Annotated in this window: 50 protein-coding genes and 1 tRNA gene (2 of these 51 only partly in view); 20 read left to right on the forward strand and 31 right to left on the reverse strand. The window is 71.3% G+C overall.

The genetic code is table 11. The features are described 5' to 3' along the window. The 3 genes from ABH937_RS17810 to ABH937_RS17820 all read right to left on the reverse strand — a co-directional run. Window positions 1–1,148: the start of an AAA family ATPase gene (locus tag ABH937_RS17810; RefSeq protein ID WP_370218765.1), read on the reverse strand. 1,786 nt of this gene lie to the left of the window's left edge; only the first 1,148 of its 2,934 coding nucleotides appear in the window; the start codon lies at window positions 1,146–1,148; its stop codon lies off the left edge, out of view. A 65-nt stretch (window positions 1,149–1,213) separates the two neighbouring features. Continuing rightward, the gene (locus tag ABH937_RS17815; protein WP_280690187.1) at window positions 1,214–1,420 is read right to left on the reverse strand and encodes a hypothetical protein; all 207 of its coding nucleotides are present in this window, start codon (window positions 1,418–1,420) and stop codon (window positions 1,214–1,216) included. A gap of 71 nt (window positions 1,421–1,491) precedes the next feature. Further along, complete coding sequence (locus tag ABH937_RS17820) at window positions 1,492–4,461, reverse strand: type 2 lanthipeptide synthetase LanM family protein (RefSeq protein WP_370218766.1); 2,970 nt, start codon at window positions 4,459–4,461, stop codon at window positions 1,492–1,494. A 206-nt stretch (window positions 4,462–4,667) separates the two neighbouring features. On the opposite strand from ABH937_RS17820, the gene trxA reads away from it, so the two are divergent. Then, a complete protein-coding gene (trxA, locus tag ABH937_RS17825; RefSeq protein ID WP_370218767.1) occupies window positions 4,668–4,994 on the forward strand; it encodes a thioredoxin in 327 nt (108 codons plus the stop codon). Window positions 4,995–5,190: 196 nt separating this feature from the next. Continuing rightward, window positions 5,191–6,012: an SAM-dependent methyltransferase gene (locus tag ABH937_RS17830; RefSeq protein WP_370218768.1), complete on the forward strand. Its 822-nt coding sequence runs from the start codon at window positions 5,191–5,193 to the stop codon at window positions 6,010–6,012. 89 nt (window positions 6,013–6,101) lie between these two features. On the opposite strand, the gene ABH937_RS17835 is transcribed toward ABH937_RS17830, so the two are convergent. Further along, on the reverse strand, window positions 6,102–6,509 hold the full coding sequence (locus ABH937_RS17835; protein ID WP_370218769.1) for a transposase: 408 nt from the start codon (window positions 6,507–6,509) through the stop codon (window positions 6,102–6,104). Window positions 6,510–6,922: 413 nt separating this feature from the next. Between ABH937_RS17835 and ABH937_RS17840 the strand changes: the two genes are divergently transcribed. Then, the gene (locus ABH937_RS17840; protein WP_370218770.1) at window positions 6,923–7,897 is read left to right on the forward strand and encodes a winged helix-turn-helix domain-containing protein; all 975 of its coding nucleotides are present in this window, start codon (window positions 6,923–6,925) and stop codon (window positions 7,895–7,897) included. A 16-nt stretch (window positions 7,898–7,913) separates the two neighbouring features. Here ABH937_RS17840 and ABH937_RS17845 read toward each other — a convergent pair whose 3' ends face one another. The 3 genes from ABH937_RS17845 to ABH937_RS17855 all read right to left on the reverse strand — a co-directional run bounded on the left by ABH937_RS17845 (window position 7,914) and on the right by ABH937_RS17855 (window position 10,605). After that, window positions 7,914–8,882 carry a hypothetical protein gene (locus ABH937_RS17845; protein WP_370218771.1) on the reverse strand — a complete coding sequence of 323 codons (969 nt, stop codon included), beginning with the start codon at window positions 8,880–8,882 and terminating at the stop codon, window positions 7,914–7,916. Between the two features lie 97 nt (window positions 8,883–8,979). Beyond that, the gene (locus tag ABH937_RS17850; protein ID WP_280690180.1) at window positions 8,980–9,393 is read right to left on the reverse strand and encodes a hypothetical protein; all 414 of its coding nucleotides are present in this window, start codon (window positions 9,391–9,393) and stop codon (window positions 8,980–8,982) included. A gap of 786 nt (window positions 9,394–10,179) precedes the next feature. Then, a complete protein-coding gene (locus ABH937_RS17855; protein WP_280690179.1) occupies window positions 10,180–10,605 on the reverse strand; it encodes a cold shock domain-containing protein in 426 nt (141 codons plus the stop codon). A 234-nt stretch (window positions 10,606–10,839) separates the two neighbouring features. Between ABH937_RS17855 and ABH937_RS17860 the strand changes: the two genes are divergently transcribed. From ABH937_RS17860 to ABH937_RS17875, 4 genes are all read left to right on the forward strand, one after another. Beyond that, window positions 10,840–11,043, forward strand: coding sequence for a DUF6229 family protein (locus ABH937_RS17860; RefSeq protein ID WP_280690178.1), 204 nt, complete (start codon window positions 10,840–10,842; stop codon window positions 11,041–11,043). Window positions 11,044–11,180: 137 nt separating this feature from the next. Further along, window positions 11,181–14,090 (forward strand): type 2 lanthipeptide synthetase LanM family protein, encoded by a 2,910-nt coding sequence (locus ABH937_RS17865; protein ID WP_370218772.1) that lies wholly within the window; start codon window positions 11,181–11,183, stop codon window positions 14,088–14,090. Window positions 14,091–14,304: 214 nt separating this feature from the next. After that, complete coding sequence (locus ABH937_RS17870) at window positions 14,305–15,255, forward strand: hypothetical protein (protein ID WP_280690176.1); 951 nt, start codon at window positions 14,305–14,307, stop codon at window positions 15,253–15,255. Between the two features lie 294 nt (window positions 15,256–15,549). After that, window positions 15,550–15,753, forward strand: a complete 204-nt coding sequence (locus tag ABH937_RS17875) for a cold-shock protein (RefSeq protein ID WP_184941582.1) — start codon at window positions 15,550–15,552, stop codon at window positions 15,751–15,753. Window positions 15,754–15,837: 84 nt separating this feature from the next. Here the strand turns inward: ABH937_RS17875 and ABH937_RS17880 are convergent, their stop codons facing one another. Together ABH937_RS17880 and ABH937_RS17885 are read right to left on the reverse strand one after the other, a co-directional pair. Then, window positions 15,838–21,564: a DUF3320 domain-containing protein gene (locus ABH937_RS17880; protein ID WP_370218773.1), complete on the reverse strand. Its 5,727-nt coding sequence runs from the start codon at window positions 21,562–21,564 to the stop codon at window positions 15,838–15,840. 208 nt (window positions 21,565–21,772) lie between these two features. Continuing rightward, window positions 21,773–22,267, reverse strand: coding sequence for a DUF4188 domain-containing protein (locus ABH937_RS17885; protein ID WP_370218774.1), 495 nt, complete (start codon window positions 22,265–22,267; stop codon window positions 21,773–21,775). Between the two features lie 93 nt (window positions 22,268–22,360). On the opposite strand from ABH937_RS17885, the gene ABH937_RS17890 reads away from it, so the two are divergent. Further along, window positions 22,361–23,011, forward strand: a complete 651-nt coding sequence (locus ABH937_RS17890; RefSeq protein ID WP_370218828.1) for a MerR family transcriptional regulator — start codon at window positions 22,361–22,363, stop codon at window positions 23,009–23,011. Between the two features lie 83 nt (window positions 23,012–23,094). On the opposite strand, the gene ABH937_RS17895 is transcribed toward ABH937_RS17890, so the two are convergent. From ABH937_RS17895 to ABH937_RS17930, 8 genes are all read right to left on the reverse strand, one after another. Continuing rightward, window positions 23,095–24,423 carry a DUF5685 family protein gene (locus tag ABH937_RS17895; protein ID WP_370218775.1) on the reverse strand — a complete coding sequence of 443 codons (1,329 nt, stop codon included), beginning with the start codon at window positions 24,421–24,423 and terminating at the stop codon, window positions 23,095–23,097. 159 nt (window positions 24,424–24,582) lie between these two features. Next, the gene (locus ABH937_RS17900; protein WP_370218776.1) at window positions 24,583–26,487 is read right to left on the reverse strand and encodes a DNA/RNA helicase domain-containing protein; all 1,905 of its coding nucleotides are present in this window, start codon (window positions 26,485–26,487) and stop codon (window positions 24,583–24,585) included. Between the two features lie 179 nt (window positions 26,488–26,666). After that, window positions 26,667–28,352 carry an FAD-binding oxidoreductase gene (locus ABH937_RS17905; protein WP_370218777.1) on the reverse strand — a complete coding sequence of 562 codons (1,686 nt, stop codon included), beginning with the start codon at window positions 28,350–28,352 and terminating at the stop codon, window positions 26,667–26,669. A 141-nt stretch (window positions 28,353–28,493) separates the two neighbouring features. After that, window positions 28,494–28,567, reverse strand: a tRNA-Met gene (locus ABH937_RS17910). A 118-nt stretch (window positions 28,568–28,685) separates the two neighbouring features. Further along, window positions 28,686–29,435, reverse strand: a complete 750-nt coding sequence (locus ABH937_RS17915; protein WP_370218778.1) for a class I SAM-dependent methyltransferase — start codon at window positions 29,433–29,435, stop codon at window positions 28,686–28,688. Window positions 29,436–29,546: 111 nt separating this feature from the next. Then, window positions 29,547–30,263 carry a response regulator gene (locus tag ABH937_RS17920; protein ID WP_370218779.1) on the reverse strand — a complete coding sequence of 239 codons (717 nt, stop codon included), beginning with the start codon at window positions 30,261–30,263 and terminating at the stop codon, window positions 29,547–29,549. Then, window positions 30,260–31,573 carry a histidine kinase gene (locus tag ABH937_RS17925; RefSeq protein ID WP_370218780.1) on the reverse strand — a complete coding sequence of 438 codons (1,314 nt, stop codon included), beginning with the start codon at window positions 31,571–31,573 and terminating at the stop codon, window positions 30,260–30,262. Before ABH937_RS17925 ends, ABH937_RS17920 begins: the two co-directional genes overlap by 4 nt. Window positions 31,574–32,116: 543 nt before the next feature. Then, window positions 32,117–32,446, reverse strand: coding sequence for a hypothetical protein (locus tag ABH937_RS17930; RefSeq protein WP_280690169.1), 330 nt, complete (start codon window positions 32,444–32,446; stop codon window positions 32,117–32,119). A 202-nt stretch (window positions 32,447–32,648) separates the two neighbouring features. On the opposite strand from ABH937_RS17930, the gene ABH937_RS17935 reads away from it, so the two are divergent. From ABH937_RS17935 to ABH937_RS17955, 5 genes are all read left to right on the forward strand, one after another. Next, window positions 32,649–33,077 carry a hypothetical protein gene (locus ABH937_RS17935; RefSeq protein ID WP_370218781.1) on the forward strand — a complete coding sequence of 143 codons (429 nt, stop codon included), beginning with the start codon at window positions 32,649–32,651 and terminating at the stop codon, window positions 33,075–33,077. Between the two features lie 87 nt (window positions 33,078–33,164). Beyond that, a complete protein-coding gene (locus ABH937_RS17940) occupies window positions 33,165–33,599 on the forward strand; it encodes a helix-turn-helix domain-containing protein (protein WP_280690167.1) in 435 nt (144 codons plus the stop codon). A gap of 45 nt (window positions 33,600–33,644) precedes the next feature. After that, complete coding sequence (locus tag ABH937_RS17945; protein WP_280690166.1) at window positions 33,645–34,013, forward strand: DUF4180 domain-containing protein; 369 nt, start codon at window positions 33,645–33,647, stop codon at window positions 34,011–34,013. 243 nt (window positions 34,014–34,256) lie between these two features. Then, entirely contained in the window at window positions 34,257–34,625 is a 369-nt protein-coding gene (locus ABH937_RS17950) for a DUF4267 domain-containing protein (RefSeq protein ID WP_280690165.1), read from the forward strand. 41 nt (window positions 34,626–34,666) lie between these two features. After that, the gene (locus ABH937_RS17955) at window positions 34,667–35,185 is read left to right on the forward strand and encodes a cupin domain-containing protein (RefSeq protein WP_370218782.1); all 519 of its coding nucleotides are present in this window, start codon (window positions 34,667–34,669) and stop codon (window positions 35,183–35,185) included. A 78-nt stretch (window positions 35,186–35,263) separates the two neighbouring features. Here the strand turns inward: ABH937_RS17955 and ABH937_RS17960 are convergent, their stop codons facing one another. Both ABH937_RS17960 and ABH937_RS17965 read right to left on the reverse strand, forming a co-directional pair. Continuing rightward, window positions 35,264–38,050 (reverse strand): FtsX-like permease family protein, encoded by a 2,787-nt coding sequence (locus ABH937_RS17960; RefSeq protein ID WP_370218783.1) that lies wholly within the window; start codon window positions 38,048–38,050, stop codon window positions 35,264–35,266. Then, on the reverse strand, window positions 38,047–38,835 hold the full coding sequence (locus ABH937_RS17965; RefSeq protein WP_370218784.1) for an ABC transporter ATP-binding protein: 789 nt from the start codon (window positions 38,833–38,835) through the stop codon (window positions 38,047–38,049). Before ABH937_RS17965 ends, ABH937_RS17960 begins: the two co-directional genes overlap by 4 nt. Window positions 38,836–39,090: 255 nt before the next feature. Here ABH937_RS17965 and ABH937_RS17970 point away from each other — a divergent pair, with 255 nt between their 5' ends. Next, window positions 39,091–39,501: a hypothetical protein gene (locus ABH937_RS17970; RefSeq protein WP_280690162.1), complete on the forward strand. Its 411-nt coding sequence runs from the start codon at window positions 39,091–39,093 to the stop codon at window positions 39,499–39,501. A gap of 142 nt (window positions 39,502–39,643) precedes the next feature. Next, entirely contained in the window at window positions 39,644–39,907 is a 264-nt protein-coding gene (locus tag ABH937_RS17975) for a hypothetical protein (RefSeq protein WP_370218785.1), read from the forward strand. On the opposite strand, the gene ABH937_RS17980 is transcribed toward ABH937_RS17975, so the two are convergent. After that, window positions 39,844–43,062 carry a BTAD domain-containing putative transcriptional regulator gene (locus ABH937_RS17980; protein WP_370218786.1) on the reverse strand — a complete coding sequence of 1,073 codons (3,219 nt, stop codon included), beginning with the start codon at window positions 43,060–43,062 and terminating at the stop codon, window positions 39,844–39,846. The genes ABH937_RS17975 and ABH937_RS17980 overlap by 64 nt on opposite strands. A gap of 169 nt (window positions 43,063–43,231) precedes the next feature. Then, complete coding sequence (locus tag ABH937_RS17985) at window positions 43,232–44,770, reverse strand: hypothetical protein (RefSeq protein ID WP_370218787.1); 1,539 nt, start codon at window positions 44,768–44,770, stop codon at window positions 43,232–43,234. Between the two features lie 158 nt (window positions 44,771–44,928). Between ABH937_RS17985 and ABH937_RS17990 the strand changes: the two genes are divergently transcribed. Next, window positions 44,929–46,197 carry a hypothetical protein gene (locus ABH937_RS17990; RefSeq protein ID WP_370218788.1) on the forward strand — a complete coding sequence of 423 codons (1,269 nt, stop codon included), beginning with the start codon at window positions 44,929–44,931 and terminating at the stop codon, window positions 46,195–46,197. Window positions 46,198–46,284: 87 nt separating this feature from the next. Here the strand turns inward: ABH937_RS17990 and ABH937_RS17995 are convergent, their stop codons facing one another. The 4 genes from ABH937_RS17995 to ABH937_RS18010 all read right to left on the reverse strand — a co-directional run bounded on the left by ABH937_RS17995 (window position 46,285) and on the right by ABH937_RS18010 (window position 49,192). Next, complete coding sequence (locus ABH937_RS17995) at window positions 46,285–47,304, reverse strand: LD-carboxypeptidase (RefSeq protein ID WP_370218789.1); 1,020 nt, start codon at window positions 47,302–47,304, stop codon at window positions 46,285–46,287. Between the two features lie 165 nt (window positions 47,305–47,469). Next, window positions 47,470–47,712: a hypothetical protein gene (locus ABH937_RS18000; RefSeq protein WP_370218790.1), complete on the reverse strand. Its 243-nt coding sequence runs from the start codon at window positions 47,710–47,712 to the stop codon at window positions 47,470–47,472. Then, window positions 47,709–48,887, reverse strand: coding sequence for a terpene synthase family protein (locus tag ABH937_RS18005; protein ID WP_370218791.1), 1,179 nt, complete (start codon window positions 48,885–48,887; stop codon window positions 47,709–47,711). Before ABH937_RS18005 ends, ABH937_RS18000 begins: the two co-directional genes overlap by 4 nt. Beyond that, entirely contained in the window at window positions 48,884–49,192 is a 309-nt protein-coding gene (locus tag ABH937_RS18010) for a hypothetical protein (RefSeq protein WP_370218792.1), read from the reverse strand. The genes ABH937_RS18005 and ABH937_RS18010 overlap by 4 nt, the downstream gene beginning before the upstream one ends. A gap of 549 nt (window positions 49,193–49,741) precedes the next feature. Between ABH937_RS18010 and ABH937_RS18015 the strand changes: the two genes are divergently transcribed. Next, complete coding sequence (locus ABH937_RS18015; protein WP_370218793.1) at window positions 49,742–50,710, forward strand: hypothetical protein; 969 nt, start codon at window positions 49,742–49,744, stop codon at window positions 50,708–50,710. On the opposite strand, the gene ABH937_RS18020 is transcribed toward ABH937_RS18015, so the two are convergent. Then, window positions 50,707–51,354 (reverse strand): NUDIX hydrolase, encoded by a 648-nt coding sequence (locus tag ABH937_RS18020; RefSeq protein WP_370218829.1) that lies wholly within the window; start codon window positions 51,352–51,354, stop codon window positions 50,707–50,709. The two genes, ABH937_RS18015 and ABH937_RS18020, sit on opposite strands and share 4 nt — an antisense overlap. Then, window positions 51,321–51,791 carry a divalent cation tolerance protein CutA gene (cutA, locus tag ABH937_RS18025; RefSeq protein ID WP_370218830.1) on the reverse strand — a complete coding sequence of 157 codons (471 nt, stop codon included), beginning with the start codon at window positions 51,789–51,791 and terminating at the stop codon, window positions 51,321–51,323. Before cutA ends, ABH937_RS18020 begins: the two co-directional genes overlap by 34 nt. A gap of 397 nt (window positions 51,792–52,188) precedes the next feature. On the opposite strand from cutA, the gene ABH937_RS18030 reads away from it, so the two are divergent. Further along, a complete protein-coding gene (locus ABH937_RS18030) occupies window positions 52,189–52,734 on the forward strand; it encodes a GNAT family N-acetyltransferase (RefSeq protein ID WP_370218794.1) in 546 nt (181 codons plus the stop codon). A 547-nt stretch (window positions 52,735–53,281) separates the two neighbouring features. Here the strand turns inward: ABH937_RS18030 and ABH937_RS18035 are convergent. Beyond that, window positions 53,282–53,773 (reverse strand): nucleotidyltransferase domain-containing protein, encoded by a 492-nt coding sequence (locus tag ABH937_RS18035; protein WP_370218831.1) that lies wholly within the window; start codon window positions 53,771–53,773, stop codon window positions 53,282–53,284. 242 nt (window positions 53,774–54,015) lie between these two features. After that, on the reverse strand, window positions 54,016–54,594 hold the full coding sequence (locus tag ABH937_RS18040; RefSeq protein ID WP_370218795.1) for a dienelactone hydrolase family protein: 579 nt from the start codon (window positions 54,592–54,594) through the stop codon (window positions 54,016–54,018). Between the two features lie 73 nt (window positions 54,595–54,667). On the opposite strand from ABH937_RS18040, the gene ABH937_RS18045 reads away from it, so the two are divergent. Beyond that, complete coding sequence (locus ABH937_RS18045; RefSeq protein ID WP_280690148.1) at window positions 54,668–55,252, forward strand: winged helix-turn-helix domain-containing protein; 585 nt, start codon at window positions 54,668–54,670, stop codon at window positions 55,250–55,252. Window positions 55,253–55,448: 196 nt separating this feature from the next. On the opposite strand, the gene ABH937_RS18050 is transcribed toward ABH937_RS18045, so the two are convergent. Then, on the reverse strand, window positions 55,449–55,691 hold the full coding sequence (locus ABH937_RS18050; RefSeq protein WP_280690147.1) for a hypothetical protein: 243 nt from the start codon (window positions 55,689–55,691) through the stop codon (window positions 55,449–55,451). A gap of 162 nt (window positions 55,692–55,853) precedes the next feature. On the opposite strand from ABH937_RS18050, the gene ABH937_RS18055 reads away from it, so the two are divergent. Beyond that, window positions 55,854–56,255 carry a hypothetical protein gene (locus ABH937_RS18055; protein WP_280690146.1) on the forward strand — a complete coding sequence of 134 codons (402 nt, stop codon included), beginning with the start codon at window positions 55,854–55,856 and terminating at the stop codon, window positions 56,253–56,255. A gap of 72 nt (window positions 56,256–56,327) precedes the next feature. On the opposite strand, the gene pip is transcribed toward ABH937_RS18055, so the two are convergent. Next, window positions 56,328–57,076, reverse strand: the 3' portion of a protein-coding gene (gene pip / locus ABH937_RS18060) for a prolyl aminopeptidase (RefSeq protein WP_370218796.1). It continues 211 nt past the right edge of the window; 749 of the gene's 960 nt are visible here — the last part of the coding sequence; the start codon falls outside the window, past its right edge; its stop codon occupies window positions 56,328–56,330.

Here is a 57,076-nt window from a genome sequence, read left to right on the forward strand (position 1 = left end):
TCGGCCCGCTCCAGCTCGGTGGCGGCGTGCCGGGCGAGCGCCGCCCGTTCCAGCGGCGGCACGGTGGCCAGCAGCGCCTCGGCGGTGAGCGCGTGGCGGAACGCGTACCAGCCGGGGGCGGCAGGGTCGGGCACGATGAAGTCGGCCTCGCCGGCACTGCGCAGGCCGGCGAACATGCTCCGGTCGTCGTGGCCGGTGATGAGCTGCACGGTGTCGACGCAGAACCGGGGACCCAGGCAGGCCCCGATCAGCAGCAGTTCGCGCACCTGCGCGCCGAGCAGCCCGAGCCGGTGGTCGTAGGACTGCACGATCGTGGCCGGCACGCTCGGCCCGAGCTCGCCGACCACCTGCCAGCCGTGCTCGCCGTGCCGCAGCGTGCCGGAGCCCACCAGGTCGCCGAGCAACTCCTCGGCCAGGTACGGGTTGCCGTCCCCGTCGGCGACCAGCCGGTCCACCACGGCGTCCGGGACGCCCGCGGCCGCCGTCTCCAGGCAGCCGGCGGCCAGCGCCCTGACCTCGTCGGCGACCAGCGGCAGCAGCTCGGCGACGGTGGCCCCGCGCCGTCGCTCGGCCGCCCGTACCAGGTCGCGGCCGGGCCCCGGTTCGGGCCGCAGCGTGGCCAGCAGCAGCACCGGCACCTCGGCGACGTTGTCGACCAGGTACTCCAGGACGGCGGTGGTCTCCGGGTCGGCGTCGTGCAGGTCCTCCAGCACCAGGACACAGCCGCCGGCCCGGCCGACCAGGGCCAGCAGCCGCAGCAGCGCCTCGGCCAGTTCGACCACGCACCCGTGCCCGTCCGGGCCTTCGGCGGTCCGCCACTCCGGCACCAGCCGGGCGAGCGCGGGCCGGTAGGGCTCCAACTCCGGGTCGGCGGGCGGCCTGCCGAGCCGGAACCGGGAGGCCAGCGCCTCGCGGAGCGGGCGGAACGGGGTGCCCGTCCCGCCCGCTCCGGCCCGCCCGCGCAGCACCGGCATGCCGAGCGCGCCGGCTTGCTGCGCGCATTCCCCCGCCAGCCGGGATTTGCCGATCCCCGGCTCGCCGAGCAGGAACACCGCACGGCCCTGACGTGCGCGAACGTCGGTCAACGCGGAGTCGAGCATGGCGAGTTCACCAGCACGGCCGACGGTGATCGGAGAGGTGGTCCGCATGTCCGCAGGCTATCCGACGGCCTTGGCAGCCGCTGGTGACCGATCACACCGCACTGTGGGCTGGCTTACGGGGAGGTGTAGGTGTCGGTGTCGGTGCTGACACTGCCGGCGTGGCCGAGGCCGGGCGCGGCCGGCGCACCGGACAGCAGCGCCGCGCGCCGACCGAGAGCGCCGCCGCCGCCCAACGCGATCTCACCGGAGGGGTGTTCGCCGTGGCCGCCCTGACGCGCCCTCGGGTCCTTCCACGAGCGGACGAGTTCTTCCCTGTGCATGGGCTCTCGGTCTCCTTGAGTCGGTTGATCCGGGGTGATCCATCTGGGTTGGTTCCGGTTCATCTCGGTGGTCATGGCCGCGCTCCGGACGGCCGATTGGCAGCCGGCGGCCGCAGCAGCAGCGCCGACGGTACGTGGTCGGCGAAGCCGAGGCGCAGCAGGCCGTGCCCGATGCCGGCCAGGCCGGTGAGCAGTCCCGGGTGGGGCACCGCGCCGGGGGTGCCGCAGCGCGGGCCGTCCTGCTCGAGGGCGGCCAGCAGCCTGCCCGCCCGCCTGGCCAGCGCGGCCTCGGCGACCGCGGCGGCCTCGGGGGAGGGGGTGGCGACGTGGAGCAGTTCGAGAACGGCGAGTTCGCCGTGGCACAGGCTGTGGTCGGCCGGCGGGTCGCTCGCCGTGATGCCGCGCAGCGCCCGGTCCAGCACCGGCGCCAGCTGCGGGTCGGCGGCCGCGAGCGGGCTGTCGGCAACGGCCAGCGCCAGGCCGGCCAGCCCGTGGCACCAGGACAGATCATCGCTCCCCGGCTCGGATTGCGGCTCCTCGGCCCGCGGTGCCACCGCTGACCGCGACGCCGCTGACCGCAACGCCGCCAAGCCGGCGTCCGCGAAGCGCGGGCCGCCGCCGGCCGCGGTGAACGCGAGCAACGCCCACCCGATGCCCGCCGACCCGAAGGCGAACCCGGTCCGGGCCGGCAGCGGGCGCTCGACCAGCCGGTCCGCGCAGGCCTGCGCCGCCTGCCAGGCCGCGGCCGACCCGGTGGCCCGGTGCACGGCGAGCAGCGCGGCCAGGCCACCGGCCTTGCCGGTGAACACTCCTGACTCCGGATCAGCTCCGACGGCCGTGCTGATCAGCTGGACCGCGGGTTCGACCCAGGCGCCGATCCCGTCGTCGTCCAGCGCAGTGGCCACCTGGGCCAGGGCGTACGCGATCCCGCCCAACCCGGCGAACCCGCCGGTGCCGACGTAGCCGAGCTGGTCGGGGTGTTCGGCCAGCGCCGCCAGCAGACCGGGCACCGGGCGCAGCGCCTGCCGGGCTGGCTCCGCGTAGCGTGCCGAGCCCGTGATCCGGCTCAACTGCGCGAGGAACAGGGCGATTCCGCCGTACCCGTCGGCGAGATCGGCGCCCAGCGGCCCCAGGCGCCAGTAGCGCTGATCGAGCAGTTCCAGGCCCAGCCAGTTGGTCCGGTGCTCGTCCTGGTGGGCCAGCGCGACCAGTTGGTCGCCGATCCGGCAGGCGGCGGTGAGCAGTCGATCGGGGTCCGGTGCGCCGCAGGTCGGCCCGGAACGTACGCGTGCGGTGGACCGTCTGCCGATCGAGTCGCCGAGCCCCGTGGACCGCGCGGCCATCGTCGCCAGGATGATCCACTCCTGGCCGCGCCGGTCCGCCTCGTCTGCCTTGTCTGCCTTGTCCGTCTCTTCCGCCGCGTCCATCGCGTCGATCTTGTCGATTGCCCGGCGCAGGCCGGGAGTGCCGAGCACCCCGGCCAGCCGGTCGCCCCGGCCGTTCCACAGGTCCGCCGTCCCCGGCCGGCTGGTGAACAGCGGGATGTCGCCGTCCCAGAGTTGGGCGATCTCGTCCTCGGCGACCCGGGTCAGCAGGGCGTTGCCGATCGACTCCGCGCGGATCAGCTCCAGCAGCCGGTCCCGCTCGGCCGCGTCACGCAGCACGTCGGGGTGGCTCGACTCCTCCAGCAGCCGCGCGTAGCCGTTCGAGGAGCGCAGCACCACCCGCACCTCGTCCTCGGCGAAGCGGTGCAGCAGGCCCAACGGGCCGGTGAGTTCGTCCCGATGGGCGGCGATCGTACGGTAGCCCGTGCGGAACCCGGCGAGCAGCGGTTCGGTGAACGCGGCCGGGTCCGCCTCCCGCCCATCGAGGACCGGCCGGTTCCGCGCGCCGGCGAACACCCGGGGCCGGCGGACCAGCCGCATCTCGTCGGTACCCGCCGCCGCGAACTCGACCCCCGCGAAGGGCAGCGCCGTGTCCTTGTCGGCGCCGAGCCCGGACATGTCCCACGCGGTCTCGTCGCCCAGCCGCAGTTGGGGCAGCAGCCCGGTCCGGTACACCGAGGACGCCAACACGCGCGCGGCCGGGTCCGCGACCGGCACGACGGGGGGAACCGGATGGAACAGGGTCTCCAGGTCGACCAGGACCGGATCGTCGGCGCAGGCGATCAGGTTCTCGTGGTGGACGTCGGTGGCATCCAGGGCGTGCAGCAGCGCGAGCAGCACGCCCTGGCGGAAGTAGAAGCGTTCGACCTGCCGCGGCGCGGTGCAGGGCCGCTGCTCGACGAACTCCACCCACCCGTACCCGGGCCGCTCCAGCAGCGCCAGGGTCCGCAGCTCCCGCCGCCCGAGGCGGGCGTCGAGCCACCGCGCCACCTCGTTGAAATGCCCGTGCGCGGCGAGCGATCGCGGCTTGTACACCACCCGGGCGCCGGAGGCGAAGCGCAGCACCGAGACGCTCCGCCCCTGCCGGTGGCCGTCGCCCACCCCGCTCTCCACCTCGACCAGCGGTCCCGGGTCGCGGCCCGCCAGCAGCCCGTCGACGATCAGCGCCCGGTCGTCGCCGAACCGGCCGAGCAGCTCGGCCGTCGCCGCGCCGGCCCGCAGCGAGGCCTGCGCCAACAACCGTGCGAGCACGACGTATTCGCTGAAGAGACGGGAGAGCCCGGGCCGCCCGCAGGCCTGCCGGACGAAGTCGTCGAATCGATCTGATGATGTGTCACCGACGAGACCCCCGGCCACCCTGGCGACGTTGAGCTCCAGAACCAGCGTGCGGGCGGCAACCTGAGCCAGCCGCCGCGCGAGCCGATCGACGAACCCGCCGCGCACCGCCGGGAGATCCACCCCGCCGATCTCGGCCACCTCGACCGCCAACCGGTCGGCGGCCAACTCGGCCAGCGGCGCCAGGATCACGGCGAATCCGGCCGTCCCCGGCAACTCGGCAACGCGTCGCCCAGCCGTCGGCGGGGCCGCCTCGATGGCCTGCTCGACGAACGCGGCCCAGTCGGGAGGCTGCGCGGACCGTGGCTGACCTGGGGTCAAACCCCCTGTCCACCACGTGTTTTCGTCGATCCTCGAGGGAATCGACGCGCGTGTCCCGATCACGGACAGAGCCTGTCAGTGTGAGGAGGCGGTGCGCAAGAGTAGGAGGACGACGGCATTCCGCTGAAGGGTGTGCTGCAGGTTTGGTCGGGGCACAGGTCGGGGGATGGATCCGCAGCAGAAATTCACCGAGATCGGGAGGCACAGTGGCGCTGAAGGCGGTTACCGACACGAGTTTCGATGAGGATGTCCTCACGAGCGACAAGCCGGTCCTGGTCGACTTCTGGGCAGAGTGGTGCGGCCCGTGCAGGCAGATCGCCCCGAGCCTGGAGGCCATCGCGGCGGAGCACGGCGACCAGATCGAGATCGTCAAGCTCAACATCGACCAGAACCCGGCGACTGCCGCGAAGTACGGGATCATGTCCATCCCGACAATGACCGTCTTCCTGGGCGGGGAGGCCGTCAAGACCATCGTCGGTGCCAAGCCGAAGGCGGCCATCGAGCGGGACCTGGCTGAATTCATCCAGGTCTGACAGAGAGGGGATCGATGGTCGGCCACTCCGGGTCCGGCGCCGGTCCGACCGCGCTGAGCAGGGGCGGCCCGGGGGCGCCGGCCGTTCCGGCCATCCGGCGGGGTCTCTGCTGACGTCCCATCATGCACTGTGGTTGAGTTGGTCCGAGAACTACGGTGGAGGGTGTGGGGTGGAGCAGTTCGAGGTTGCCTCCTGGATGAGGCCGACCCAGCAGGACCGGATACCGGCGGTCGATCTGCAGACCGACCGGGCGCACCCGGCGCGCGTGTACGACTACATGCTGGGTGGGAAGACCAACTTCGCCGTCGACCGCGAGGCCGGTGACCGGATCATCGCGGAGTGGCCCAACTCCCGCGCCGCCGCCTGCGCGGCCCGCGCCGTCATGCACCGGATGACCCGCCGGCTGGCCGAGGTGCACGGCATCCGCCAGTTCCTCGACGTCGGGACCGGCATCCCCACCGCGCCAAACCTGCACGAGATCGCCCAGCGCGTCGCCCCGGCCGCCCGGGTCGTCTACGTGGACAACGACCCGATCGTGCTCGCCCACGCGCGCGCCCTGCTCACCAGCACACCCGAGGGCCGCACCGCGTACATCGACTGCGACCTGCGCGACCCCGAGAAGCTGCTCGTCGAGCCGGCGCTGCTCGACACCCTGGACCTGAGCCAGCCGGTGGCGCTGACGCTGATCAACATCGTGCACTTCCTCTCCGACGAGGCCGTCCTCCCGCTGGTCGCCCACCTGCTGGACGTGCTCCCGGCCGGCAGCTTCCTCGCCCTGACCGCCGGCACCGCCGACTCCGCGCCCGAACAGGCCGAGATCGCCTCCCGGCGCTACCGCGAGGCGGGCATCGAGAACCACCTGCGCCCCCGCGCCGGGATCGAGCGGTTCTTCGCCGGCCTGGAACTGGACGACCCCGGCGTGGTGCTGATCAACCGTTGGCACCCGGAGCTGGACGACGGGCCGGTACTGGCGGACCACGAGGTGATGGCCTACGCGGGCCTGGCGCGCAAGCCGTAAGCCGCGCCCGCCGTATACGCAACGATCATTGCGAGCCACTGCGGCCGACCACCCGCAAGTCGCCTGCCCCGCACCGGCATACGTGGTGGTCACGACCTGCGGGGGCGCCGGTCCGGGGCCGGCTGTGGACCGGGGGCGGCCACGGCGGTGCGCGTCCAGTTGATCCGCCGCGCGGTGTGCGGCCGGCTGAGCAGGATGCCGTGGATCCGGGGAAGGACTCCTGCCGCGGTCCACCGGTACAGTCGGCGCCAGCAGGTCTGTCCGGAGCCGAAGCCGAGTTCCAGCGGTAAATGCTGCCAGGCGATGCCCGTGCACAGGACGAACAGGATCCCCTGCAGGCACCGCCGGTCGTCCACCGGCCTGGGGCCGGGCCCCCGCCCGGGCCAGGAAGGCAGGAGCGGTTCAATCGCGGCCCAGGTCTCGTCGTCGACCAACCAGGGCGCGGTGCCGGCATGGCTTTTCCCGCTGTCCAGTGTTCCGCTCGATAAATCGATCATTCCTCTGTTCCTTGGGATGACTGTGTGCCGGGAGTGGCTTGAGCCTGGGGATCTCGATCTGGGGCAGCGTTCGCCTCGCCCGTGGGTGGTGGTTCCTCACCCGTTACGGGCAGCAACCAGGCGCACTGGCAAGGGCGCTGGCCTCCCTAACCCTGTTGTCCACTCCTCAGGGCCCAGGTAGTCTCCCGACGAACGGCTTGCAGGAGGTCACAACACGGGGACTGCGGTCCGCAGTTGTCGAAATGGCGGACCTCGCCTGTATCGAGACGTGGTTCAACGATCGACTGCCACTGCGCCAACGGCCAGGCCTTTGCGTCAGCATGCAAAGGGTCTGAGGCCGACTCGCCAGCACATTGACCCGGGGGGATGCCAGGTTGATACGGATCGGTCTGTCGACGGATGACCTGGAGCGGTTGCGGGTCGCCGACGCGCCTGACTTCGGGTACGAGCTCGCGCTGGGCGGGGCTCAACTGGCCGACCGGACCGCCGACCGGCGGCTGGCGGCGTGGCGGCTGGAGGTTGCCCGAGGCTGGAACCCCAACCACAGCAGACTGTTCGACCTGTACACGAGTCTCTACATTCCGGCGTTCTTCGATCAGGTCGCCCACGCGACACCGTCAGGGATCGACCCTGAGTCCCCACCGGCCACCGCTCATCTGCGGGACCTGGCCCGATCCGGCGCCTTGACTCCGTTCACGCGTGCCCTAGCCGACGGACATTCGGGCGCGGTGAGCGCGCTGAACCGCATGCTCACCAGCTTCCGCGTCACGGGCCTGGACCCCTACCGTCGACGAATCACCTCGGTCGTCGCCACCGCATCAGCCAGGGCAGAAGTCCGTGCGGCGATCGGCGGTATCGACGACATGCTGAGCTCGTTGCATCCGTCGATCCGCTGGGACGGTCGGCGACTGCTCCTGAACACCCTCGTCGACGCGGAAGAGTCCCTCGAACGGCGTCCCTTGATCTTCCAGCCCACGGCGTTGGCCAGCCGCATCATGTTCGACCCGCTGGCCGACTCGGTGACGGTCATCTATCCCACGACCGCCGCCGCCATCACACGCGACCCCGAACTCCAGGCTCCGGCCCAGGCCTTGGTGTCGCTCCTGGGGGCAACAAGGGCGGCGGCAGTGGTCGCCGTGGTCAGGACGCCGGCCCTGACCACCGGGCGGCTCGCGGCGATCCTCGGAGTATCGGCTGCAGCCGCCTCCCGACACGCCACCGTCCTACGCGAGTCCGGCCTCATCGCCACCGTCCGCAACGGCCAGACGGTCCACCACGCCCCGACCCGACTCGGCACGGACCTGGTGTACGGAGCAGCCATCGACAACCGGTCCGAGCGCGGCGCAGCGGGCCGGTCAGCGCCATGGCCGGCGCCGGCAGAGCGGTGACGACCGTGGTGGTGGGTCAGAGAGAGCCGCCACCGTTGGCGACGGCGGCGTTCTTGAGGACAGCCGCGATGCCCTGCTTGACCTGGTTCAGCTTGTCGAGGTCGGCTTGGATCGCCTGCTCCTCGTAGGCGGACTCGACTGTGAACCAGGTTCCGACGATGTTGGCCTGCTGCCGGCAGGAGGCGTCTGCGGTGGCGGTCGCGATCTCCTCGGCGGACGCCGTGGCCGTGCCCTTCCACCGCTTGTCGCCCATGGCGTCGGTCGGCGTCGGATAGGTGAAACCCTTGATCTTCATACAGGCCGACCACTGGTGGAAGGCGGCCTGCAGCGTGTCGTCCGCCATCGACCGCCGGTAGTTGTCGAAGTTGATGCTGATTGCCAGCGGGTCGTCGGTCACCGCCCCGCCGTTCGCGGTGAGTTTGGCGTCGACCTCACCGAGGCAGCCGCCCTTGGGGATGGGCAGGCCGCGGTAGCTGGTGATCGGCTCGGTACCGGCCGGGCCGGTACCGGCCAGCACCGTGAGCTCCGCGGGGCGCAGCTGGGGTGGCGGGGTGGGCTTGGCCTCGGCAGGCTTCGGCGGCCGGTAGCCGTTCGCCGGGTCGACCACGTCGTACCGGTGCGTCGCCTGACCACCCGGTCCGGACGACTGCGACAGCGGCGGCGGCGTGTACGTCAGGCCGTAGCGCTGCATGCACTGCACGGTCAGCCGGCCCCGGGCTTCGGTCACCTGCTCGGTCTGGTCGGCCGTGAACAGGTACTGCTCGATCGGCATGGATTTGTCGACGGTGCTGTCGAGCACGGGGATCGCCCCGACGGCCGGACGGGGTAACGGCGTTGAGCCGGCCGCCGGGGAGCCGGTCGGAGCCCCGGCCGGCACGGGCCTGGCCGACGTCGCGGCGGACTGCGAGCAGCCGGTGGCCAGCACGCCGACGGCCGCGAGCAGCCCGGCAGCCTGCAGGTACGGAATGGAACGGGCGCGAGCCATGCGCGGGGACTCCCTTTGCGGTGACGGCCTGCGGGGGACGAGGGCGGGTGCCCGACCGCGCGACGAGGCGTGGCCGGGCACCCGCAGCGTCACGGCCTTACGAGAAGCACTGCGACGCGTCGTGGTTGTAGACCCCGGAGCCGTAGAGGGTCTGCCCCGTGGTGGGCCCGATGGTCAGGTTCGGGCCGTTGTAGTTGCAGTTGTACAAGGCGAAGATCGTGACGGTCCGATAGCTCTCGTTGTAGACATAGCCGATGTTGTTGTACACCTGCTGGCCGTCGCCGTCGCAGTTGCCACCGGAGCAGCCCTCGAAGTACCAGGCCGCCCCGTAGTTGTCGTTGCCGCCGTCCCCGTTGAAGCCACCGGATTCGTTGGAGTGGTAGAAGAGGCAGGCGTCGGTGCCCCACACACATCCGCCCGGGCTCGCCGCGGCCGGCGACGCCCCGACCCCGAGGGCCACGGCACTGAGCGCGGCGACGCCGGCGGCGACGGCGGTGATCTTCTTGCGCATGAACACAGGAATTCCCTTTCCCTCAATGGAGGATTTCTCGCTCGGCAGTCGGCAGAGCGTGCAAGGAATCGCGCCAGGAATTTCAGTGCGACGATTCCGATGAGCGCTCGATGATTGCGGCGCCGGCTACGGGAAGGAGTCTGTGTCACGCCTCAGCCTCCGTCAATACTGTCCGAGGAGGGCAGGAGCATGCCGACATGTCCCTTTTGTTGGCCAGGAAAAGCCGACAGAACGTGACATTCGGTACTGGCGAGCCGCCAGCCGTTGCGTTTTTGTTATTAGAATCGGGTGATGATCGTGTTATGGCTTCGGTGAAATTCTCCCGAGTTCCGACCGGCCCGGATGTCACACTCTGGATCGTGTGCTGCGGAATTGCGCACTGATTGTGTTACGGCATTCCTTGATCGGATTCCCGGGGCCCGTGGGCGGCGGCCCCGCGTGGGGTCGACGTCGGGATCGCACCGACGGCGGTGACTGCGGTGGCGGAGGCCACGGCAAGTTTCCTTCCAGCGTCGACCCCGCGTGACCGTGAGGACGCAACAGGCCCTGGTCACTGGCCTCCACCGGTGCTGGTCACGGGAGGCACTGGCCCGGCGCCCACTGCCGGACGAGCCGGTGCGGGCAAGGAGTTCGGGCGGCGTACGGACCAGCGGTATTCAGTTGACGCCCAACACGCTTGCCGTACACGGGGCCTGACAGAAGCTTCGCCATGCCGCAACCGCACATGGGTACGCAATTCCCGGCTGCCTGGCGAAGCTCACATCAGCCACTGGACAGACGGCGAGCTCAGTCCTCGGTCCAGCCGTGGTCCTTGCCGAACCGCAGCAGGCCGGCGCGGATCTGCAGGATCTGGGCCCCGGTCAGGGTCGGCGCCGCGGTCAGCAGGACCTCGGTGATCTCCTGGGTGTACTCCTCCGCGCTCAGTACGTCGCAGAGCGAGTCGTCGGTGGGTGCTCGCCGGACCGCGCCGATCGCGGCGGCCGCCGGGGGAGTGGTCGGTGGGGTGGCGCCCTCGGGGAGGCGGACGAAGGAGGCCTTCGGTCCGCGGTCACCGTCCTCGATCTCGAACTCGACCACCAGGCCCGGGCGGATGTACGGCTCGGGGATCTGGAGGTCGTTCACGTGCAGGAAGACGTCCTCTCCCCCCTGCGCCGGCGCGATGAAGCCGTAACCCCGAGTAGCGTCGAACCGCACCACACGACCGGTGACCACACCAACCCCCAGACACATCGGGCCCCTTGCCCGAAACAGCTGAGCAGAGAATAGCGTCGCGGGGTCCGATCGGGCGAGTGTGCGGCAGGTCAACCACGGCTCCGGGCCGGTCCGGGAACGCACGGTGATGGCGTCAGCTCATATGAAGATGGCTGGATTTAGCGTCAGCTGCCATGTGTGCGACGCCTTACCGTGAGCGGACAACTGGTCAACACCGGAATGGAGTTGAGTGACATGCCGAAGCTCACCGCAACCCGCATGGACGCGCTGGTCACGGCCTGGCTCAGCGGTGCCGAGGGCGCCGACGGCCTGGCCAACCCGGCCGGCCCGCTCTACGTCGGCGGCGCCGTCGCCGAGGCCGCGCTCGCCGAGTCCTACGAGGGCATCCTCACCCACTGCAGCAGCTGTAGTGCCTCGCTGCACAGCTACTGCTGCTGATCCGCAGCACTGATCCGCAGCACTGATCCGCACCACGCGTGACCCGGGCGGCGGCCGTGCTCCGGCCGGGCCGCCGCCCGGCACCCGGACGCGCCGAACTCCCGGACGCACCGGACGAGTAGAGAGAGGACGCCCCCATGCCGCAGCAGCCGCAGCAGGCCGTCACCGCGCCGCTCGAGGAGGGCTGGTTCGCCGCGCCCGTGGCCGCGTTGGCCGCTCCGCTGCTCGCCGAGCTGGACCGCAGGCTGTCGGCGCTGACCGGGCTCGCGGCCGAGGAGCGGCAGGTGCTGAGTACGGCCCTGCGCACCGCCCTGTCGCGGTCCCTGCAGCTCAAACTGAACCGGGTCTTCCTGCTGGAGCTCCGGGTCGCCGCGCTGGCGGGCGAGTTGCCGGGCGTGGACGAACGGGCCCGGTGGAGCGGCTACTTGGAGCGTGCCGTCACCGCCGAGTACTTGGACGGGCTGCGCGGCAGGTACCCCGTCCTGCACGAGCGGGCCCTGGCGGCCGGTCGGCTGCAGCTGGACGCCGGACTCACGCTGGCACGCCGTCTGCTGCGCGACCGGGTGGCGATCGGGGAGTTGCTGGGCCGCCCGCCGGGGCCGCTGCGCGAGCTCGAACTGGGCGCCGGCGACCAGCACCGGGGCGGGCACGCGGTGGCCCGGGTGCGGTTCGCCGGCGGCACGGTGATGTACAAGCCGCGGTCGCTGCAGGTCGACGCGGCCCTGCGGGACTTCCTGGCCGCCGTGCTCCCGGACGGCCTGGCCGCCCCGATCCACGTACCCGCTGTGCTGACCCTGGTGGACGGCGAGCCGACCCGGGTGGCGGACGGGTCGACTCGGGTGGACGCCGACGCCGAGCACTACGGCTGGGCCGGATACGTCGAGCACGAGTACTGCCGCGACGAGGCCGAGCTGGCCATGTTCTACCGGAACCTGGGCCACTGGCTGGCCGTGATGCGCCTGGTCGGCGGCACCGACCTGCACGCCGAGAACCTGCTCGCGCACGGTCCGGTGCCGATCGTGGTGGACGCCGAGAGCCTGTTCACCCCCGACCCGCCCACCGAGCCCAGCGGGCGCGGCGACGCGGTCGACCTGGCCGCGCGCACGGTGCGGACCACCGTGCTGCGCACCGGCATCCTGCCGATGCGCCTGGACGGCTACACCCTGGCCGGTGTGGACCTGTCGGCGGCCGGCGGCCTGCCGGGACAGCAGCCGCGGATCCCGATGCCGGTGATCGTGGACGGCGGGCGCGACACCGCCCGGATGGAACTCACCGCCGTCGAGGTCCGGGCCGCCCGCAACCACCCGAGCCCCGCGCCGGTGCTGGCCCGCCACTGGCAGCAGGTGCTGACCGGCTTCGCGGAGATCACCGAGCAGCTGCGCCGCCTCGACGAGAAGGGCGAACTGCGCTCCGCCCTCGAGCGGTTCGACGGCTGCGAGGTGCGCGTCATCCGCCGTCCCACCCAGGCGTACATGGAGATCGGCCGGATGCTCTGGCACCCGGCCTCGCTGCACGACCCGGCCGCCGCGCTGGAGCGGGCCCGGGACATCCTGACCCGTAACGCGCGGGGCAATCCGGTCGCGCCCCGCGAAGCCGCCGAGATCGAGGCGGAGATCGGCGACCTGCTCCGCGGCGACGTGCCGGTCTTCACCAGCCTGGTCGATCCGGCCACGCTGCACGCGGCGCTGGCCGACTGGCGCGCGGCCGACCTCGCGCTGGAGCAGGAGGTGATCCGCGGGGCCCTGGTCGGCGCCTATCTGAACGAACGTCAGCTCCCGTCCCGGACGCCGAAACCGGCCAGCTCGCCGCACGCCCGCCAGGCCGAGGAGCGCCGACGGCGGCTGGCCGCCGAGGCGGTCCGGACGATCGGCGCCGCCGCGGTGCGGGGCCGGGACGGTACGGCCACCTGGATCAGCCCGGTGCTCACCGACGTCGGCTGGTCGATCCGGCCGCTCACCGCCGACCTCTACAGCGGGCAGGGCGGCGTGGTCCTCGCGCTGGCCCAGTACCGGCAGGAGCAGGCGGCCGGGCGGGCCGACCCGGTCGAGGGCCTCGAAGAGCTGCTCCGGGGCGCCATGCGGGTGCTCGCCGCCACCGAGGAGCAGCTGCCCACCCGGCAGATCGGCGGCTTCACCGGGCTCGCCTCGCAGCTCTGGACCTGGTCCACGCTGCACGAACTCCTCGGCGAGGAGTGGCTGCTGGACCGGGCGCAGGCCAGGGCCGGGCTGCTGGACGCGCAGCGGATCGCCGAGGACCGGGCGTTGGACGTGCTCGGCGGCGCGGCCGGCGCCATCGTGCCGCTGCTGGGGCTGGCCGAGCGCACCGGCGCGGAGCGCTGGCTGGCGAGCGCCGCCGAGGCGGGGCGGCACCTGGAGCGGACGGCCGTGCTGGACGAGCGGGGGGCGCACTGGCCGACCGCCCTCTTCCCGTCGGCCGTCGGCGGCTTCGCGCACGGCGCCACGGGCATGGGCTGGGCGCTGGCCAGGCTCGCACTCAGCCCGGCCGGGTCGCCTGCGGACCGCGAGTGCTGGCAGCAACTCTCGCTGCGGGCTTTCGACTTCGAGGAATCGCTGTACTCGCCGGCGGCGGGCGCCTGGGCCGATCTGCGGGAGACCAGCGGGGTCGACTTCGCCACCGCCTGGTGCCACGGCGCCACCGGCATCGGCCTGGCCGCCGCCGACCTGTACCGGCGCACCGGCGACCTGGCCCACTGGGAGACCGCCCGGCGTTCGGCCCCCGCAGTGCTGCGCGAGGGCTTCGGCTGGACCCACACCCTGTGCCACGGCGACCTGGGCCTGTGGGAGCTGCTGGCGGCCCTGCGCGGGTGCTCGCCCTCGGCCGCGCCGCCGGCGGGCCCCGACCGCGAGGGTGCCGATGCCGAACTGCTCAGCGGCCTGGAGGAGCACGGCGCGATCGGCGGCCTGGCCAGGGAGGCGTTCTCGCCCGGCCTGCTGCCGGGCCTGGCCGGCGTCGTCCACCTGCTGCTGCGGATGCACCCGGAGCAGCGCCTGGCCTCCCCGCTGCTGCTCGGCCGGGCCGGCGACTGAACCGGGCGGGGGTGGCGGCGCGCTGAAGCGCGCCACCCTCCCGGTCCGTCCACCGGAAGGAAAAGCTCGTTGGGAGCTGAACAGGGACATTCCGGCACCCCGGAAGTCGCGGTACGAGACCGTAAGGTCACCCGATCCACCCGAGAAATAACCATTCCCTTCCGGTTTCCTGCTGACTCTGTCCAGGATTCCGGAAGGGCCCTAGGCTGCCCGCGTGTCGATCTTTCGAGCGTTTCGGAGTTCCCGGCCGCGCCTGCTCCCGGAGCTCGATGACGTCAAACTCGGCCGGGTACGCCGGCAACTCGATTCCCCCGCGATGCCCGGACTGAACGAGATTCAGATCGACCAGGTCGAGCGGATCATCGCGGAGGCCGGGTCGGACTGGGACCGTCGCGCGCACCGCTGCGCCGTGCTCGCGGAGGCCGCCGCGCCCTCGCGGCTCGCCCGCTCCTGGCGGCAGCGGCAGCCGGGCAGCGCGGACGCGCTGGTCTTCGATGCCTGGGTCGAGCTGGTACGCGGCCGCCACGAGGGCGTCATGACGGAAGCCGACGCCGACGCCTGCGCCGACAGCTGCTACCGCGCCGCGGACAGCAGGCCCGAGGACCCGACGCCCTGGGTGGTCCTGCTCGGGATACTGCGACTGCTGCGGGCCGACGCGCAGCGGCTGTTCGAGGTCTGGCACGAGGTGGCCGCCCGCGATCCCTGGCACCGCGAGGCCCATCTGCAGATGCTGCACTACCTCTCACCCGAGGAGTGCGGCTCGCGCAGCCGGCAGCTGGACTTCCTGGACGCGGTCCGCGCCGGGGTCCCCGCGACGGCGCCCGCCGTGGGCATCGAGCTGACCGCACTGGTCGAGGAGCACGAGCGCATCACCGCCCGCGGCGGCGTCGAGGCCCTGCTGGCCCGGGGCCAGTGGGCGCACGCCCGCGCGTCCGCCGCCCTCGAGCGCGCCGTCACCGACTGGCCCCGCCCCGGCCGGCTCCAGCACGCCGCCGCCCTCGCGGACCTCAACATGCTCGCCTACGCCCTGGTCCAGGCCGGCCGCGTGCGGGAGGCGACGGCCACCTTCGAGCTGATCGGCGAGACGGTCACCCCGTGGCCCTGGGGCCTGGACGGCGATCCGCTGCAGCAGTTCGGCTACTGGCAGGCGAAGGCGCTGCGCTGACCGGCCCGCTGACCGGCGGCTCGGCCGCTGCTGCCTTGCTCGCCTGCTGAACCCATGTCACGGGCGACCCAGGCCTCGTGGCCGGGACCCGGAAGCAACGCGCCGGGCGAGTTCTCTGGCGGTTGGGGCCCACAAGGAGTAACGTTCTGGTTAAGCAGTCGTGGTTCCGAAGTTCTCGCCCGCGGTGATACGCCGTGGGCGTTTTTGCTGTCCAGCGCCTCTCCGGACCAAGTCGATCATCTCCGGGCCCGCATCCCCGCGGGACCCGTTCCGTTCCCCTTGAAGGAGAAACGCATGGCTACCGGCACCGTGAAGTGGTTCAACGCGGAAAAGGGCTTCGGCTTCATCGAGCAGGATGGTGGCGGCGCTGACGTGTTCGCCCACTACTCGAACATCGACGCCCAGGGCTTCCGCGAGCTGCAGGAGGGCCAGAAGGTGACCTTCGACGTCACCCAGGGCCAGAAGGGCCCGCAGGCGGAGCACATCCGCCCGGCCTGACCCGCAGCGCACGCCCGAGCGCCCCGCACCGGAGACGGTGCGGGGCGCTCGGCGTTTGCGGCAGCCGGGCAACTGGCCTGACCGTCAGGAGGACTGCTCTCCTGCCAGCAGTCCGGTAGCCGAGCGCCGCAGCCGGTCGGTCGTGAGCAGCGCGGCGATGTCGCTGGTCAGGGCGGTGGAGATGTCCGACCCGAGCCTGTTCCACCCGAAAAGACGGGCCACTTCACGGATCAGCTCGCCGTCACTAATGCCGGGGGAGTCCGACACCAGGTGCTGGACCGCTTGCTGCCGCTCGGTCGGCGGGATCTGTCCGACCTTGCGAAGGCAGCCCTCGACCGGGGTGCGCACGCGGCTCTGCTCAGCCTGCGGGAGATCGGTGAACCCGCCTGCATGGACGGCCAGGCCCGACCGGCAGAGGAACGCCAGCGCGCCGAAGACGTTGTCCCTGATCCGGGCGCCGGCCCGCTGGATGTCCCAGGCCGTCCGGACACGAAGAAGCAGGAGGTCCTCGTGGATGGGGGCCTCATAGGTGAGAACTCGGCTGATCACATCCGCGATCGGCCGCTGTACGGCGGACAGGTGGAGTTCGACGCCGGTCACCCCGTACCGCTCGCACAGCTCGCGCCGCAGGTGGCGGAGCTCCGCGGTGCTGGTCATGACGTACGGCCTGGTCCAATTCGGCGGGCTGACGGACGTGGTGGGTTCCGGTCGCTTGCTCTCCTGCAGCGGCTCCATGGGCTTGTCCGCAGGCAGCCGAGTGGCAGCGGCCGAAGACCGCATGGCGGGCCCGGCGTGCTGTGTCGCCCCGGACTCCTCGGCAAGGTCGCCGCTGCTCCTGGCGAATGGGTCGGTGGAGATTGACCGTTCGACGGCCTCCCGCAACCGCTCCTCGGCCAGTGGCCGGTTGCGGTACCAGTCGGTGCCCCAGATCCGGTGCAGTTCCCAGCCCAAGCCGCGCAGGACGTTCTCGCGCAGTCGGTCGCGGTCCCGGGCCGCGCGGGACGAGTGGTACATCGCGCCGTCGCACTCGATGCCCAATGAATAGCTCCCGGGGGCAGCCGGGTGCCGAACGCCCAGGTCGATGCGGTAGCCGGCGACGCCCACCTGGGGCTGGACCTGGTATCCCCAGGAACGGAGCGTCCCGAGCACCTCATCCTCGAAGGGACTCTCGGTCTCGGCCCCGGGGTCCGCGGCTGTGCCGGCCAGGACGCTCGGACCGAACTCGGCGTACTGCAGATACTCCTTCAGCCGCTGGACGCTCAGGTTCGAGCTGTCCGGCAGTTCGCCGCCGTGGAAGGACGCCACCACCTCCACGCGACGACGCGCCCGGGTGGCGGCCACGTTGAGTCGTCGCCAGCCGCCCTCCTTGTTGATCGGGCCGAAGTTGGTCGCCAACTTGCCGTGCTCGTCGCGCCCGTACCCGACCGAGAGGATCATCACATCGCGTTCGTCGCCCTGGACGGATTCCAGATTCTTGACGAAGAAGCCGTCCAGGCGGTCCTCGGTCAGCCGGGAGACCAGGTCGGGCCGCTCGATCAGGGCCTGCTGGACCTGCTCCTCGATCGCCTGCGCCTGGGTCTGCGAGAGTGCGACGACGCCGACGCTCAGTTCGGGGCGGGTATCGAAGTGATGTACCACCCGCTCGGCGACCAGAGCGGCCTCGACCCGATTGTCACGCCGTCCGCCACGGTCGTAGGTTCCGTCGGATTTGAAGAAGGCGATGCCGATGTCCTCGCCGCGCTCGTGTGCGCCAGGGAAGGTGACCATGGAGCCTTGGTAGAACCGCCGGTTGCTGAAGGCGATCAGATCCTCGTGCCGACTGCGGTAGTGCCAGCGGAGTGACAAGCGGCTGATCATCCCGGTTCCCGCGCACGCGGAGAGGATCGACTCGTAGTCGTCCGGTTGGTCCTCGGCCCACTCGTCGTCGCCGTCGGCGCCCGAGGCGAAGAACGCCGTGGGCGGCAGCTGCTTCTCATCGCCGGCGACGATCAGCGCGTCGCCGCGATAGATGCAGTTCACCGCATCCTGTGGCAGCACCTGGGACGCCTCGTCGAAGATCACCACATCGAACTTGTACTCCGGCGGCAGTAACTGGCTGACCGTCAGTGGGCTCATCATCATGCATGGCTTGATCAGTGGCACCACCTCGCGACAGCGGGCGAGAAGCTCGCGGACCGGCATGTGCCGACGCTTCTTCTGTGCCTCGTTGCGGATGATGTTGGCCTGGCCCAGATCGGTTCGCACCGGGCGGCGCGCCTCGCACGCTGCAGCGACCGAGGCACGGGAGCGCTCGACGAGCCGTTGGTCGGCCTGCTGGAACCGGGCCACCAGAGCGTCTCGCTCCGTTCCGCGCTCCGGGCGCAGCCGCCGGTCGGTCGTCAGCAGGTGCTCCACCCACTGCTGCAACAGTGCGCGTTCGGTCGCCGCCGGCAGTAGATCGCCCGCCAGGCCCCGGTCCAGCAACTGGGTGGCCGCCTCGCCAAGGCCCGCGCGCTGCATGATCCGTCTGCCTCTGACATGGGTGAACAGCTGGTCGCGGCCATCGGCGTCGGCGAGCAGCGCCGCCATGGTGCCGGCCGCCGTGTCGTACGAGCCCTGGAAGATCTGATGCAGCTGCTCGGCCCGAACCTCGTCGAAGCAGTCGATCAGGTCGTCGCACGCCTGCTCCCAGGCCAGGGCGCGGCGCCGTACGGCCGGATCGCCCCGCAAGCCGCACAGGGTGTGCGCTGCTGCAGCACTGAACGGCGTCGGTTGTCCCGACCCGGCAAGCAGCAGGGTGTCTCGAACCCAGGCGGCGCCGGCCCGCGCTGCCGCTATATCGGTCCGGTCCGATGCGTACAGCCCGGCGAGCAGGGCGCGATCGGCGGTCTCGTGAGCGTGGAACCCGGCCTCCAACTCCAGCGCACTGCGCACTGCTCGCTTCGCCGCGCGAGCCTGACCGAGAGTCATCTCCTGCTCAGCCGTCCTGGTAGCCGACCGGCAGGCCTCAACCTCACGGATCTCGCTGATCACCGCTTGCAGAGTCGGGAGATGGGCTCGCAGCCACTGGGCAGCCTGGTCGAGGGGCAGCTGGTCCACGGCAGGATCCACGCCGCTGTCCGCAGTTGCCAGGGCCAGCCCGCGCCACCAGGTGAGGTCCGCGTGGACGGCCTCAGCCTGCGCCGCGAGGGCCGCGTTCGGCTCGGTGCCGTGGGCGAGTTGGCCGGCCAGGCAAGCTCGCCGGACTGGATCCCCGACTGCCTCCGGTGCCAGCGCCTGCAGCAACTCCGCCAGGTCGAGGGCGGACCCCAGCGCCGCGAAGTCGGTGTCCTCTCCGGCCAGGTACGGACCCAGCACGGTCTGCGCGTCGCGAACCACTGCCTCCAGATCCTGCTGCGTGGCTCGCCAGCGGACCGCGAGCCCCAGTGCACCGTGGAGGCTCTTGTGCCAACGGCCGGACGTGGTCCAGCTGGTCACCAGCTTGCGATCCGCGCGTGCCTGGCCGGACAGCAGGGAGCCGAGTCCGTTCCCGTGGGTCTCGAAACGCGCGACGACCTCCGTCAGCTCGCCAGCGGTGAGTACCTGCACCCCGAAGACCGCAGAAGCGGCTGCGCGTGCCGTTCTGAGGTTCTCGATCGCTGTCGACAGTTGCTCGGCCCAGGCGCGGGCTTCCGTCGGAAAGCCCGGCGAGAGCCAGGCAGCCAAGGGGCGATGAACCGCCGTGCCAAGCCTGGCCACTGCGCACAGCCGCAGTGCGGAACTCGCGTCGCGCGGCGGATCCAGGCCGAGCAATGCCGCGTGGCCGCGCAGGACGGTCTCGTGGCCGGCCAGCATCTCGGCGGTCGTGGCGAAGGTGTCCCGGCGGGCCTCGGCCTGTCGGCCGGTCAGCGTGGACGGGTCCGCGGCAGCAGGGGAGAGCGTGGTCAGTGCGCCGTAGGCCTCCGGAACCGGCCGACTACTCGAGTCACCGAGAACACGCCAGTCGCTTCCGGCGGCGCCGGCGGCGGCAGCCCGAGCCGCCTCGAGCAGAGCGAGTCGGCTGCCGAACGCATCCAGCGGAGCGGCCACCGCTTCCTCGAAGTCAGCGGCGCACAGCCAGTGTTCCGGCATTGCCGGCCGGTCCTCGGTGTGTTCGAGCAAGCTGAGCAACACAGCGAGTTCGGTACTGTCCGTGATCGACCAGCCGCTGCGAAGCAACTCCGGATAGCGCCCCGCAGCCGCCTGGAGCGCTGACAGCGCGGCAGCAGCCTGCTCCAGTAGGACCTGCGGGTGCCCGCTGTTGACTCGCAGGCCGCGCCACGCGAACGACTCGCCCTCCAGCGTGACCCGCCAGGAGGCCGCAAGATCCTTGGCTGCTTCCAGTATCGAACGCAGCGTCGCATCGTCCATTGTGTTCGGATCGATCGCGTCAGGGACCGCCGCAGCGTCGGCTCTGCTGTCCGGCAGCAGCACGACGGCTTCGGAGAGCTGTGCGAGCCGGCCGAGGATGTCGTGCAGGGAACGTCCGAGCGGCTGTCGGACGTCGTTCATCGCGGATGCGTAGTCCGACAGGCCCTCACGCAGCAACTGCGTCTCGCTGAGCACATGGGCGGGGAGCGTCGCTGCCGGACTCCGGCGATCGAGTGCCCGGCCGAGCTCGGCGGCGACCGCCTGCCGGTTCGTGGTTCGACTGTGCAGCGCGAGCGCGTAGTTGTCCAGCCCGACCGACTTGAGTCGGTTCAGTACCACGTCGAGGGCTGCGGCCTTCTCACTGACGAAGAGCACGCTGCGCCCGGCGTGCATCAGACCGGCGATCATGTTGGTGATCGTCTGGCTCTTTCCGGTGCCGGGCGGCCCGTCGAGGATGAAGGACCGGCCGTCGAGCGCGGCAGCGACCGCCTGTCGCTGGGACGCATCGGCGTCCAGGACCAGTTGGGCCTGCTCCGGCGGGTGCAATCGGTCGATCTGCTCCTCGGCGGTCGGCTCGAAGAAGAACCGGTCCGAGGGGACGACCGGCCGCGAACCAGCGGCGATGGTCCGCACCAGGTCGTGGGCGATCAGCAGGTGCTCGTTCTCCTTCAGATCCTGATACATCGCCTCCTTGTGAGAGATGAAGGGGGCGAGCACCACGCGGTCGCTCAACTGCCAACCGGGGCGGGCAGCGAGTGAGTCCTGGCAGATTTCCAGTAGTTTGGGCAGGTCCAGCGGGTCCACCGCCGAGACAGCGGACCAGTCGATACCGAACTGCTCGAACTTCAGAGGCAGGGCGGGGTTGTGCGCGGGCTCTCCGTCGGAGGTGCGGCGTAGCCTGAACGTCCCGGCCGCGGTCTGCTCCAACTCGACGGGAATCAGTGCGAGTGGCGCCGCACAGGTGGCGGCGCCCGAGTCCTCGCGCCAGTCGACGAAGCCCACAGCGAGTTGGAGCGTCCAGATTCCGAAGTCGTTGAAGGCCGCGACGGAGTCGGCGCGAAGCCTACGCAGCGCACGATCGAGAGCGGCTGAGGTCCTGCGCTGGGTGACCAGCCCATCCAGGGCCGTAGCTGTCCCGGCGACAGGTTCCTCGGGGGCGAGGACGGCCGGCAGGAGCTCCGGCTCGGATACTGCCGCCTGGTCCGGCATGGGCGCGAATGCCCACCCACCACCGAGACCTGCCAGCACCTCTGTGGCGCCCGGCTGTTCGATCTCAATGGTGCCCACCCGGGTGTGCCGGAAGTTCAGCAGCCGGCTGCGACCCGTCAGATCGACGAGGGAGTCACGCCAACCGTGGAGCGTTCTACGTAGGCGCTGGTCCTCAGACTCGGAATCCCCGTACCGGCTCCCGCCCAGTGACACGTGCGCCCGCCCTTCGACCACTCCCGCACTGACCCCACGGGCCGGATAGTACCGTTCCGCGCTCGACTCCGGCGGCGCTCGCCACAGACTGGCCAGCCAGCGAGTCTCCTGCGCCGGACGCGGGCCGATCAGCTGTGCGCCTGCGGTCGGCCACCCTGCGTGACTGGCGGAAGAGATCGCCGCCGGGTCTGCGGCGCGCCTGGCGCTTGCTGGTGCCGGAGCAGCGCTCTCAGGAGCTCGGTCGCAGGCCCAGGCGTTCGGCGGCGGTGTTGCCGCGGCGGCTGATCGGGGCGGCGCCGGTGGCTGCGGCGAGGCCGTGTGGGGGCATGTTGACGTAGATCGTCTCGTAGGCGCCGGCCGGGACGAGGTAGGTCTCGTGCCAGATGCCGACCTTGCCGTGGCCGGCGCGCACCCGGCGGTTGAACTCGGTCCAGGCCGGGCGGTGCTTGTGGTCCTGGGCGGTGGCGTAGGCGAGCAGCTTCTCGTGCGACTCCCAGTACTGGATGACCTCGAGGTCCCGGGGGGAGCCCAGGCGCAGCCGACCGCCCAGCATTCCGCTGTCCGGGTCGGCGGCCAGCTCGCGGAGCATCCCTGGCATCGCCTTGACGGTGGGCCACCAGCTGCGCAGGGCACGGAAGTTGTTGATCCGCATGCCGATGTGGAAGACGACCGTGCCGCCCTCGGCGGCAGCGGTGATACGGCCGGGAATGGGTGCTGCAGACATGGAGGTGCCTCCTTGGCGATCCTGTGCCGTGCATAGGAGAGCGGCGCTATCCTTATAAGATAGTGACACTCTCCTAGGATGGGATGCAAGAGGATGCGGTTGGCGGAACTCAGTGAACGGAGCGGCGTCCCGGTCGCCACGATCAAGTACTACCTGCGCGAGCAACTGCTGCCCCCGGGTGTGCGGATCACCGCCAAGCAGGCCGACTACGGCGAGGAGCACCTGCGCCGGCTGCGGCTGGTGCGGGCGCTGATCCAGATCGGTCGGGTGCCCGTCGCCACCGCCCGTGAGGTGCTGGCCGCCATCCAGGATGAGAGCCAGGGCCAGCACGCGCGGCTCGGCACGGCCGTCGGCGCGCTGCGGGCCGGCCCGCAGCCCGATCCCGACGATCCGGCCACCGCGGCCGCCCGGCGCGAGGCCGACAAGCTGCTCACCTCGCTGGGCTGGGAGTACGGCATGGTGGACGACTATCCGCCGTACCGGACGCTGGTGGCCGCGCTCGCCGCGCTCGCCCGGCTCGGCTACCCGTACGACACCGGGCACCTGCTGCCCTACGCCCGTGCGGCGGAGGCCCTGGCGGTGTGCGACCTGGACCTGGTCGAGGAGTACGAGAGCGCGCTGGAGCAGGTGGAGGCGGCGGTGGCGCTCACGGTGCTCTACGAACCGGTGCTGCTGAGCCTGCGCCGATTCATGCAGGTGCAGGAGTCGGAGCGCCGCTTCGTCACCGGGCGCCAGGGCGGCTGACCGGGGCGGGGCCGGGGCGGGTGGCCGGGGGTGGGTGGCCGTGCGGGCGGCCCCGGTCAACAGTCCGGGGCCGCCGTCAGTTGTCAGCTGCAGTCGCAGCAATCACAGCAATCGCAGCAGTCACAGTCACAGTCGCAGCTGTCGCAGCCGTCGCAGCCGTCACAGCCCTGGCAACAGTCGCAGCCGTCGCAGTCGCAGTCCAGGCCGTGCCGGTCGCACCAGCCCTCGGTGGGCTCGCGGGTCCACGGGTTCTTGTGGTCGCAGCAGAGCAACTGGCAGGTGCAGGCCATCAGGGCCCACATCGCGCAGCCGGCCAGCGCGGAGCGCCGTGGCGGGCGGTTCCCACCGCCGCCCGGACCGTGTCCGCCGCCAGGGCCGCCCGGCCACTGCGGCCCGCCAGGGCCGCCCGCTCCGAACGGTGGCTGCTGGTACGGGTTCTGCGGCTGCCCGTACTGCTGCCCGTACTGCTGCCCGTACTGCGGCGGGTGCGGCTGCTGCTGGTACGGGTTCGGCGGCTGGTCCTGGTGGGGCCCCGGGTACGGCGCGTGGAGCGCCGGGCCCCGGAAGACCCGGTCCACCGCGCGGCCGGTCTCGTGCGCCAGCAGCACATGGGTCAGTGCGCGGTCGGTGAACTCGACCTCGCGCAGGGCCAGCCGGATGCCGCGCACCGCGTCGCGGCAGAGCCGCTCGGCCTCGGCCCGGTCGGTGCCGGTGGCGGTGAGCGGGTTCCAGGCCCCGGTGGCGGCGTCCTCCTCCTGATCCTCGACGGCATCCAGCAGGTGGGCGAGCCGCCCGAACAGCCGACCGGCCTCGGCCAGCGCCTCGGCGTTCTGCGGCCGGCCGGCCAGCACCGCCGTATGCGCGAACGCCGCCGAGGTCGCGCTCTCGGTCGGCTCGGTGACCAGCAGCACCGCGCTGCCCGGCGCCGCGCCGCGTTCCAGCTCGACCTGCCGGGCGGCAGCGGTCAGCAGCACCCCGGTGTCGAAGCCCACGGCCGAGCCGCTCCCCGCACTCTGCCGATCCCAGCGCCGAGCCACCGCCCGCGCGCCGAGCGCCACCGGCCGCCGGGCGAACAGGCCGTCGCCGTCCGCCACATGGTCCCGTACCTTCACCGAGGCGAGCGCCAGCGACACCGAGGCCGCCAACCGGGCCCCCTCGCCCCGCGCCACCTCGGCGGTCCGCATCCCGCGCAGCGGACACGGCCCGGCGGTCCGCCGCCCCGACCGGTCATCGGCCGGGCGCTGCGCCTCGACCAGCACCGAGATGATCAACCCGTCGTAGTTGGTTGCGGTACGCGCGAGTTGCCCGTGGTCGTCCCGCAGCGCGAGACAGAGACCACAGAGATGAGCCATCCAGGAGGCCCGCAGCCGATCCGACAGATGGTGGCTGCACGGCCTGATGATTCCGAACACGATCCCCCTCGTGAGCAGGGGTCCTGACGACCCGAGCTGATCGTCCGGAATCTTACGACCCGACAGTCCGACTGATGGGAGAGGGGGCGGAGAGTCGTGCCGCCCCAAACCCCCAAGCCCGCTGCGTTGCCCGCGCAGCCATTCGACGGTGGCCGGACTCTAACGGATCGCGGCGGCGCCCTTGACGGCCACCCGATCGGACGGTCGCCCCGACACCAGCTCGCGGAGCTTGGCCCTGGTCTCGGCATCCGTCGAGTAGACGACCGTGCCGATCATCCCCCGGGTGAGCAGAACCTTGTAGGTGTTCCGAATCAGGCGGTTGATGTCGGCATCGCTCGTGGACTTCCGGAAGACCGGGTCCTTGGACGCCGTCCGGTCGGTGACCCAGCGGTCGGTGCGCCAGACCAGGTCGGGGCCGAGGATGACGCCACTCCAGTCGTACTCGAAGCCCTGGGCGGTGTACACGCAGCCGACTTGGCCGAACCCGGCCGGATCGGTTGCCCACAGTGCGGCCGGCGGTGCCCCTGCGACCGAGCGGTCGCCGAAGACGTTCCACGGCCGGGCCCAGTCCCCGATCCGCACGTCCTCGGGGAGCGGCTCCCCTGCGGCGATCTTCTTCGTCCACTTCCAGCAGTAGTCGGCCGATATCCGGGCGCTGTAGCCCTCTTCCCGGCGCGCGGCGAGCGACTCCTCCAACTCCCACGGACTGTCGACGACCTCGAGGAGCACCTTGTCATCCGGCTCCCAGACCACTGGTCCGCCCGCATCGAGGCCCAGCAGCCGCACCACCCAGCGCAGGTAGGCGTCGCTGCCACCACAGCGGAACTGGCTGTCCAGTTCGACCAGTTGGCAGTCCAAGCCCTTCGCGGCGGCGGCAGCCCGGATCTGTGCCACGGTGCCCATCTCGCCGGGCCGCACCACCTGATGTTCGTCCAACAGGAACACAGGCACCCTGGCGGCATCGATCAGTTCATCGATCTGGGGCCTACCGGTGCGCTGCGCGGCCTGGGTGTAGCGGTTCGCCGAGGTCTCGCGGATGCGGTGGGCCTCATCGCAGATCAGGACGTCGAGGCCGTTGCGGTCGGCCGCCATGAAGCTGTTGAAGTACTTGAACAACTCCTGGACCTCACGCTTGCGTGCCCCGGCCACCCGGCGCATGGTCGTGGTGAACGAGTTGGACCCGGTCGCGTGCAAAGCCGTGACGCCGCGTCGATAGAGCTCTCCCAGGAGCGACAGTGCGATGACGCTCTTCCCGGTACCGGGCCCACCGGTGATGACGATCACCTCCTTGTGGTCGGCCTGTTGCGCCCGGCGTACTGCCCGCAATACCGTTTCGTATGCAACCCGCTGTTCATCCAGCAGGACGAACTGCTCGCGTTCGCGGACCTCTTCGGCGGCGACTGCCATGAGTTGCCTGGACGGCCCGACCTTTCCGGCAAGCAACTGGTCAGCGGCCTGCGCGCCGGAGACCGGCTTGAGCTTCGACCGGAGGTACTGGATGAACTCGCCGCGACGATCGCCGGTGAACATGCGGCCACGCTCGTTCTGCTCCACGTCGTACAGACCGTTGACGTCGAACTCGGTCGCGTTGTGAAGGTAGGCCACTCCTGACACCCGCTCCGGGTACGCGGCCAGCGCTCCGTTGAACGAGACGAGGTAGTCGCAGTAGCCGCGGACCTGCTCGATGGGATTCAGGACGGCCCGGCCGTACGCCTCGACCCGGCAGAGCAACGGGTCGCCGTCGTCCGGCAGCGCGCGGCTCCACTGCTTGAGTTCGACCACGACATAGGACGGCTCATCGGTGGTGGGATGGACTCCCGCGAGCACGACATCGGCGCGCTTGCTGTTGAGCGGGAGGGAGTACTCGAGCAGCACCTCCACCATGCCGAGCCCGGCGTCCAACAGCGCGTTCGTCAGGACCGGGATACTCGACTCCCAGGAACGGACCTCGGCGGGGCCCGGCCGCCGGCCGTGCTTGTGGACGAACTGGTCGATGAGGCGCAGCGACAGTGATCCAGCCAGCTTCTCGGCGGCGACCGCGGACGCGGAGTCGCGGAACAGCAAGACATGCTCCCAGACAGCACGAAGTGACTCGTGCGGGTGGGGGCATGTCCCTGAAGGGAAGCCCGGCGGGCCGCGCTGATGACGGTACGAACCATACCGTCAGGGCAGGTGAGCCGGTGCTCGATTGCTGCCGAGACGTTGATCAAGCTGTCGGCCCCCGTCCGTGCTCTGCCCGTGCGTCAGCTCGCGGCGGGTTCGATCGCCAGTGCGTGGTGGAACACGTTGCGCGGGTCCCAGCGGGCCTTCACCTGCTGCAGGCGTGGGTAGTTGGCTTTGTAGTAGAGGGTGGACCACGGCACGCCGGAGGTGTTCCAGGTCGGGTCGGCCAGGTCGACGTCCGGGTAGTTGATGTACGCGCCGTCGCTGACCTCGCCGGGGAGCGGGACGCCGCCGGTGTCGCGGTAGACGTCGCGGTAGAAGGCGCGGATCCAGGCGAGGTTGGCGGCGTCGTCGGACTCGTCGGCCCAGAAGGTGTGGTAGACCGCCTTCATCACCGAGTCGCGCTGGGCGACGGCGGTCGCGTCGGGCGCCACGGTGTCGACCTGGCCGCCGTAGCCGACGAGCAGCATGCCGCTGGTCGGGCCGCCGGTGGAGTTCGTCAAGTGACGGTAGATCGTCGCTAGTTGGCGGTCGCTGAAGGAGCGGCGCAGATAGCCGGCCTTCTCCTTGTAGCGGCGGGTGACCACGTCGCCGGGTTCTCCGCTGCCCGGCCAGGTGGTCAGGTGCAGCCATGGGAAGGCCCGCCGGGCGTTGAGGGTCGGGGTGAGGCCGGTGTCGGCGGTCACGGCGGCGACGAAGTCGGTCACCAACTGGTCCGCGCCGGGCAGGTCGGCGTCGATCTGGACGGTCATCTGGAAGCCGCCGGCGCTGCGGTGGGCCGGGATGAGGATGGCGTACAGGTTGGCGGACGGTGAGTCGGGGGCGCTGTTGCGCTCGTGCCAGCGGCCGAAGTTGCGCAGCAGCGTGGTGAAGGCCCGCTCGGTCATCTGCTCGTCCCACGCCCAGCCGACCAGGCACTTCAGCAACTCCCTGGGCGCGGTGGGCAGCAGCCGGGCAGGGTCGTCGCCGGTGGCGCCGGGGGAGCGCAGCCAGTAGCGGGTGACCACCCCGAAGTTCCCGCCGCCACCGCCGGTGTGCGCCCACCAGAGGTCGCGGTTCGGGTCGTCGGGTTCGCGGGTGGCCGTCACGGTGCGGGCGGTGCCGTCCCGGTCGACCACCACCACCTCCACGCCGTACAGGTGGTCCACCAGCGAGCCGTACCGCCGCGACAGCGGCCCGTACCCGCCGCCTGCGAAGTGCCCGCCGGCGCCGACCTCCGGGCAGCCGCCCGCCGGGATCGTCACACCCCATCCCTTGAACAGCGTCCGGTACACCTGTCCGAGCGTGGCCCCCGGCTGCACCGCGAACGCGCGCCGCGTGGCGTCGTAGCCGACCGCGTCCAGCGGTGACAGGTCGAGCAGCAGGCGGACCGCCGGGTCGGCGGTGAAGTTCTCGAAGCAGTGCCCGCCGCTGCGCACCGCGATCCGCCGCCCGGAGCGCACCGCCTCCGCGACCGCCTGCACCACCTGCTCGGTCGACCCGACCACCCGGATCTCGTCCGGCCGGCCGACGAAGCGGAAGTTGTTGCCGCGCAGCAGGCTCTCGTAGCGGGAGTCGCCCGGCCGGACCGTCACCGGTCCGAACGCCGTGGGCTCGGGCGCAGTCGGGCGGGCGGCGGCGGTAGCGGTAGCGGTTGCAGCGGCGGCGGATCCGGCCGCCAGCAGGCCGGTCAGCGCTGCGGTCGCACCGCCGGTGGCCACCGCACCGGCGGCGGCGAGCAGTCCGCGTCGGTCCACCGAGGTCGAGGCTTGGGAGTCGGTCGTCATGGCAGCAGCATGCGGCCGCAGACAAGTGATGGTCCGTCAGGCAGGCCGCCGGTGCAGCCGATTCGCCCGTTCGGGAGGGGAACAGAACGAGGGCCGGGTTTCGGTGCACACTGTGCACCGAAACCCGGCCCTCGTCTCTCGTAGCGGGGACAGGATTTGAACCTGCGACCTCTGGGTTATGAGCCCAGCGAGCTACCGAGCTGCTCCACCCCGCGTCGGTGAACATGACTGTACGGCATCGGGGGCGGATCACCGAATCGTTGATCGGGGGCGGGCGAGATCGAGGCCGGTCGACGCCTGGCCGTCAGCCCCGCTCCGACCCGCCGCGCGGCTTCACGCGGTGGCCGCCGGTTCGGCGCACGGGTGGAGGCGGGCGTAGTAGGCGAAGGGCGGCCCGATCAGCTTGCCCACTCGCAGCCCGGACTCGCTCGCGTGTCCGATCAGCCGGGCCGGCCGGATCTGGTGGCGGTCGAAGAACTCGCCGACGATCAGCCGCCCGCCGGGCTTCAGCACCCGGCGCAGTTCGCGCAGCGTGCTGGTCGGGTCCGGGATCTCGCCGAGCGCGGTGACCAGGTAGGCGGCGTCGAAGGAGGCATCCTCGAAAGGTAGTTGGTGGGCGTCGGCCAGGGTCGGCCGGATGGTGGCGATGCCCTGCCGCTCGGCCCGGCGCATCACGTGGTCGAGCATCGGCTGCTGGACGTCGACGATGTCCAGCCGGCCGTCCGTGCCCAACTGGGGTGCGACGTGCAGGGACTGGAGCCCCGTGCCGGGGCCGATTTCCAGGATCCGCTCACCAGGGCGGGCGGCCAGCATGCCGTCCAGCCGGCGCAGCGAGAGGAACGGCAGCGGTAGGTCCAGCAGCCAGTGCTGGGCGTACGGGTAGGGCGCGGTGTCGAACGCCCACCAGGCGGTGACGGCCGCCGCTGCCGCCGTGCCGGCCGCGACCCGTCGGACGGTCTTGCGGTGCTGGGGCGAGGTGGCGAGCGAGAGTGCGGACATGGTGTCGGTGCTCCGATGTGTGACGAGGAAGGCGGCGGGACCGGTGCGACCGGCGGACCGGTTGACCGCTTGGTGTGTGCTCAACGATCCCGGGTCGGCTGGTGGGAATCCTCAGTGCCAGTGCCCCTCTTGATGGTGGTGCTGGCTACACCTCGGCCCTGCGGCTCGGTACCCGAGCGTCGCGGACCCGCCGCGTCAGCCGGCGAACCCCGGCACCACCAGGCCGGACTCGTACGCGATCACCACCGCGTGGGTCCGGTTCTGCGCGCCGAGCTTGGTCAGCACGTTCCCGACGTGCGTCTTCACCGTCTCCAGGCTCACCGTGAGCGACTCCGCGATCTCCGGGTTGGACAGGCCGGTGGCCATCAACCGCAGCACCTCCTCCTCCCGCCCCGTCAGCGCCGCCCTCGGCAACGCCTCGGCGGAGCCCAGCGGGCGGGCGGCGACCATCCGGCGCAGTGCCGCCGGGAAGAGGATCGCCTCGCCCGCCGCCACCACCCGCACCGCCTCGGCGATCTGCCGGACCGGCAGCCGCTTGAGGACGAACCCGCTGGCCCCCGCGCTGAGCGCGGCGGTGACGTAGTCGTCGTTCTCGAAGGTGGTGATCACCACGACCTTCGGCGGTGTGGCCGACGCGGCGGGTGAGGCCAGCAGTTGCCGGGTGGCCTCGATCCCGTTGCGACGTGGCATCCGCACATCCATCAGGACCACGTCAGGCCGCAGTAGCCGCGCCTGCTCGACCGCCTCGACGCCGTCGGCGGCCTCCCCGACCACCGCGATCCCCGGCTGTGCCGCGAGCAACGTGCGCAGGCCGCTGCGGGTCACCGCGTCGTCGTCCGCGATCAGGAGCGTGACGGCTGCGCTCGCGTCAGCGCTGCCGGCGACACTTGCGCTCGCGTCAGCGCCGATCACGCCGGCAACCGTACCGGCAGTCGGACCGCCAACCGCCAGTGCTGCGAGCCGTGTTGACCGGCCTCGAACTCACCGTGCAGCAGCCGTACACGCTCGGCCAGCCCGGGCAGGCCGTGCCCGGACGTCGGGAAGGCGCCCGGGCCAGTGCCAGTGCCCGTGCTCGGCCCCGTCCCGGTCCGGTTGACCACGCTGAGCTCCAGCCCGTCCGACGCGGCCGCCACCCGGACCTCGATCGGACCGCCCGCCCCGTGGCGCAACGCGTTCGTCAACCCCTCTTGCAGGATCCGGTACGCCGCCCGGGAGAGCGTCCCCTGCACCTGCGCCAACTCGCCCGACAGCTGCGGCTCCACCACCGCCCCCGCGTGCCGCAGCCGGTCCAGCAGCTCGGGCAGGTCGGCCAGGGTCCGGGTCGGCGCCGTCCCCGCCTCCTCCTCGCGCAGCACGCCCAGCACGTAGTCCAGGTCCTCCAGCGCGGCCCGGGTCGACTCCTCGATGCTGCGCAGGGCGGCCCGCGCCGCCACCGGGTCGGCGGAGAGCACCTCGCCCGCCACCGCCGCCTGGATCGTGGCCGCCGTCAGCGTGTGTCCGATCGAGTCGTGCAACTCGTGGGCCAGCCGGTTGCGTTCGGCCAGCAGCAGCTCCCGCTCGGCCGCCAGCGCGAGCCGCTCGGCCGACGACGGCCCCAACAGCCTTGGCGCCAGCCACCGCAGAGCGTTCGTCACCCCCACGCAGACAGCCGGCACCAGCAGCAGGCAGCCGAGCGCCACCGCCCAGCTCCAGGCACCCGTCACCCGCTCGTACCCGCCGGACCAGCTCAGCCCTGCCTCGGCGCCGGTCCAACCCCCGGGCAGGACCAGGCCCGCGACGAGCAGCATCATGCTCGCCAGTCCTCCCGTCCACCCCAGTGCCACGTGCAGCAGCAGCCAGAGCGGAGTCCGCCAGCGGTCGACGCCGGACGGCACGACACCGGACGGCACGGCACCGGACGGCACGGCAGGGGCCGGCCCGGTGCCGGGGGAGCGGGCCGGCCGGCGACGGGCCACCGGATCCGGCAGCGCCACCTTCAGCAGTCGACGGGCGCAGGCGATCAGCGCCCGCCGTGTGGTGCGGGCCAGCCCGACCACGGCGATCAGTGCCGCCCAGATCAGCAGGGTCAGCACGGCCCGCACGCCATAGGGAGCGGATCGCCAGGCCAGCGCCGGCAGCATGGCGAAAGGCAGCAGTGGCATGCTCGCCAGCGCTCCGCAGTAGGCGAACAGCGCACCCGAATACGTGGAGCCGCGCAGCAGCGGCCGGATTCCCCTGATCATGATCGTCAGTATGACCGGGCAGCTCAGCGGCGGCCTCCCCCGATCGGGGGAGCGATTTCTCCCGCCTTCCCGCGATGCGCACACCACGGTCCGGAAACCAGGGTCGTGTCCTGCCAGTTGACGAGAGGTCGGCCCGGTGCCACTGAACGGCGCCGCCTGGAACCGTACTTCGCGGGTTCGGCGATTCCTACTGGCGCGGGCGCATGCACCGGACTGCGGGCCGCCGCCCGCCTCGGCGAATCAAACTCTTCAGCAACAACCCGTCAGCCGACCGGATCGCTGAACTCGGCCAGGCTCACCGACGGCTGGAAGCAGGCGGCGTTCGCGGGAAGTACGTCATCGACATGCAGCGCTGATGGCGGCCCACCAGGAGATCATGAAGTCGCGCACGGCGAGCGGGCGGTCGACCACCTGGCTGGTCATCGGTTCGTGAACGCTTTCGCGGAACGTCGGAACGTCGGGACGGCCGAACGTCAGGAGGACGGGCCGCCAGGGGAGTTGGCCACTGGCGCAGTCGGATTCGGCGGCGCCCCGGTCCGATGGTCAGTCGGTGACCAGCACGCGGTCGCCGAGGTGGTCGCTCTGGTAACCGGCGGCCGCCAGGGTGGCCGCGAGGTGCAGGGCGGACTGGAAGTCCCACGAGCGGACCGCCGAGCCGCCGCTCATCCGATGGCCGACCCCGCCCCGCCGGCCATGCTTGTGCGCCGGGAGCCGGCGACTGCCCGATCCGCACTGCCAGGCGACCGACACCCCGTGGCGCTCGGCGCGCACGACCGCCCCCGCGCGTCCGTCACCGTCGGCTGCGAGCGGCAGGTTTTCGGCCGCGAGCGTCGCGATGACGGAGTCGAACAGGTCCTGGCGTTGGGAAGGCATCATCGCATCGTACAGGTGAACGACAGTTGAACGCCAATCGGCCGGCCGGCTACGTCACCTTTCGCACCGTCATGCCGCCCGCGATCGCGGGGGTGTAGCTGGCGCCACCATCGATTGGGATGGCCGGACTACTGCCTCCGGGGCGGCGCTGCGACAGGCTGGTGGTGCGCCCGAGGGGCGGGCGCAGGGGGAGGAAACCGCCATGGCGCAGGTTGCGCTGATCGAACGTCAGGCCAGGTCCGGGCCGTTGTCCGGCCGGGCGGCGACCATGCTCACCGTCCTCGGGCTGGCCATGGTGCCCTGGCTCTTCTTCCTGCACGCCGGCCTGCCCGCCACCGCACAGGCCGCGCACTGGGCCTGGACCTGGACCGGCCTGGATGCCCTGGAGGCGGTCGGCCTGCTCTCGACCGGCCTGCTGCTGCGCCGGGGCGACCGGCGCGCCGGCCTGACGTCCGCCGCCACCGCGACCCTGCTGCTGGTGGACGCCTGGTTCGACACCATGACGGCGGCGCCCGGCGGCGAGCTGACCGCATCGGTGCTGATGGCGATGGGCGCGGAGCTGCCGCTGGCGGTGCTCTGCGCGAGGTTGGCGGTGCGCGCGATTCACGGAGAACTCCCTAATCATCCCTGAACGGCCATGAATGATGTACGTTTAGGGAGTGAAGGGGAAGGTCATGGGCACTTCGGGCCGGACCTGGACGGAGCGCGAGGGGACGGCGTGGCGCAACAGCTCTACTACTCGGTGGACCAGGTGGCAGACCTGCTGGGCCTGCACGTCAGGACGGTGCGCAGCTATGTCCGCGACGGACGGCTGAAGGCGACCAGGGTCGGCAAGCAGTACCGGATCACCCGTGAGGACCTGGCGGTGTTCACCGGCGCGCCCGCCCCGGCGTCCGTTGGTCGGGTGCGGCACGCCGAGGTGTCCGCCGTCGTGCAGATCGATGCGATCAGCGCCGAGGAGGCCACCCGCCTGGTCAACACGGTGGTGGCCACCGTCCAGGGCCCTCGCAGCGGGGGAGCCGCTGACCACCTGCGGGTGGAGCACGTCTATGACGAGGAGCGGGCCACCCTCAAAGTCATCGTCCTGGGCGGCCTGGAGGCCACGGCGGAGCTGTTGAAGGTCATCGACGCGCTCAGCGAGCAGCCCGCGTGAAGCCCTTTCCGGACTTCTTATCGACCACTGAAGGAGCGCAGTCCCATGCCTGACACGATCCAGCGCATCGCCGACACCGACGTCCTGGTCTGCGCACCGGACGGCCCTTCGCTGCGCGAGGAGCGCGACGCGATCGACCTGATCGGTGAGGCGCACTACCACGGCGCCCACTGGGTCGCGCTCCCGGCCGCCCGGCTCACCGACGACTTCTTCCGGCTGCGGACCCGGCTCGCGGGGGACATCGTCCAGAAGTTCGCCAACTACCGCCTGGGGCTGGCCGTCATCGGCGACATCTCCCGGCACGTCGACGCCGGCACCGCGCTGCGCGACTTCGTCCGGGAGAGCAACCGGGGGACTCAGCTCTGGTTCCTGCCGGACTCCGACGCACTGCGGACCCGGCTGGCGAACCGCTGACGGTCGGCGGGCGACTTCAGCTGGTCGCCGCCGGTGCGAAGCAGCCGACCAGCAGGGTCAGGCGGTGGTCGTGGGCGTCCGCGGCCAGGGCCTCGCGCGCGTCGGTTGCCGTTCGCGCTCCGCTCGTTCGCGCTCTCGGCGCGCCTGGTTCGCCATGACCAGAATTCTAGCACCGCTAGAATCCCTTCCGCTGCTCTGCTAACGTTGCTCCTGTCCCTAGCGCTGCTAGCAAGGAGAAGTGACGTGACCGTCACCGCGTACACCTTGGCCGCCGTCCTCGATCTCTTCGTGCTCTTCATCGGGGCTCGTTTCCTGTTCCAGCCCCGCGCCGCCGCCGCCGGATACGGCGTGCCCGCCAAGCCGGACGGCGACCCGGCCTACCTCACGATCAAGGGGGTGCGGGACGGCACCTTCGGCCTCGTCGGCCTGGCTCTGCTGGCCTTCGCGGGCGCCCGTGCCGAGGCCTGGTTCATGCTTGTCGTGGCGCTGGTGCCGCTCGGTGACATGGTGATCGTGCTGCGGCACGGCGGCGCGAAAGCCGTCGCGTTCGGGATCCACTTCGCCACCGCGATCGTCGTTCTGATCAGTGCCGGCCTGCTCTTCGCACTCTGAACCCGCTCGACCCACCCGATCCGTTCTGCAGGGAGCCCGAAATGTCGCTGATCGTGCCCGACTTCACCTCTTCCGTGCTCGTCCGCTCCGCCGACGCCGAAGTGGCCGGCCGCGTCCCCACCACCATCCGGCTGCTGGCCGACAGCAGCATGACCGGCGGGGCGCTGTCCACCCAACGCGTCACGCTGGCCGACGGCGCCGACGGCGCCCGGCCGCACCGCCACGACAAATCCGCCGAGATGTTCTACCTGCTCGACGGCGCCGCCCGATTCCTCTCCGGCGACCAGGTCGTCCACGCCGAGCGCGGCGACCTGGTCATCGTCCCGCCCGGCCTCCCGCACGCCTTCGCCGCGGCGCCCGGATCCGACGCCGACATCCTGATCGTCATCACTCCCGGCGTCGAACGCTTCGAGTACTTCCGCCACTTGCAGCGCATCGCGCTCGGTGAGGTCACGCCCGAGAGCCTGCTGGAAGTGCAGGAGCGGTACGACACCTACTTCCTGCAGAGCGCCGCCTGGCACGACGAACGCCGCTCGGCCTCGGCGGATGGGCGCGGGTGAGCGGCTGATCCCGCCAACCCGCGTACCCCGACCCGCGAGTGCGGATCGGGGCACGGGGTAACGCGATCTGACGTGCCGTCAGTCGATGCGCCGGGCGAGCGGCATTCGCGACCGGGTGGTGGCCGAGGCCACCAACGCGGCCAGCAGGGGAAGCGCCACCAGGATCAGCAGCAGCTGGGACCACGGGGTGATGATCGGCTCGTGCGGGATGTGCAGTGCCATCTCGTGCGCCTTGCGCAGTGCGACGGCGGGGACGTAGCCGCACAGCGTGCCGAGGGCGGCGCCGAGCAGGGCGATGGTGCCGCACTGGAGACCGCTGAGCACCCGGCGGGTGCGAGGCGGCGCGCCGACGGCGGTCAGCGTGGCCTGGTCGGGGCGGGAGTCGGCGGCGGCCAGGCCGGTGGCGATGCCGGCCGCGCCGAGGACCACCAGGGCCGCGAAGCCGCTCAGAGCGAGGGTGGTCAGGTCGCTCTTGGACTGGTAGCCGCGTTCGACGGCGAGTTCGGCGAAGGAGTCCAGGTGGTTGACGGCGGCCGTGGCCTGCTGCTGGAGCCGGGCGGACGGCGGGGCGGCGGGCAGCCAGACCGAGGCGGTGAGCTGGGTGGCCAGGCCCAGGTGCTGGGCCGTGCCGGGGCTGACCAGGCCAATGCCGTAGTGGGCGGCCGCCGGGTTGTCGATCAGTACGGCGGGCACGCTGACGTCCTTGTCACCGGGCTGGGACGCCTGACCCGGCTGGGCGGGGCCGCCGCCGCTCTCCCCCTGCGCGTGGAAGGTGGCCTTGCCGTCCTTGACGTAGCGCGAGTCGAAGACCACGGCCTGGCCGGCCGCCAGCGCCGCCTCGGCGGCCGGGTCGTGCAGGCCGAACATGTTGTGCAGCACGGTCGGGTCGCCCGCCAGCACCGGGGCGGACCATTGATAGCCGCCGGTGGCGACGGAGTCGACGAAGTTGACGGTGCTGGCGCAGTTGGGGCAGAAGTGGTACTCGAGCTGGTAGACGTCGGCCCGCGCGCCCAGTCCGGGCAGGTCCGCGGTGATCGCGGCCTGCAACTGCGGCAGCGGGCTGGTCGGGATGACGGTCAGGGTGACCGCGCCGGTCGGTGCGGTGGCGCGGTACTCGCTCCTTGACTCGGCGTCACTGCTGGCGGTGTAGACGGTGATCGCGACGGCGCCGGCCACGGCCGCCAGCACGGCGGCGATCGCGGGAGCGGTGCGGCCGCGCTGGCGGGCGGCGTCGCGCAGGGTGAGCCTGGGGGCGAGCGGCAGGTGGCGGGCGAGCCGGCCGAGCAGGCCGACCAGCAGCGGGGTGCAGGCGAGCATGCCGAGTTCGGCGGTGGCCGAGCCGCCGAGGATGGCCAGGGTCTGCGCGTCGTAGCCGCCGGCCACCGGCATCCCGGGCCGGCCGCTGCCGCCCGCGCCGAGCAGCGCCAGCGTGGTGCCGGTCGCCACCAGCACCGCGCCGAACGCCGCCAGCCGCTTGCTCGGTGCCTTCGCCGTGACCCGGCCGGCGAGCGCGGCGACCACGTCCTGGCGGGCCGCCTGGACGGCGGGGAGCACGGCGGCGACCAGCGCCGTGCCGACGCCGACGGCGCCCACCGCGAGCAGGTCGAGCGGATGCACGCTGAAGTGTCCGAAGCGGCTGCCGGCCGCGGACTCGAGCCACGGGCGGAGCACCGCGACCAGGCCGGTGCCGACCAGGACGCCACCGAGCGCGCCGGCCAGCCCGAGCACCACGCCGCCGCCCAGCACCACCGCGCGCACCTGCGCCCGGTCGCCGCCGCCGGCCGCGAGCAGCGCGAGTTGGCGGCGCGAGCGGCGGGCGCCGACCGCGAAGGCGGGGCCGGCCAGCAACGCGGTCTCCAGCAGCGCCATCCCCGCGATGGTGGCCGCGACCACCGTGCCGGAGCCGCCGATGCCGGTGGCCAGCACGAACTTCTGGCTGCGGTAGTACGGAACGGCCGAGCGGGCGGGCGGGTCGAGCGCGACGGTGCGGGCGGTGAGGGTGTAGCCGTAGCGGTTGAACTCCTGGACCTCGGCCCAGCCGAGGTGGGCGCCGGCGGGCAGCCGCACCAGCCAGCTCGGCGGGTTGGCGGCGGCAGCGTCGGCGGTGGCGGGGTCGGCGCCCGCAGCGTCGGTGTTGGCGCCGGCCGCCGGCAGCGGCTTGTTCTGCTCCGCGGCGACCAGCGGCGCGATCAGCTCACCGGGCCGCCCGATCAGCGCCACCTTCGACAGGTCACCCGGGTACTCCGCCACCGCGGTCAGCGTGAACGGCTTGCCCTCCACGCCCTTGACCGTGGTGGTGTCCCCGAGCGCCAGGCCGGACTGGTCCAGGAACGCCTGGGTCACGGCTGCCTCGTAAGGGGCGTGCGGGGCACGGCCCTTGACCACGTCGACCTTCCCCCGCCAGAGCGGGTCGCCGAGGTCGGCCTCGGCGGTGGAGGTGAGCAGCAGGCCGGATCGGGAACTCGCGCTCGCCTCCGGACCCGGGCGGGCGGAGGTCAGCGTGCTGCCCGGCGGCAGCAGGCCGGCGACCAGCGCGGTGGGGTCGGTGGCGGCGCCCTTGACCTGCTCGGGGGAGGGCTTTTGGCCCTCGGGGTCGGCCAGCACGGTGGTCCCGTCGTCGGCGTTCGGCGCCTGCGCGACCGTGCGCCCCGGCGACAGGGCGCCGACCAGCGCGTCCGAGGTGCCCAGCGAGCGCTCGATCCGTTCCTGCGGGGTGAGTTGGGCACTGCGGTAGGCCACGTCCGCGCCGGCCACGCCGAGTACCGGCAGCGCGATCATGCCGACGATCAGGGCGCTGCGGCCCTTGGCCCGCAGGGCGTCGCGGCGGGCGATGCGCAGCGCCACCCGCCAGGAGGTGAGCTTCACGGGGAGACCTCCAGCCGGGTGGCGATGCCGGCCGCGATGGCCGTCAGGGCCTCGGCGCTCTGGCGTCCGGTCTCGTCCACCAGGCGGCCGTCGCGCAGGAAGACGACCCGGTCGGCCCAGGCGGCGTGGCGGGCCTCGTGGGTGACCATCATGACGGCCGCCCCGGTGTCGCAGCGGGCGCGCAGGACGGCCAGCACGGCCTCGCCGGTGGTGGAGTCGAGCGCGCCGGTGGGCTCGTCGGCCAGCACCAGGCGGCGATCGCCGATCAGCGCCCGGGCGATCGCCACCCGCTGCTGCTGGCCGCCCGACATGTCGTCGGGGAAGCGGTCGGCCAGTTCCTCGATGCCCATCTCGGTCAGCGCCGCCAGCGCCTCGCGCCGTGCGGTGCGCGTCGCCACCCCGTCCAACTCCCGTGGCAGCATGATGTTCTCGGCCGCGGTCAGGGCCGGGATCAGGTTGTAGTCCTGGAAGACGTAGCCGATCGCGCGCCGGCGCACCGCGGCCAGCCGCTTGCGCGACGGCTCGCCCAGCGAGCGTCCCTCGACCACCACCCGCCCTCCGCTGGGACTGTCCAGGCCGCCCGCCAGGGTCAGCAGGGTCGACTTTCCGGATCCCGACGGCCCCATCACCGCGACGAACTCGCCCGGACGGACCTGCAGATCCACCCCGCGCAACGCGTGCACCTCGGCGGCGCCCCGGCCGTGGACACGACTGGTCCCGTCCAGGTGCAGCACCGCGTCCTGCGGGCCGGCGGCCGTGCCGGCGACTGTTTCGACGTACGACAAAGTTCCCCCTCGCTCAAGGGCATGACGCCCGTTCGGGCATCTGCATACCTGGTATGTATACCCGGTATGCACGACGGGCTCAAGCGTCGCGACTCAGGCGTCGTGGCTCAGGCGTCGTGGCTCAGGCCTCGTGACGCGGGCGCAGGTGGCGCGGGCGTCGCCGCTCATCGAGCGTCGAACCGCTGTCGATGCCGCTCGCGGATGGTGATGCCTGTCCGGCCGACCCGGCCGGGAACTCGCAACGATGGGAACGACATGAACACTCGCGGCATCAAGCGGATCACCGCGCTGGCCTTCGCCGGTGCGGCCCTGGCCGGCGGGCTCGGCCTGGCGGCCGCAGGCAGCGCCTCGGCGACCTCCGGCGGCGGTTGCGGCGGCCCGGCCTGGGAGCAGGGCTGCGTCAGCGCGACCGCCAGCGGGGCCGTCAACTCGGACGCCTACACCAACCTGCAGTCCAACGCCTGTTCGGTCGACGTGATCCTCTGGGACTACACGACCAACACCCACTGGGACAACTGGTTCGCCTGCGGCTCCGGCTACACGCACTACCAGGGCACGCTGCTCCCCAACCCGAGCTCGGGCCACGACTACAAGAGCGAGCTGCGGGTGTACTGGAACAACGGCAGTGGCTACGACTACCAGACCAGCCCGGACCTGATCTACTGACGGTCCGCGGTCACTGACCGCCTGCCGGTCGGCGGCCCCGCCGCACCGACCGGTTGATCCGAACGTGCAACTCCCTTCAGCGGCGCCCGGCCGAGTCTCCCTGACCGGCCGGGCGCTTCAGCCATGAAAGGCGCTACCGCCCATGAACGACCACGTCCGCACGCGCCGCCCGGTGGCCGGCCGACTCGCGGCCGGCTCCGCGCCGGCCCTGCTGCTCGTCGCCGTGCTCGGCGGCATCCTCGGTGGCACCGGCGCGCCCGGTGGCACGGCCGGGCCCGGGACCGGCGTCGCTCCGGTCGGCACCGGGCGCCTGCTGGCGGATTCCTGCTACACCGCGCCGGGTCAACTGGAGAGCGAGTACAACGGCACCGGAGCCTCGTGCGGGCCGGGCTGGGCCCAGATCTGACCGCGGTCGGCGTCCGGCGTGCCCGCCGGTGCACCGGCGGGCACGCGGTCCAGCCGAGCTCGCACCTGGTCCGCCTCGGGCAGCCCGAGGCGGACCAGGATCGCGTGGGCCTCGGTCAGCCGTGCGCGGGCCTCGGCCGGCCGTCCGGCCCCGGCCAGCGCCCCGCCGAGCGCCGCCAGCGCGTAGCCGAGGTTCCGTTCGGCGCCCTCGCCGCTGATCGACACCGCCCGCTCGGCCTCGCGGACCGCTTCGTCGTGGCGGCCCAGGACGCTCAGGGTGTCCGCGAGCCGGGAACAGGCCAGCGACTCCCGGTCCAGCCGGCCGGTCGCCGCCGCGAGCGCCACGCACTCGCGCAGCCGGGCCGCCGCCTCGGCGTGCCGGCCGAGTTGGTGCAGGGCCAGCCCCAGCACGTAGAGCGTGTAGGCGGTCCCGTTGGCGTCACCCAGCTCGCGGGCGACCGGAAGCACCCGCTCGCAGGTCAGCGCCGCCACCCCCGCCTGGCCGCAACGGACCCGGGAGAGCGCCGCGTTGACCGTCCCGGCCACCGCGCCCGAGCGCTGCCCGAGCCGCTCGGCCAGCGCCACCACCTCGTCGAAGCAGCCGATCGCCTCCTCGTTGCGGCCCAGCGCCTGGGCGATCAATCCCAGGTCGTTCAGCGCCTGACGCAGCACCAGGGTGTCCCCGCACTCCCGGGCGGCCCGGGTGGCCAGGCCCGCCTCGGTCCCGGCCTGGTCGAGCCGGGTCATGCCGAGCAGCAGGGTGCCGCAGAGGAAGCGGGCCCGCCCCTCCGCGTACCGGTCCCCACCGGTCACGGCGGCGGCCGCCAGCGCCCGGGCGGCGGCCAGCGCGCTCGAGCCGCCGACCGCCCGGGTCAGCGGGCCGAGGCCGATCAGCAGGTCGGCGGCGGCGCGCAGCTCGGCAGGTGATGGACCATCAGATTGCTGTTCTCCGAGGAGCGTTGCAGCGCCTACTGGTTCCTCGGCCGTCTCGGCCAGCCGACGGGCCAGGCCGATCGCGCCGGCGGCCTCCGCCTCGGCCCAGCGCCGGGCCTCGGCCAGCCCGTGGAAGGCCGGCCCGGCGGGCCCGGCCGTGCCGTCGCCGGCCGTGCCCAGCTCGGCGCCCAGGCTCTCGGAGACCGGATCCCCGGGTACGGCCAGCCGGAACGCCGCCCGGCAGCCGATCAGCAGGTGGCCCAGCAGCCGGTGCCGGGCGCCGGCCGACTCGGCCGGGTCGGTGGCGAGCGAGACCCGCCGGGCGAAGACCCGCAGCAGGTCGTGGTAGCGGTAGCGGCCGGCCGACGGGGAGTCCAGCATCGCCGCGTCCACCAGTGACTCCAGCAGTTCCTCGGCCACCCGCTCCGGCAGGTCGAGCAGTGCCGTCGCCGCGCCCAGGCCGATATCCGGTCCCTCGGCCCAGGAAGCCAGCCGGAAGGCCCGTGCCTGCTCGGCGGTGAGCTGCCGGTAGCCGAGTTCGAACACCGCCTCGACGGTCAGGTCCGCCACCCGCAACTCGTCGATCCGGCGCCGCTCGTCGGCCAGCCGCCGGCTGAGGCTGCGCAGCGTCCAGTGCGGCCGGGCGGCCAGCCGGGTGGCCACGATCCGTACCGCCAGCGGCAGATGGCCGCAGGCCCGGACCAGGTCGAGTGCCGCCGCGGGCTCGGCGGACCGCCGGTGCGCGCCGATCACCTGGTCGAGCAGCTCGGTCGCCTCGGCGTCGGTGAACACCGCGACGTTCAGTCGCAGCAGGGCCGGCAGCCGGCCCACCGCCAGGGTGCGGCCGGTGACCAGTGCCGCGCAGTCCGGGGCGCCCGGCAGCAGCGGTTGGAGCTGCGCGCTGTCCCGGGCGTTGTCCAGCACGACCAGCAGCCGCCGCCCGTCCACCGCGGAGCGGAAGAGCGCCGAGCGTTCCGCCTCACTCTCGGGCACCGCTTCGGGTGACACCCCGAGCGCGGCCAGGAAGCCGGCCAGCACGTCGGCCGGGTCGGCGGGGCGGGCATCGGCGCCGCGCAGGTCCGCGTAGAGCGCACCGCCGGGGAACGCCGCCCGGGCGCGGTGGGCCGCGTGCACGGCGAGGGTGGTCTTTCCCACCCCGCCCATGCCGGCCAGCACCACGATCGGGGGCATCCGCCGTTCGGGTGCGGTCAGCGCCCGGTCGATCCGTTCGATCTGGTCGGCGCGGCCGATGAAGTCCGGTGAGCTGGGCGGAAGTTGGGCCGGCGTAGGGAGGCGGGCGGGCGCCGCCGGGTCGGGGCGTGCCGAGTCGGGCCGCACGGCGGGTCGCGGGTCGGCGGGTGGGTCAGCCGGTGAGTCGGCGGGCAGGTCGGCCGGGGCGCCCGTTCGCAGCGTGGCCGACGGCGCCGGGAAGCCGAAGAGCCGGGTCGGCAGCTCCTGTGCACCGGTGAGGATGTGCCGGTGCAGCGCGGTCAGCTCCGGGCCCGGTTCCACCCCCAGCTCCGCCACCAGTTGCTCGCGTACGGCGCGGTAGACCGCGAGCGCGTCCGCCTGTCGGCCGCTGCGGCGCAGCGCCCACATCAGCAGGCCGTGCGGCCGCTCGCGCAACGGGTGCTCGGCGGTGAGCGCGGTCAACTCGGGCAGGCAGGCGCCCGGGTGGCCGAAGACGACCTCCAGGGCCAGCCGCTCCTCCAGCAGCGCGAGCCGCAGCTCGACCAGCCTGTGGCGCTGCCGCTGCGCGTACGGGCCCGGCACGCCGGTGAGCGGCTCGCCCTGCCAGCGGGCGAGCGCCTGGTCCAGCAGCCGGCGGGCCTCGTCCGGTCGACCCGCACCCGTCGCCGTCCGCGCGGCGGCGGCCGACTGCTCGACCAGCCGTACGTCCACGGCTGTCGGCGGCAACAGCAGCCGGTACCCGGCGCCGGCGGAGACCAGCACCGAGGGTTCGGCCGGCCGCAGCTCCAGCGCCCGCCGCAGCCGGTAGACGTAGGTGCGGATGGTGGTCACCGCGGCCGGCGGCGGCTCGCCGCCCCAGAGCGCGTCGATCAGGTCCTCGGCCCCCGCCGCGCCGTTCGGCCGCAACAGCAGCACGGCCAGCACCCCTTGTTGCTGCGGGCTGCCCAGCGCCACCGGCGCCGCGCCACGGCAGGCGCGCAGCGGACCCAGCAGCGAGAACCCGAGTGGCTCGGTCGGCCGGTCTTCCTGCACACGCGTCCCCTTGCGGCGAGAGCACTGGTTCGATACCGAACCTCTGTCGGCAGGGGATGCTAGGGCGGCGCGTTACACGATCGATAAACGGCGAACCGTGGCGTGGCCGGAGCCGAGGATCGAGATGCTGTGCCCAGCGTTGGGTGGGCACAGCATCCCCGGTTCGTGCTCAGGCCTTGGTGAAGGACCAGTGCTGGTTGTTGTCGGTGCCGTTGCACTTGGCGAAGAGGGTGTAGTTAGCGCCGGAGGTGTTCCGGGTGAGGCACTTGTCGGGCGACTGCTTCGACTGGATGTAGAAGGAGCCCTGGCCCGCGAAGACGACCTTGAACTGCTGGTTGGAGTTGTCGCCGCAGTTGTCCAGCATGCCGCCTTCCCCGTACTGGTGCGTGCCGATGATCATGCACTGGCCGTCCCGGGTGCTGGTGCTGCCGGTCTGCTTGAGTTGCCACAGGCCGCCGTTCTTGCTGAGGAGCTGCCAGTTCCCCTTGTAGCCGTCGACGGCGTAGACGGCGTTGAAGTCCCCGTGCGTTCCGACCAGGGAGTCGTTCGAGGCAGTGGTCGGTCGGATCGTGAAGGTGGTCTGGTTGCCCCACGTGTCCAGCGCCGGCGGCTTGACCTCGAGGCCGTCGACGTCGTTGGTGCTGACCCAGAAGTTCTTGCTGCAGCTGGCCGCGAAGGGGCCGAGGCACTTCTTGCCCTTCTTGGGCCAGGTGGCCAGTTCGACCCAGGCGCTGCGGCCGGTGACCCGGCCGTCCTCGTCGGTCTCGGTGACGATCTTGTCCTGGGCGCCGTCCGAGCGTGTGACGCAGGTGCCTGCGGGGATGGCGTACTTGGGGTCGTTGCTGGCGGTGTCGGGTTCGCCGGCCTTCAGAGCCGGGTGCAGCTGGACGTCGTCACCCTCGATCCGGAAGGGGCAGTTCGGCTCCGTCTGGCTCGCGGGATACTGCTCGACGACGCCGAACCCGACGCTCGCGGGGATCTTCAGGGCGTGGAAGTAACCGGTCTTGTAGCAGCCGGCGTTGGGCACGGTGTAGCGCTCGGCGATGCTGTTCGCGGTGTCGCCGACGTAGATCTTGTCGCCCTTGTTGCGCCAGCCGTACCGCCAGGGCAGCGTCTGCACCGCCCACACGTCGGACATGACGCCCATCGCGACACGCTGGGTCATGTCGGAGGTCGGGTTGGTGGCGGTGTCCGACTGGCCTTCGGAGACGGTCTTGTCCTCGCCGTAGCTCCCCGTGATGCTGACCTTGATGCTGGAGACCCACTTGAGACCGCTGTCGACCTCCGTGGTGGCACTCACCGACCAGTGAGTGGTCTTGGACTCGTCCGAACTGACGGTCGTCGAGGAGTTCGGCTGCAGCGTTTTGGTCTTGCCGGTCGCTGTGAACTCGTCCCGTGCGCGCCGCCACTTCTTGTGGGTCGACTCGTCGAACGGATTGATGTTCGGACCGTCGATGCCCGTGCAGGCGTTCTTCGCCTTGTTGTTGCGGTAGACCACTCCGTAGACGCCGTGGGACGTCAGATCGTCTTCGTTGGAGCCGTCGAACTCCAGCACACCCCCCGTGCGGGCGCCGGGTACGCCGACCTGGGTCACGACCAGGGGGTCCTGCTTGGCGGCCTGCGCCACCGGTGCGGACACGGCGCCCAGTCCGCCGGCCAGGGCCAGTGCGGTGCCGGCTGCCAGCCAGGAGTGTCGTGTTCTTTTCACATCAGCCTCGTTCGGGGGTACGGGAGCCCGCGATCCGCAGGGCTCGACGCGCAAGATGCTACTGTTCGTGATCAGTTGATTACTCATCAACAAGTGATGGTTCATCAAATAGCGTGAGGAATCGGGCTGCTGCCGGTTCCGGTTGATAAGGAAACGGATTGACCACACCACCCGCCTCGCGCCGCACCACTGCGGCGCTGGCCGCGCTCCCGTTGCTCACCGCGGTCACCGCGTTCACCGCCGTCGTGCCGACGGGCCAGGCCTGGGCAACGGCCAACCGTTCTGCCGGAGTTGTCGTCACCACGGTCAAGGGCGGTGTGTCGGTCGCTTCCATCGAGGTCTTCCCTGACGGCTCGGCCGGGGTCGTCGCCACCAGCAACGGCAGGATCATCGTGGCGAAGTACACGCCCGGCGGGAAGCTCAACGACGCCTGGGGAGAGCACGGCATCGCCACCGTGCCGCTGCCCAAGAGCGCCGGTGCGGCCGGCGCCGCAGCGATCGGCATCAGCGGCACCAAGGTCGTCGTGGCCGGCACCGTGGGCGGTGACGTCGTCGTCGCGCGGTTGACCGCCAACGGCCGTCCCGACACCACGTTCAACGGCACCGGGTACCGCATCACCGACCTCGGCGGCACCGACGACGCGGCCACCGGGCTCACCCTCGGCTCTGCCGGCGAGCCCTACCTGCTGGCCAGCACCCAGGGCCACATCGCCGTGGTCAAGTACTGCTCCGGCAACGAATCCACCTGCAAGGCCGGGCAGTTGGACCATCGCTACGGGAAGAACGGGATCGCCCGGATCGACTTCGGCGGCGCCGAGAGCGGCGCGGCCCTGGCGGTCCGCAGCCTGGGCCGGGTCGACGTCGTCGGCACCACGCGCAAGTCCGGCGCGACCGAAGACAAGTTCGCCATGGCCGGCCTCACCCCTGCGGGCCGTCTCGACAACGCGTTCGGCACCGGCGGGAAGGTCGTCACCAGCGACCGGCGAGCCATCCACACCGGGCCCGTCATGGCCCTCGACTCCAGCGAACGCATCCTGGTCGCCGGCACCGTCGACGGCCACTTCGCCGTCGCCCGCTACACCTCCGCCGGAGCCATCGACCGCACCTTCGCCACCACGGGCGTCGCCACCGCCACGACCAAGGGCACCGCGACCACCATCAACGTCTGGAAGAGCGACATCACCGTCGCGGGAACCACCCCCGACGGCAAGGCCACCGCCCTGCGCTACACCGCCGGCGGCACACCGGCCACCCAGTACGGCACCAACGGCGTCGCGCAGGCAGCCCTCGGCGGCGGCAGCGCGGACACCATCGCGGGCGTCGTGCTGGACGGCGCGGGTCGTGCCATCCTCGCCGGCACGACCGACAACAGGATCGCTCTCCTGCGGTACACCACCAGCGGGGCCCTGGATCACAACTACGGCTGACCTGCGGCCCGCACCTCGCCGACCCGTCGTCCTCCATGAGTCGGCCCCGGAGGCTGCTGCCGGGGTCGGCTCAGTGAGCCCCGGTGCTCAGCCGACCGGGCCCGTCATCGCGGGCGGCCCTACCGCCGGTTCGAGCAGCGACAACGTCCGCTGCCGCGCATCGAGGCCGACGCGAACGCCTACCGGCATCGGCAGATTCGGGCCGGCATGCCCGAACTCGACGTTGCCCAGGACCGGGATGTCACGGTCGCCGAGGACGTCGAGGACGATCTCGCGCAGGGACGGGGACGCGCCGGGCTCGAGTCCGCTGATCTCGCGCGGCACGCCCACGACCATGCCGGAGATCCGGTCGAGGATGCCGCAGTGTCGCATCACCTGCAGATAGCTCCACACGTACGAGGCCAGGCCGCCCATCTCCTCCCAGAACAGCACGGCACCGTCGAACCGGTCGAGCGGCAGCGCGAAGGGCGTCGCCTGCGCCAGCGCGATGCGGTTGATCACCCCGCCGATCAGCCGCCCTTCGGCGCGACCAGGACGCCAGCACTCCCACGACGGGCTCGCGGGCAACGCACCGATCGCCTCGGTACCGGTCAGCAACCTGGAGTAGAGCTTCTCGAGTTCCGCCTGGCGCGCCACGGGCGCAGCCTGCCAGGAGCCGCCGAAGCCGGGGACGGCCATGTCGGCATGGAACCCGACCAGGCCCGTGCGCGCATGGAGCACCAGATGCAGTAGCGAGATGTCGCTGTAGCCGAGGATCGGCTTGGGGTCGGCCCTGATCGCGTCGACGTCGATCAGGTCGAGGTAGCCGAGCGCCGTCTGGCCGCCGTCACTCGCGACGATCGCGCGCACCTCGGGATCACGCAGAAGACCGTTGAGCTCCGCAGCGATCTCGACCGGCGTGGCCGCGCTCCACCAACGGCGCCGTCCTGCTTCGAGCAGCGGAGCCCGCCGCACGCGGAACCCCATCCGCTCGAACAGCTCCACCGTCCGCTGGACGTTGGGCTCGTAGGCGGCTGGCAGCGGGCCGGACAGCGCGGCGATGACCACGAGGTCTCCGGGCCGCAGGGCACGCGGTCGAAGCAGTAGAGGCGGTGCCGAACCGGTCATGGCGTCAGTGTCGCGGGTGCCATTGGTAGAGTCACGCGACTTTCGCCGATCGTCCGCCCCTGGCCCCGCGGCGAGCCCGACGAACACCACTGACCAGCGCTCAGGACGATCGAAGGGCGCAGCCCAGGCCGCCGATCTGGTGCAGCGCGGCTCGAGTGGTCGCGCTTACCCCGGTGATAGAGCGTGACCGGCTGCACGGAGGGCGGCTGGAGGCCGCGCGGGAGTTGCGGCGCTGCGCGGCGGGCCGAGGCCGTCTGCCAGGTGGTCGGTGATCCCCTGGTGCAGGTGCCGCATGTCGGCGAGCAGCGGGTCGAGCACGGTGGCGTCGGATCCTTGCTTCGCTGCGGCGTCCAACTGGCGGCCGAGGGCTTCCAGTTCGGCGAGCGCCGTGGTCTGGTAGGGCGTCATCGGCTCTTCTCCTCGATCAGTGCGGCAGCGGACTGGCGCCCGAGCCGTTGTTCCAGGTCCTCGGCGATCCGGTGGACGAGGCGCATGGCCAGCCCTGCTAGCCGGATCAGTTGTTCGGCTGCGGTCGTTACCCCGTGCTGTTCCAGTTCGGCGGCGGCGGCGATGACTTGTCGCAGGTCCTGCTTCGCGCTGGACGGCTCGAACGGCTGGTGCAGCGTCCAGCCCGGCGCCGGACCCTCGGGTACTGGCGGCTGAGCGATGGTGTCCGCTCGGTACCTGGAGCTGGTGAGTGTCCAGTTGGTGAGCGCCTGCCCGAAGTGGTCGAGTGCCAGCGCGAACCGGAGCGTGACCGGGGAGAGCGGCATCGGGTCTTGGGGGTCGCAGGTGCGAACGTCGGCGCGGATGGCGGTCAGGAGGAACCAGAAGCGCGCTTTCTCGGCTGTCAGTTGCTCCCGCACTCGCTGGCGGGCCTGCTCGGTGGTCAGCCCGGTGGTGCGGGCCAGTGCGTCTTGCGCGGTGAAGGTGTCCCCCTGGCGGTTGGCCGTGTCGGCCGCGAGGTCGTTGGTGAGGGTGCCGATCGTCGAGAAGCAGCTGAGGAGCGAGTTGACCGGCAGGCTGTTCCAGTCGGGGGTGACGCATTGCAGGGCGAGTTCGGTCCACATCGCGGCGAGCAGCATGCCGCCGTCGATCGGTCGCAGCGTCAGGTACTCCCGTAGCGTCGGTGTGCGGCGCGGGCGGATGTAGCCTTCCAGCTTGTCGGCCGCCGCGTGGATCCACGCGTCCAACTCGGCCGTGTAGCGCGTCCACCAGTCCTCCGGCATCGCCGCCCGGGTCCGCTGGACCAGCTCGGCGAGGGCCCGCGCGGTGGGGTGATCGGCGGGCTCGGCGGGCTCCCCGTCCAGGACATCGAGCAGCCGGTCGACGAGCACTTCGACCGCCGTCGGCTCCGCGTCGCGCAACTCCGTATCGAGCACGTCATCGAGCCGCCACACCAACAGGCCCCAGCACGCGGCCAGTTCCAGCGGCTCGCCGGTCGAGCCCCGCCACCCGGCCAGGAACAGCTTCACGTAGCCGTGATCCAGGTAGCTCATCGGGTCGTGGTGCAGCTCGTGCCGCTCCAGGAAGGCATGGGCAGTGCGGTGAAGGCCCGGGTGCCGGGTGTCGGTCTCGATCACGCCGCTACCCCCGCATGCCCCGAGCGGTGCTTGCACTGGCACGGGGTGCAGCGGCGCACGCGCTCGTCTCGCACCACGCCGGCCGCCACCCGGGTCGTCCGCGATTCGCCGAGGTGCGGGGCCGACTCGGCACCGCAGCCGACACAGCCCGAGCGCTGCTGATCATCAGTCAGGACTCCGTCCACAAGCGGCAGCCCGATAGCGGGCTGCGGCAGGGACTCTGCAAGATCTGCCATGCCCAGAGCCTCGGGCATTTCCACATCGGCGCCAATGGCAGCCTGGTCGTGAAAGCGGCTGTTGTTCATAAGCTACTCGTGAAGACTCGCCTGCTGTTCATATGCGTCTGTCCAAACCGGCGACGCCTGGCGTCCAGTCGGGTCTACCGTGGTCCCATGTCCCGGATCAATCACAGGCCGGTTGTAGCGCACCTGCGACAGCAGGCGGCAGCTGAGGACTGGTCAGCGTGGCGCCTCGCCGCGAGGATCGCACACGAGTGCCAGGTGAGTCTCCTGCAGGCTCAGCGACTGGCTCGGGGTTGGACGTTACGACAGGCAACCTCGGCGTACGTCGTGGCCGGGGGTCGACTGACAATGCAGCAGCTCTCCGTGTGGGAAGTCGGCCGGGGCCGACCAGGTGATGTGAATCTGGACGGCCTATGTCGTCTGTACGAGACGCGTCCGGACCGGCTCGGTTACGGCCGGGACTACACCCCAGCAGGGCACCAGGGCGACGGAGAGACACCTTCTGCGGTCCCCAGGCGGTCCTCCACTGGTGACGTTCCGAAGGAGATTTCCGATCGGCGCGCAATACTGCGTGGTCTGTTCGCATCGGCGGGAGTTTCGCTTACCGGAACTGTGCTGGATGCCCTCGGCGACGTGCGCAGGTCGCTGACGGATACCCTCGGTGAGAGCCTCAGTGAGACGATGATGGAGCAGTGGGAGCGCTCAGCGGCCGAGCATGGGCATTCGTATCAGATGAGCCCACCGAATCAGCTCCTCGCCGAGAGCGTGCTTGATTTCGTTGAGATCCAGCACCACCTCGCCCGGCGCCAGTCCACCGAGTATCGCCGACGGCTCTGCCACGTAACTGCACAGCTGGCAGGCACCGCGGGTATGGCGCTTGTCGCGCTCGGCGAGCACCGCGAGGCTCGCGCATGGTTCCGCACTGCACAGTTGGCCGCCGAGGAGACCGGCGACCGCGCTTTGAGAGCGTGGCTCCTCGCTCGGGAAGCTGTGATCCCGTTCTACTTCGGCTCACCACAGGCCGCTGCTGAACTCGCTGAACGGGCCCGGCTGGTGGCCGGGAGCAGTGCGTGCGCCACTGCCGCGTGGGCCCCGGCTCTTGAGGCGCGCTCGCTCGCACGTGTCGGCCGTACTGACGATGCCCGCCAGGCGATGCACATCGCAGAACGCGTGTTCGCCCGCCTGAGTGATGATCAAAAAGCCGACACGGCCTACGGATACACCGAGCGCCAGCTCCGCTGGCACGTCGGAAGCATGCACACGGTGCTCGGCGACACCCGGCGCGCCCAGCACGCGCTGGACCAGGCACTGACGATGTACGCCCCGGTCGAGCACCTCGACCGGGCGCTCATCGCGCTTGATCAAGCAGCGGGGCTCATCCGCGTGGGAGAGGTGGCCACGGCTGCGCAGGTGGGCGTTCACACACTGGAATCCCTCCCGACCGCTCACCGAACCGGCATCGTGATCTCCCGCGCACGCGAGGTCGCAGCAGCGATTCCCGCTCGCGCGGCCCGCATGCCACTGGTTGGCGAACTGCGCGATGCAATCACCAACGCAGCCGTGCCCGCACACGCTGGTTAGGGGCGCCGGGCCAGGAGCTGCAGCAGACCGGTAACGGCGACCCCAGCCACGATGTCCCGCTGGTCGATCATGTTCTGGATCCTGTTGAGCGGAATCCACTCGATCCGGTCGGCCTCGTGCGTGTCGACGGGTGGCGCAACGAACACGGCATCACGGGCCAGGAAGACGTGGTGCTCGGCGTTCGACATGCCGCCGACCGGCTGGTTGTATGCCAGCGGCTCGACCGACGCGACGCGCCATCCTGTTTCCTCCTCGACCTCACGGGCGGCGGCGGCCGCCAGCGTCTCGCCGTCCTCGACGATGCCGGAGGGGATCTCCCAGTTCCATGTGTCGGTGGCGAAGCGGTGGCGCCACATCATGAGCACTTCGCCGCGGTTGTTGAGGACCACGGTGGCGGCGACCGGGGCCCACTTCACCAAGTGGTGCTCGTACCGGGGCTGACCCGGAGGCTCGACATCGACCAGGTCCAGCTCAACCCAGGGGCTGGTGTAGACGGTGCGGCTGCCGTAAACGGTCCACTTGCTCAACGTACGCCTCTCGCTTGCAGGGCTGACAGCGCGATCTTGCCATGCTCGACTGCCGCCTCTGCGGGGAGAGAGGCCGAGCTGTCTCACGGCGCGGCCGACGAGAGGCCGGGCGGCCATGAACGACAAGCCCGCCCTCTCCTATGGCGTGCAGGACCGGAATGGCGGGAATCTTGAGGCCTCGTTCGATCTGGCCCAGGTAGTCGGGGGTGATGCCGACGAGGCCAGCGATGACATCCTGTCGTCGGTTGCCGCGGGTTTGACGGTAGTGCCGGCTTGTAGAGCACGCGCCACTCCTCGTCCGCCCGGACGGAACCCTCCCACCAGTACACAGACTTGATCGGACCGTCGATCTGGGCGCAGGCCGCGACCCGCGCGCTCACACCGGCGCGGGCAAGTTCCTCGGCGCGCGCCGCGCTGTCGGTGGTGGTCAGGACAGTGATGTAGCCGGCCATGATGCTCCCTTTGGGGTGACGTCGTTTGAGAGCGTACCCAGCGGGCAATGAGCAGCCTCGGTGAGCAGTTCCACCGATGCCCGGGGACCTGCGCGACGCCATCGCGGAATCCACTGCGCGAGGCCGACGCCGGCGCGTATCGAGGGTCCCGCTTGGCGATCGTCCCGGTGGGTACTGCCTCACGTGCCGATTCCGACGGCTGCTCTGTCTATCGGTTGTTGATCGGTCGTCTACCGGCAACTGACCTACTGAGAGCAAGCGTTCCAGTCGCGGCCTTGGAGGACCATCGTGCTCAGACGGGTAGTTCGAGTAATAGTCGGTGTGGCGGCCTTGATGCTCGGCATCGCGGCCACGCCGACCTATGCGGGTTCAGCCCCGCACACCGCGGTGGAAGCCGCAGGCCAGGCAACCCCCGAGGCATGCGGCGGCAGCGCATTGAGCTGCTTCTGACAGGCCGCGGTTCCGGTTTCGAGATCCGGTATTGCCAGGGCAGGGATGGATGACCGAGATCGTGACCCGTCGGCTTCGGCTACGGCGGTTCAGCCGTGACGATGCGCCGGCCCTGGCCCGGTACCGCTCCGACCCCTGTGTCGCCCGTTACCAGTCCTGGTGCTCGCCGATCGATCAAGCGGAGGCAGAGGCGATCGTTGCCGGCTACCTCACGGAGAATCCCGACGGGCCCGGCGTCTTCCAGTACGCGATCGAGCTGTACCGGCGGCCCGGCCTGATCGGTGATCTCGCTGTCGCGACGGAGAGCGGCCGTGGTCAGGCAACGGTGGGCATCACGCTGGCCCCCGACATGCATCACCGGGGCTACGCGACCGAAGCGATGACCGCTGTGGCGGACCGCCTCTTCGCCAGGGGCGTGAAACGGATCGCGGCCACCTGCGACGCCCGCAACACGGCGTCCGCGAAGCTCCTCCGACGAGTGGGCTTCGAACAGCAGGGTCGGGAGAACCAGTACGTGGAGCAGCGTGGCATCCGCGCCGATTTTCTGCTGTTCAGGATGTCGAGTGAGCAACTGCGCCGCCCCCACCCCTCATGAACCTGCCGGGAACCAACCGGGTTTCAGCGGCAATCACCAAGCGCACTCACGCGCATTCAACATAGGAGGACACCATGGTGGATCCAGGTCGCGTATCACCCCGTATCGCGCCGGTCGACAAGACCGAGGTCAGCACCGACTCTGTGGACACACCGAGTCAGCCGAATGAGCTGGACGGTTCGGAGGACTCCACGGAGTCCCGCGCTCAGGGCTGGCCGGGCGATGCCAATGCCTGAGGTGATCCAGGTTTAGCGAGCTCGTCCCGCCGGTTCCCCATGGCCGGCGGGACGTTCTCGTTCCAGAAGAAACCCTCGACTGCGCGGGCGACCTCTACCTCAGCGGACTGGCCATCTGATCAACACCCCTCCACGAACGCTACGGGAGCCGACTCCGCTCCGAACCCGGCACGAGGGGGAGGCGCGCCAGGTGGTACGGAGCAAGCGCGGCTGGACTCCCCGCTTGGGGCGCCCGGGTAGATCAACGAGCGTGACCACTTGGCTCCAACAAGCGTGTCCCGTAGTCCGGGAACCGCCAGCTCAGAGGGTGGTCAGAAGTGGGTGGCGATGGCGAAGGCCTGTCGGAGTTGTGTCATGTCGTGACGGTCGCGATCCGCCGGTTCGTAGCCCTGGTGGAAGTAGACCTGCTGTTCGGGTGACAGGCAGCCAACGACGGTCCCCCGGATCTTTCCCGTGACAAGGCACGAGGCGGGATAGGTGAATGGGTGCTCGGCGTCGGTAGAGGCCTGGACCGCGGACCCGTCGGCGGCGAAGACCAGCGGGTGCAGATCGATCTCTCGACCGCTTGGGTCGGTGACCACGAACCGCACCGGCCGCCAATCGAGGGTCTCGGCGAAGCCGGCTTCCGCGAGCGCCGCCATCACCGCTGGCTCCTGGTCCTTCCGGTGCATCAGGTCCAGGTCACGGTGCTGGCGAGTCTGCTCACCAATGAGGGCATCGACGCCCCAGCCACCACCGATCCAGGTGTCCACCTCCGCCCGCCGCAGCATGGCGAGGATGGCCAGTACGTCGTCTGCTGTCATCACCCGCGGACGCTAACGCCGATCGCCTGGGCGGGCGAGCGGATTTGCTGCCGCCAGCACCGCCGCTCCAGCCCCACCCGGGCAGACGATCAAGACCACAGACTCCCGCCCACGACCAGCGCGAGCACCTCGGAGAGCTGCCACGCCAGCACCCCCGACCAGCACGTTCGAGGATGGCGAAGCCTCCCTGAACTCGGATCACCGGGCCGGCCGGATGAGGATGCCCGCGACGCGGACCCCGCCTACCGCAGGCCGTCGAGGAACTCGATGACACGCCGGGTGAGCAACTCGGCCGCAGCCTGGTCGTACGACGGCAGCGAGGAGTCTGCGAACAGGTGCTGCTTGCCGGGGTAGAGGAACAGTTCGGCGCGCTCAGTGGCGGCGGTCAGCTCCTTGGCGGCGTCGAGGTCGCCCTCGTCGGCGAAGAACGGGTCACCGTCCATCCCGTGCACCTGCACCGGGACGTCGGCCGGCCAGGCCTCGGCGAACTCCGACACCGGGAGGCAGGAGTGGAACAGCAGAGCACCCTTGGCGCCGGCGCGGGTCTGGGCCAGGCGCTGGGCCGGCATGACGCCGAGGGAGAAGCCCGCATAGACCACCTCGCTACCGAGCGACGCGGCAGCGGCGAGGCCGCGCTCCATGATGGTGCCGAACCCGGTCCGGCTCGCGTAGCCGATGCCCTGCTCCAGGGTGTCGAAGGTGTGCCCCTCATAGAGGTCCGGGACGTGGACGGTGTGGCCTGCCCGGCGGAGCTCGGCCGCGAAGGCCTCGACTCCGGGGGTCAGCCCCTGAGCGTGGTGGAACAGCACAACCTCGGCCATGGCCTGCCCGCTTTCGACTTCGCTGAACGATCCAAATTTCTCGAACAATCGACGATGCTAGTCTCATTCGACCATGTCGAGCAACACTCCGGACTACGACCTCGATGAGACGATCGAGCTCACCAGCGCCGAACAGGTGCGGGCCATCAGTGACCCGCTGCGCACCACCATCCTCGGCCTGCTGCACGAGCGCGCCGCGACCGTCACCGAGCTCGCCGCCGCGGTCAAGCGGCCGAAGAGCACCGTCGCGCATCACGTCGGGGTCCTGGCCAAGGCCGGTCTGCTGCGCGTGGTGCGGACCCGCCGGGTCCGGGCGATCGAGGAGCGCTACTACGGCCGCACCGCGCGGATGTTCTTCGTCGGCCTCGGCCGGCAGACGACCGGCGGCGCGCTGCCGCCGGACTTCAACGATTTCGAGGTGGCGGCGAAGGAATCGGCTGCGGCGTACGAGCTCGGGCAGCTGCGTCAGTTCATCCGGCGGGCCCGGATCTCCGAGGAGCAGGCGGCCGAGTTCTGGGAGCGCATCGAGCAGGTGATCCACGAGTTCGACAAGCTGCCGCGTTCCGGCGAGACGGTCCACGGGTTCGCCGTCGGCGTGTATCCGATCCCCGACTACCCGACCCTGCCGCCGAGCCCGGAAGCCGGAGAACAGGGCTGACGTGTCGGCTCGTCCGCTCCAGCTCGCCCCGGTCCGCGCACCCTTCCCCGCCGGTCGACGCGGCATGGCGTCTCCGGCAGTTGGTGCATCAGCGCGGTTCGCGAGAGATCGACGCGGCACGGGCCGCTGATGTGATCCGTCCGGCAGCCCGCTCACCGGTTCGGGAACGCCGGGGACCGGCCGCACAGGCGGCCGGTCAGCCCGAGGTCACCAGGGTGACCGGCGGGCTCCCGGCGGAGTCGGCGACGCCGCGGGCGAGAACGGCGCTGAGGCTGATGAGCATGCCCTTCTTGCCGTTGACGGTGTCACGGACGAGGTAGGCGCGTTCGCCGAGGTAGGCGAACGTGGTCTTGTCGAAGATCCACTCGTGGCGTAGGCCCAGGTTGTCCGCCCGGGGGTCAGCGGGAGGCGGTGCCCGACCCGAGCACCTCGCCCGCATCCACCCCCCAGTGCGCAGTGTGCAGGCCGGCGGCGTGCGCGGGCGCGATGTCGTCGGGCGAACGCGGTGGACAGGTGACGCCGGCGCCGCAGGATGACAGGCCGTCAACCGGCGTTACCCGCCTCCTGCTACGCCGTTGAACAGATCATGAACGCTCGACGCATGACGACTGCCCTTGGCGCCCTGGTTGCCTCCGCCCTCCTGTCGGTGGCTGTACCCGCCTCCAGCCATGCCGCCACGGCTGGCTCGTCCCCGGTGGTCACGACCGGTGCTCGGGCACTGGCGGAGAACCGGAACCCGAAGACGATCAAGCCGGCCGCCTACAACCAGGCTCGGAGCATCCTGGCCAACGCCGGAAGCCAGACCGCGGCCAAGTCGCACCCTGTCCACGGGAAGGCCGACGTGCCGGTCGGCTACGGAACCAGCCTGCTCGCCGCGGCGCGCGACGAGTTCCGGCAGACCGACCGGAACCTTCCGCCGAAGGACAAGAAGTCCGACATGTCGACTCCGCACTACAACGCCATCCACGACGCGGCGAAGGTGATGGGCATCGACCGGTGGTGACCGCGTAGGCATCAGCCCGCGAAGGGGCTCGCCGCAGCGGGCCCCTTCGCAGGCTCAGCCGGATCGCCCGGGTCAGCGGTTCTTGAACTCCTCGATGGCCGCCCGTGAAGCCTCCCGCATCGCCTCGCCTCCGATGTGTCCTGAGTCTTCGAAGATGCGCAGCCGTGCGTCCGGCCACACCTTCGCCAGCTCCCACGCCGTCTCCACCGGGCTGCCCATGTCGTGCCGGCCGTGGACCAGCACCGCCGGGATCCCGGCCAGCTTGTGGGCGTTGCGCAGTAGTTGGTCCTCCTCCAGCCAGGCACCGTTGCTGAAGAAGTGGGCGCAGATCCGGACGAACGCGATCTGCGCGTCGACGTCGCGATCGCTGTACATGCCGGGCGAGCCGTTGGGCTCGTTCGAGATGACCGCGTCCTCCCAGGCCAGCCAGTCGGCGGCGGCCTTCGCCCGGACGGCCCGGTCGGGGTTCTCCATCAGCCGTGCGTAGGCCGCGAGCAGGTCGCCGTCCCGCTCGTCCTCGGGGACGCCGTCGCGGAACCGGTCCCAGGCTTCGGGGTAGAACCGCCCGGCTCCCCGGTAGAGCCAGTAGGTCTCGGCGGGGCGGGTCATCGTCACCGCCTGGATGGCGATCTCGCTGACCCGCTCGGGGTGCTGCTGCGCATAGGCCAGGATGAGCGTCGAGCCCCAGGAGGCGCCGTCCAGCAACCACCGCTCGATGCCGAGGTGTTCGCGCAGCTGCTCCATGTCGTCGATCAGGTGCTGCGTGGTGTTCAGGCTCATGTCCGCCGCCGGATCGCTGGCGTGCGGGGTGCTGCGACCGC

This window comes from Kitasatospora sp. GAS1066B (assembly GCF_041262605.1).
Taxonomy (GTDB): Bacteria; Actinomycetota; Actinomycetes; order Streptomycetales; family Streptomycetaceae; genus Kitasatospora.

Bases quoted from the DNA above. Each gene is read 5' to 3' on its own strand.
- ABH937_RS17850 (WP_280690180.1), bottom strand. From the start codon at position 9,393: ATGCGCAAGAAGATCACCGCCGTCGCCGCCGGCGTCGCCGCGCTCAGT.
- ABH937_RS17975 (WP_370218785.1), top strand. From the start codon at position 39,644: ATGAACGACCACGTCCGCACGCGCCGCCCGGTGGCCGGCCGACTCGCG.
- ABH937_RS17865 (WP_370218772.1), top strand. From the start codon at position 11,181: ATGCCGCAGCAGCCGCAGCAGGCCGTCACCGCGCCGCTCGAGGAGGGC.
- ABH937_RS18030 (WP_370218794.1), top strand. From the start codon at position 52,189: ATGACCGAGATCGTGACCCGTCGGCTTCGGCTACGGCGGTTCAGCCGT.
- ABH937_RS17905 (WP_370218777.1), bottom strand. From the start codon at position 28,352: ATGACGACCGACTCCCAAGCCTCGACCTCGGTGGACCGACGCGGACTG.
- ABH937_RS17970 (WP_280690162.1), top strand. From the start codon at position 39,091: ATGAACACTCGCGGCATCAAGCGGATCACCGCGCTGGCCTTCGCCGGT.
- ABH937_RS17815 (WP_280690187.1), bottom strand. From the start codon at position 1,420: ATGCACAGGGAAGAACTCGTCCGCTCGTGGAAGGACCCGAGGGCGCGT.
- ABH937_RS18010 (WP_370218792.1), bottom strand. From the start codon at position 49,192: ATGAACAACAGCCGCTTTCACGACCAGGCTGCCATTGGCGCCGATGTG.
- ABH937_RS18055 (WP_280690146.1), top strand. From the start codon at position 55,854: ATGACGACTGCCCTTGGCGCCCTGGTTGCCTCCGCCCTCCTGTCGGTG.
- ABH937_RS18040 (WP_370218795.1), bottom strand. From the start codon at position 54,594: ATGGCCGAGGTTGTGCTGTTCCACCACGCTCAGGGGCTGACCCCCGGA.
- cutA (WP_370218830.1), bottom strand. From the start codon at position 51,791: ATGGCGTCGCGCAGGTCCCCGGGCATCGGTGGAACTGCTCACCGAGGC.
- ABH937_RS17830 (WP_370218768.1), top strand. From the start codon at position 5,191: ATGAGGCCGACCCAGCAGGACCGGATACCGGCGGTCGATCTGCAGACC.
- ABH937_RS17845 (WP_370218771.1), bottom strand. From the start codon at position 8,882: ATGGCTCGCGCCCGTTCCATTCCGTACCTGCAGGCTGCCGGGCTGCTC.
- ABH937_RS17875 (WP_184941582.1), top strand. From the start codon at position 15,550: ATGGCTACCGGCACCGTGAAGTGGTTCAACGCGGAAAAGGGCTTCGGC.
- ABH937_RS17955 (WP_370218782.1), top strand. From the start codon at position 34,667: ATGTCGCTGATCGTGCCCGACTTCACCTCTTCCGTGCTCGTCCGCTCC.
- ABH937_RS17995 (WP_370218789.1), bottom strand. From the start codon at position 47,304: ATGACCGGTTCGGCACCGCCTCTACTGCTTCGACCGCGTGCCCTGCGG.
- ABH937_RS18045 (WP_280690148.1), top strand. From the start codon at position 54,668: ATGTCGAGCAACACTCCGGACTACGACCTCGATGAGACGATCGAGCTC.
- ABH937_RS18035 (WP_370218831.1), bottom strand. From the start codon at position 53,773: ATGACAGCAGACGACGTACTGGCCATCCTCGCCATGCTGCGGCGGGCG.
- ABH937_RS17885 (WP_370218774.1), bottom strand. From the start codon at position 22,267: ATGTCTGCAGCACCCATTCCCGGCCGTATCACCGCTGCCGCCGAGGGC.
- ABH937_RS18000 (WP_370218790.1), bottom strand. From the start codon at position 47,712: ATGACGCCCTACCAGACCACGGCGCTCGCCGAACTGGAAGCCCTCGGC.
- ABH937_RS17930 (WP_280690169.1), bottom strand. From the start codon at position 32,446: ATGCCTTCCCAACGCCAGGACCTGTTCGACTCCGTCATCGCGACGCTC.
- ABH937_RS17860 (WP_280690178.1), top strand. From the start codon at position 10,840: ATGCCGAAGCTCACCGCAACCCGCATGGACGCGCTGGTCACGGCCTGG.
- ABH937_RS18020 (WP_370218829.1), bottom strand. From the start codon at position 51,354: ATGGCCGCCCGGCCTCTCGTCGGCCGCGCCGTGAGACAGCTCGGCCTC.
- ABH937_RS17935 (WP_370218781.1), top strand. From the start codon at position 32,649: ATGGCGCAGGTTGCGCTGATCGAACGTCAGGCCAGGTCCGGGCCGTTG.
- ABH937_RS17925 (WP_370218780.1), bottom strand. From the start codon at position 31,573: ATGATCAGGGGAATCCGGCCGCTGCTGCGCGGCTCCACGTATTCGGGT.
- ABH937_RS17890 (WP_370218828.1), top strand. From the start codon at position 22,361: ATGCGGTTGGCGGAACTCAGTGAACGGAGCGGCGTCCCGGTCGCCACG.
- ABH937_RS18050 (WP_280690147.1), bottom strand. From the start codon at position 55,691: ATGCGGGCGAGGTGCTCGGGTCGGGCACCGCCTCCCGCTGACCCCCGG.
- ABH937_RS17945 (WP_280690166.1), top strand. From the start codon at position 33,645: ATGCCTGACACGATCCAGCGCATCGCCGACACCGACGTCCTGGTCTGC.
- ABH937_RS17835 (WP_370218769.1), bottom strand. From the start codon at position 6,509: ATGATCGATTTATCGAGCGGAACACTGGACAGCGGGAAAAGCCATGCC.